Source organism: Enterobacter sp. E1, assembly GCF_016809815.1.
GTDB classification, from domain to species: Bacteria; Pseudomonadota; Gammaproteobacteria; order Enterobacterales; family Enterobacteriaceae; genus Enterobacter; species Enterobacter adelaidei.
Genome location: NZ_JAFBJM010000010.1, coordinates 1 through 57,671, shown reverse-complemented (window position 1 = coordinate 57,671; position 57,671 = coordinate 1). Strand labels below are relative to the sequence as shown.

At 54.1% G+C, this 57,671-nt stretch carries 51 protein-coding genes, 5 tRNA genes and 1 pseudogene (1 of these 57 running past the window's edge); 29 read left to right on the top strand and 28 right to left on the bottom strand.

The features are described 5' to 3' along the window. Positions 1–1,306 carry the 5' portion of an MFS transporter gene (locus tag JGF26_RS19335; protein WP_108089342.1) on the bottom strand. The gene continues 95 nt to the left of window position 1, outside the view, so the window shows 1,306 of its 1,401 coding nt (coding positions 1–1,306); its start codon is at positions 1,304–1,306; the stop codon falls past the left edge of the window. A gap of 224 nt (positions 1,307–1,530) precedes the next feature. On the opposite strand from JGF26_RS19335, the gene JGF26_RS19330 reads away from it, so the two are divergent. Further along, a complete protein-coding gene (locus tag JGF26_RS19330) occupies positions 1,531–2,340 on the top strand; it encodes an AraC family transcriptional regulator (RefSeq protein WP_108089343.1) in 810 nt (269 codons plus the stop codon). Here the strand turns inward: JGF26_RS19330 and araD are convergent, their stop codons facing one another. From araD to yiaK, 8 genes are read right to left on the bottom strand one after another with little or no spacing between them, the layout of a single operon-like run. Next, on the bottom strand, positions 2,341–3,036 hold the full coding sequence (gene araD, locus JGF26_RS19325) for an L-ribulose-5-phosphate 4-epimerase (RefSeq protein WP_028018236.1): 696 nt from the start codon (positions 3,034–3,036) through the stop codon (positions 2,341–2,343). Further along, positions 3,030–3,890, bottom strand: coding sequence for an L-ribulose-5-phosphate 3-epimerase (locus JGF26_RS19320; RefSeq protein WP_108089344.1), 861 nt, complete (start codon positions 3,888–3,890; stop codon positions 3,030–3,032). Before JGF26_RS19320 ends, araD begins: the two co-directional genes overlap by 7 nt. 2 nt (positions 3,891–3,892) lie before the next feature. Then, positions 3,893–4,546 (bottom strand): 3-keto-L-gulonate-6-phosphate decarboxylase UlaD, encoded by a 654-nt coding sequence (gene ulaD, locus JGF26_RS19315; RefSeq protein WP_134708568.1) that lies wholly within the window; start codon positions 4,544–4,546, stop codon positions 3,893–3,895. Continuing rightward, the gene (locus JGF26_RS19310; protein WP_028018239.1) at positions 4,543–6,048 is read right to left on the bottom strand and encodes an FGGY-family carbohydrate kinase; all 1,506 of its coding nucleotides are present in this window, start codon (positions 6,046–6,048) and stop codon (positions 4,543–4,545) included. The genes ulaD and JGF26_RS19310 overlap by 4 nt, the downstream gene beginning before the upstream one ends. A 56-nt stretch (positions 6,049–6,104) precedes the next feature. Further along, positions 6,105–7,424, bottom strand: coding sequence for an MFS transporter (locus JGF26_RS19305; protein WP_028018240.1), 1,320 nt, complete (start codon positions 7,422–7,424; stop codon positions 6,105–6,107). Positions 7,425–7,467: 43 nt separating this feature from the next. Next, positions 7,468–8,394: a DUF4862 family protein gene (locus JGF26_RS19300; RefSeq protein ID WP_134708567.1), complete on the bottom strand. Its 927-nt coding sequence runs from the start codon at positions 8,392–8,394 to the stop codon at positions 7,468–7,470. A gap of 26 nt (positions 8,395–8,420) precedes the next feature. Then, positions 8,421–8,888 (bottom strand): YhcH/YjgK/YiaL family protein, encoded by a 468-nt coding sequence (locus JGF26_RS19295; protein WP_134708566.1) that lies wholly within the window; start codon positions 8,886–8,888, stop codon positions 8,421–8,423. A 10-nt stretch (positions 8,889–8,898) separates the two neighbouring features. Beyond that, positions 8,899–9,897 carry a 3-dehydro-L-gulonate 2-dehydrogenase gene (yiaK, locus tag JGF26_RS19290; protein WP_134708565.1) on the bottom strand — a complete coding sequence of 333 codons (999 nt, stop codon included), beginning with the start codon at positions 9,895–9,897 and terminating at the stop codon, positions 8,899–8,901. 226 nt (positions 9,898–10,123) lie between these two features. Between yiaK and yiaJ the strand changes: the two genes are divergently transcribed. Both yiaJ and JGF26_RS19280 read left to right on the top strand, forming a co-directional pair. Next, positions 10,124–10,942, top strand: coding sequence for an IclR family transcriptional regulator YiaJ (gene yiaJ / locus JGF26_RS19285; RefSeq protein ID WP_134708564.1), 819 nt, complete (start codon positions 10,124–10,126; stop codon positions 10,940–10,942). Between the two features lie 3 nt (positions 10,943–10,945). After that, the gene (locus JGF26_RS19280; RefSeq protein WP_134708563.1) at positions 10,946–11,401 is read left to right on the top strand and encodes a 4Fe-4S dicluster domain-containing protein; all 456 of its coding nucleotides are present in this window, start codon (positions 10,946–10,948) and stop codon (positions 11,399–11,401) included. Positions 11,402–11,405: 4 nt separating this feature from the next. Here JGF26_RS19280 and avtA read toward each other — a convergent pair whose 3' ends face one another. Then, positions 11,406–12,659, bottom strand: coding sequence for a valine--pyruvate transaminase (gene avtA, locus JGF26_RS19275; protein ID WP_134708562.1), 1,254 nt, complete (start codon positions 12,657–12,659; stop codon positions 11,406–11,408). Positions 12,660–12,852: 193 nt separating this feature from the next. Further along, complete coding sequence (locus JGF26_RS19270) at positions 12,853–14,880, bottom strand: alpha-amylase (protein WP_134708561.1); 2,028 nt, start codon at positions 14,878–14,880, stop codon at positions 12,853–12,855. A 314-nt stretch (positions 14,881–15,194) separates the two neighbouring features. Here JGF26_RS19270 and JGF26_RS19265 point away from each other — a divergent pair, with 314 nt between their 5' ends. Continuing rightward, positions 15,195–16,019: a protein bax gene (locus JGF26_RS19265; protein ID WP_032666887.1), complete on the top strand. Its 825-nt coding sequence runs from the start codon at positions 15,195–15,197 to the stop codon at positions 16,017–16,019. A gap of 39 nt (positions 16,020–16,058) precedes the next feature. On the opposite strand, the gene xylR is transcribed toward JGF26_RS19265, so the two are convergent. The 4 genes from xylR to xylF all read right to left on the bottom strand — a co-directional run bounded on the left by xylR (position 16,059) and on the right by xylF (position 21,036). After that, positions 16,059–17,237 (bottom strand): D-xylose utilization transcriptional activator XylR, encoded by a 1,179-nt coding sequence (gene xylR, locus JGF26_RS19260; protein ID WP_028018248.1) that lies wholly within the window; start codon positions 17,235–17,237, stop codon positions 16,059–16,061. 33 nt (positions 17,238–17,270) lie between these two features. Continuing rightward, a complete protein-coding gene (xylH, locus tag JGF26_RS19255; protein WP_108089352.1) occupies positions 17,271–18,452 on the bottom strand; it encodes a xylose ABC transporter permease XylH in 1,182 nt (393 codons plus the stop codon). After that, positions 18,430–19,971, bottom strand: coding sequence for a xylose ABC transporter ATP-binding protein (locus JGF26_RS19250; RefSeq protein WP_134708560.1), 1,542 nt, complete (start codon positions 19,969–19,971; stop codon positions 18,430–18,432). Before JGF26_RS19250 ends, xylH begins: the two co-directional genes overlap by 23 nt. A 72-nt stretch (positions 19,972–20,043) precedes the next feature. Continuing rightward, a complete protein-coding gene (xylF, locus tag JGF26_RS19245) occupies positions 20,044–21,036 on the bottom strand; it encodes a D-xylose ABC transporter substrate-binding protein (RefSeq protein ID WP_134708559.1) in 993 nt (330 codons plus the stop codon). Between the two features lie 372 nt (positions 21,037–21,408). Here xylF and xylA point away from each other — a divergent pair, with 372 nt between their 5' ends. The 4 genes from xylA to JGF26_RS19225 all read left to right on the top strand — a co-directional run bounded on the left by xylA (position 21,409) and on the right by JGF26_RS19225 (position 25,809). Further along, positions 21,409–22,731 (top strand): xylose isomerase, encoded by a 1,323-nt coding sequence (xylA, locus tag JGF26_RS19240; RefSeq protein WP_014830210.1) that lies wholly within the window; start codon positions 21,409–21,411, stop codon positions 22,729–22,731. Positions 22,732–22,791: 60 nt separating this feature from the next. After that, positions 22,792–24,246, top strand: a complete 1,455-nt coding sequence (gene xylB, locus JGF26_RS19235) for a xylulokinase (RefSeq protein ID WP_134708558.1) — start codon at positions 22,792–22,794, stop codon at positions 24,244–24,246. Between the two features lie 103 nt (positions 24,247–24,349). Next, the gene (locus tag JGF26_RS19230) at positions 24,350–24,889 is read left to right on the top strand and encodes an isochorismatase family protein (RefSeq protein WP_134708557.1); all 540 of its coding nucleotides are present in this window, start codon (positions 24,350–24,352) and stop codon (positions 24,887–24,889) included. After that, positions 24,889–25,809, top strand: a complete 921-nt coding sequence (locus JGF26_RS19225) for a helix-turn-helix domain-containing protein (RefSeq protein ID WP_108089357.1) — start codon at positions 24,889–24,891, stop codon at positions 25,807–25,809. The genes JGF26_RS19230 and JGF26_RS19225 overlap by 1 nt, the downstream gene beginning before the upstream one ends. Here JGF26_RS19225 and JGF26_RS19220 read toward each other — a convergent pair. After that, entirely contained in the window at positions 25,802–26,797 is a 996-nt protein-coding gene (locus JGF26_RS19220; protein WP_134708556.1) for an acyltransferase, read from the bottom strand. The two genes, JGF26_RS19225 and JGF26_RS19220, sit on opposite strands and share 8 nt — an antisense overlap. A gap of 183 nt (positions 26,798–26,980) precedes the next feature. Between JGF26_RS19220 and JGF26_RS19215 the strand changes: the two genes are divergently transcribed. The 3 genes from JGF26_RS19215 (at position 26,981) to glyS (ending at position 30,437) form a co-directional block, all read left to right on the top strand. Further along, positions 26,981–27,286 (top strand): YsaB family lipoprotein, encoded by a 306-nt coding sequence (locus JGF26_RS19215; protein ID WP_028018256.1) that lies wholly within the window; start codon positions 26,981–26,983, stop codon positions 27,284–27,286. Between the two features lie 160 nt (positions 27,287–27,446). Next, the gene (gene glyQ / locus JGF26_RS19210) at positions 27,447–28,358 is read left to right on the top strand and encodes a glycine--tRNA ligase subunit alpha (protein ID WP_003860141.1); all 912 of its coding nucleotides are present in this window, start codon (positions 27,447–27,449) and stop codon (positions 28,356–28,358) included. Positions 28,359–28,367: 9 nt separating this feature from the next. Further along, complete coding sequence (gene glyS, locus JGF26_RS19205; RefSeq protein ID WP_028018257.1) at positions 28,368–30,437, top strand: glycine--tRNA ligase subunit beta; 2,070 nt, start codon at positions 28,368–28,370, stop codon at positions 30,435–30,437. A gap of 93 nt (positions 30,438–30,530) precedes the next feature. On the opposite strand, the gene JGF26_RS19200 is transcribed toward glyS, so the two are convergent. Both JGF26_RS19200 and JGF26_RS22585 read right to left on the bottom strand, forming a co-directional pair. After that, on the bottom strand, positions 30,531–30,980 hold the full coding sequence (locus tag JGF26_RS19200) for a hypothetical protein (protein WP_128348608.1): 450 nt from the start codon (positions 30,978–30,980) through the stop codon (positions 30,531–30,533). Next, a pseudogene (locus JGF26_RS22585) lies at positions 30,947–31,093 on the bottom strand (HAD family hydrolase); the annotation flags it as partial. The gene JGF26_RS19200 and the pseudogene JGF26_RS22585, both read right to left, overlap by 34 nt. A 797-nt stretch (positions 31,094–31,890) precedes the next feature. Here JGF26_RS22585 and JGF26_RS19190 point away from each other — a divergent pair. Then, positions 31,891–33,510 (top strand): ABC-F family ATP-binding cassette domain-containing protein, encoded by a 1,620-nt coding sequence (locus JGF26_RS19190; RefSeq protein ID WP_134708555.1) that lies wholly within the window; start codon positions 31,891–31,893, stop codon positions 33,508–33,510. Between the two features lie 38 nt (positions 33,511–33,548). Here the strand turns inward: JGF26_RS19190 and JGF26_RS19185 are convergent, their stop codons facing one another. Continuing rightward, positions 33,549–33,836: an HTH-type transcriptional regulator gene (locus JGF26_RS19185; protein ID WP_028018260.1), complete on the bottom strand. Its 288-nt coding sequence runs from the start codon at positions 33,834–33,836 to the stop codon at positions 33,549–33,551. 330 nt (positions 33,837–34,166) lie between these two features. Here JGF26_RS19185 and JGF26_RS19180 point away from each other — a divergent pair, with 330 nt between their 5' ends. Beyond that, positions 34,167–34,877: a DUF3053 domain-containing protein gene (locus tag JGF26_RS19180; RefSeq protein ID WP_028018261.1), complete on the top strand. Its 711-nt coding sequence runs from the start codon at positions 34,167–34,169 to the stop codon at positions 34,875–34,877. A gap of 246 nt (positions 34,878–35,123) precedes the next feature. Then, positions 35,124–35,336 carry an RNA chaperone/antiterminator CspA gene (gene cspA / locus JGF26_RS19175; protein WP_003860775.1) on the top strand — a complete coding sequence of 71 codons (213 nt, stop codon included), beginning with the start codon at positions 35,124–35,126 and terminating at the stop codon, positions 35,334–35,336. A 58-nt stretch (positions 35,337–35,394) separates the two neighbouring features. Here cspA and ghrB read toward each other — a convergent pair whose 3' ends face one another. The 6 genes from ghrB to JGF26_RS19145 all read right to left on the bottom strand — a co-directional run bounded on the left by ghrB (position 35,395) and on the right by JGF26_RS19145 (position 41,330). Then, positions 35,395–36,369, bottom strand: coding sequence for a glyoxylate/hydroxypyruvate reductase GhrB (gene ghrB / locus JGF26_RS19170; RefSeq protein ID WP_134708554.1), 975 nt, complete (start codon positions 36,367–36,369; stop codon positions 35,395–35,397). A gap of 26 nt (positions 36,370–36,395) precedes the next feature. Continuing rightward, the gene (locus tag JGF26_RS19165; protein WP_028018263.1) at positions 36,396–37,676 is read right to left on the bottom strand and encodes an MFS transporter; all 1,281 of its coding nucleotides are present in this window, start codon (positions 37,674–37,676) and stop codon (positions 36,396–36,398) included. A gap of 82 nt (positions 37,677–37,758) precedes the next feature. Next, on the bottom strand, positions 37,759–38,697 hold the full coding sequence (locus JGF26_RS19160; RefSeq protein WP_128348611.1) for a sugar kinase: 939 nt from the start codon (positions 38,695–38,697) through the stop codon (positions 37,759–37,761). A gap of 3 nt (positions 38,698–38,700) precedes the next feature. After that, a complete protein-coding gene (locus JGF26_RS19155) occupies positions 38,701–39,450 on the bottom strand; it encodes a sugar phosphate isomerase/epimerase (RefSeq protein ID WP_134708553.1) in 750 nt (249 codons plus the stop codon). Positions 39,451–39,553: 103 nt separating this feature from the next. After that, positions 39,554–40,570, bottom strand: a complete 1,017-nt coding sequence (locus JGF26_RS19150) for a LacI family DNA-binding transcriptional regulator (RefSeq protein ID WP_049006066.1) — start codon at positions 40,568–40,570, stop codon at positions 39,554–39,556. 97 nt (positions 40,571–40,667) lie between these two features. Next, on the bottom strand, positions 40,668–41,330 hold the full coding sequence (locus JGF26_RS19145; RefSeq protein ID WP_028018267.1) for an OmpA family lipoprotein: 663 nt from the start codon (positions 41,328–41,330) through the stop codon (positions 40,668–40,670). Between the two features lie 211 nt (positions 41,331–41,541). Here JGF26_RS19145 and JGF26_RS19140 point away from each other — a divergent pair, with 211 nt between their 5' ends. Further along, a complete protein-coding gene (locus JGF26_RS19140) occupies positions 41,542–43,821 on the top strand; it encodes a molybdopterin guanine dinucleotide-containing S/N-oxide reductase (RefSeq protein WP_238934313.1) in 2,280 nt (759 codons plus the stop codon). Here the strand turns inward: JGF26_RS19140 and JGF26_RS19135 are convergent. Together JGF26_RS19135 and tag are read right to left on the bottom strand one after the other, a co-directional pair. Next, positions 43,784–44,230, bottom strand: coding sequence for an N-acetyltransferase (locus JGF26_RS19135; RefSeq protein ID WP_028018269.1), 447 nt, complete (start codon positions 44,228–44,230; stop codon positions 43,784–43,786). The genes JGF26_RS19140 and JGF26_RS19135 overlap by 38 nt on opposite strands. Then, positions 44,208–44,789, bottom strand: a complete 582-nt coding sequence (tag, locus tag JGF26_RS19130; protein ID WP_049006069.1) for a DNA-3-methyladenine glycosylase I — start codon at positions 44,787–44,789, stop codon at positions 44,208–44,210. Before tag ends, JGF26_RS19135 begins: the two co-directional genes overlap by 23 nt. A 162-nt stretch (positions 44,790–44,951) precedes the next feature. Here tag and JGF26_RS19125 point away from each other — a divergent pair, with 162 nt between their 5' ends. The 9 genes from JGF26_RS19125 to dppF all read left to right on the top strand — a co-directional run bounded on the left by JGF26_RS19125 (position 44,952) and on the right by dppF (position 55,536). After that, positions 44,952–45,650, top strand: coding sequence for an autotransporter domain-containing protein (locus tag JGF26_RS19125; protein WP_134708551.1), 699 nt, complete (start codon positions 44,952–44,954; stop codon positions 45,648–45,650). A 238-nt stretch (positions 45,651–45,888) separates the two neighbouring features. Continuing rightward, complete coding sequence (locus tag JGF26_RS19120) at positions 45,889–47,091, top strand: MFS transporter (RefSeq protein ID WP_028018272.1); 1,203 nt, start codon at positions 45,889–45,891, stop codon at positions 47,089–47,091. A 260-nt stretch (positions 47,092–47,351) separates the two neighbouring features. Continuing rightward, complete coding sequence (gene eptB / locus JGF26_RS19115; protein WP_028018273.1) at positions 47,352–49,043, top strand: kdo(2)-lipid A phosphoethanolamine 7''-transferase; 1,692 nt, start codon at positions 47,352–47,354, stop codon at positions 49,041–49,043. Between the two features lie 91 nt (positions 49,044–49,134). Beyond that, a tRNA-Pro gene (locus JGF26_RS19110) sits at positions 49,135–49,211 on the top strand. A 621-nt stretch (positions 49,212–49,832) separates the two neighbouring features. After that, positions 49,833–51,440 carry a dipeptide ABC transporter periplasmic-binding protein DppA gene (gene dppA / locus JGF26_RS19105; RefSeq protein ID WP_028018274.1) on the top strand — a complete coding sequence of 536 codons (1,608 nt, stop codon included), beginning with the start codon at positions 49,833–49,835 and terminating at the stop codon, positions 51,438–51,440. 160 nt (positions 51,441–51,600) lie between these two features. Continuing rightward, complete coding sequence (dppB, locus tag JGF26_RS19100; RefSeq protein ID WP_028018275.1) at positions 51,601–52,620, top strand: dipeptide ABC transporter permease DppB; 1,020 nt, start codon at positions 51,601–51,603, stop codon at positions 52,618–52,620. A 9-nt stretch (positions 52,621–52,629) separates the two neighbouring features. After that, complete coding sequence (dppC, locus tag JGF26_RS19095) at positions 52,630–53,532, top strand: dipeptide ABC transporter permease DppC (protein WP_028018276.1); 903 nt, start codon at positions 52,630–52,632, stop codon at positions 53,530–53,532. Positions 53,533–53,542: 10 nt separating this feature from the next. After that, positions 53,543–54,526 (top strand): dipeptide ABC transporter ATP-binding protein, encoded by a 984-nt coding sequence (gene dppD / locus JGF26_RS19090; protein WP_013094994.1) that lies wholly within the window; start codon positions 53,543–53,545, stop codon positions 54,524–54,526. Then, positions 54,523–55,536: a dipeptide ABC transporter ATP-binding subunit DppF gene (gene dppF, locus JGF26_RS19085; RefSeq protein ID WP_028018277.1), complete on the top strand. Its 1,014-nt coding sequence runs from the start codon at positions 54,523–54,525 to the stop codon at positions 55,534–55,536. The genes dppD and dppF overlap by 4 nt, the downstream gene beginning before the upstream one ends. A gap of 44 nt (positions 55,537–55,580) precedes the next feature. Here the strand turns inward: dppF and coaA are convergent, their stop codons facing one another. Further along, positions 55,581–56,531, bottom strand: a complete 951-nt coding sequence (coaA, locus tag JGF26_RS19080; RefSeq protein ID WP_028018278.1) for a type I pantothenate kinase — start codon at positions 56,529–56,531, stop codon at positions 55,581–55,583. Positions 56,532–56,848: 317 nt separating this feature from the next. Here coaA and JGF26_RS19075 point away from each other — a divergent pair. The 5 genes from JGF26_RS19075 to JGF26_RS19055 all read left to right on the top strand — a co-directional run. After that, positions 56,849–56,924, top strand: a tRNA-Thr gene (locus tag JGF26_RS19075). A gap of 8 nt (positions 56,925–56,932) precedes the next feature. Further along, positions 56,933–57,017 (top strand) — tRNA-Tyr (locus JGF26_RS19070). A 117-nt stretch (positions 57,018–57,134) separates the two neighbouring features. Further along, positions 57,135–57,209, top strand: a tRNA-Gly gene (locus JGF26_RS19065). A gap of 6 nt (positions 57,210–57,215) precedes the next feature. After that, positions 57,216–57,291: transfer RNA gene (locus JGF26_RS19060), tRNA-Thr, on the top strand. Positions 57,292–57,409: 118 nt separating this feature from the next. Then, on the top strand, positions 57,410–57,671 hold a 262-nt coding region (locus JGF26_RS19055), incomplete at its 3' end, for a GTP-binding protein (RefSeq protein ID WP_227640557.1).

Here is a 57,671-nt window from a genome sequence, read left to right as displayed (position 1 = left end):
GGTGGAAAAGAGCAGGGAGTAATGTCTCCATGGCGGTGATACCTTGCAGAGATGCCGGCGTCTGGTTACCGGCACCAGGTTGATAGGCTACGGCGATAAACACCAGGCTGATGATCCCGGCGCTGGAAGCCCATGCGAGCTTGATGAAAAACAGGTTAAAGGCGAAGTTCATGCCCGACGAGCGCACGCCGTTTTTCCATTCGCCGTAGTCGTCGGCGAAGGCCATCAACGAGAAGTGCAGCGGCAGCGTAAAACCCAGGATGACGCCGTTGCTCAGGATTACAATCAGCCAGAGCGTCTGGTAATTTGGTCCGCCGGGCAGGAACCACATTCCCGCCGCGAGCACGGCCAGCACCAGGTTGGTGTAATAGTAAAGTTTGACCGTATCAAAACGGCGGGACAGCGGGTTAACGATCACCGCCCCAAGAATGGCCGCAAAGGTCACCATGGTAAAAAACAGTGAGGTGTAGGCGGTGCTGCCCTGAAGCACGTAGGTGATGAAATACATGTACCCGCTGCCGCGGATGTTAAAAACGTTGATCAGCAGGAAGGACATCACCAGCATTAACAGCAGTTGGTCGTTTTTACGCAGGCCAGCCAGGTGCTCGCGCAGAGTGAATTTACCCATCAGTGCCAGCGGGACACGCTCACGTACCCAGAAAAAGCAGCACAGGAACATCACCACGGCGACGGCGCACAGCACGCCCACGCCAAGCTGATAACCCTTCGCGGCATTACCCTGGCCTAATACGGATACCAGCCACGGCAGACCAACAGACACTAAAAATCCGGCAACGCCGCACAGCACAAAACGCCATGACTGGCAGGAGATCACCTCGTTGTGTCGGGTTGTCATGGTGTTGATCAGCGCGCAGTAGGGCACGTTGATGGCGGTATAGCCTACGGATAACAGTAAATAGGTACCGAACGCCCAGGTAATTTTTACTCCCATGCTGGCTTCCGGGACGGTGAAGGTCAGTACGCCGATGATCCCAATCGGGAACGCGACCCACAGCTGCCAGGGGCGAAAACGTCCCCACCGGCTTTGCGTGCGGTCAGCAATCACGCCCATTACCGGGTCGGAGATGGCATCAAACACGCGTAATGCAATAAACAGCGTGCCGACAAGGGCGGGCGTCAGACCAAAGATATCGGTATAGAAAAAGGTGAGAAAGTTCATGATAAGACAGGTAATGACCGTGCCGCCCGCGTCACCCAGGCCGTAGCCTATTTTTTCGCGAACTGACAGGCGGTCATCTATTGCCGGTTGTGCAACGTCAGATTCTGTAATCGGTGTGGAAGTCATGAGGTAACTCCTCGGTAATCGATTTTTATCGTATTTATGCAAGGTACTCCATTTATTCTGCACCGAACGACAGGGCCAACAAGGGAAGGGAAAAGTATAAAAAGATGACAATTCCGACCTGATGCTAAAAATGTGAGTTGGATCGGGAAGGGATATTAATATTTATTAATAATCAATGAATAAACTCAATTTCCATGACGATAAAAGCGGGATGGTGAATACCGATGCTTGAATTATCCATAGCGCTTCCGATTAAGGTACAAAATGGCGGGTTATTTATTTCCCGAGGTGTGGGTCGTCATCCGGCGCGAAAGCTGGCGTCGTGGGAAATAATTTTTGTCGAAAAAGGGACGTTAACGATCTTGGAGGAAAACACCCTTTTTGAGGTGAAGACTGGAGAAAGTTTATTGCTTTGGCCGGATCGGCGGCACGTTGGTGTGGAGGATTTCCCGGCAGATCTCAAATTCTACTGGCTGCACTTCGAAGTGGAAAACACAGGGCAGGGCTCCCCCTCTCTGGCAATAGAACAGCATTGCAGCGTCAGGGATGCGCAATATGTCATTTCTCTGTTCCGTCAGTTTCTGAGTGAGCAGGAAAAATTACAGCGTAGTATGGCGCTGGAGCTCCTTTTACTCCTGATTTTGCAGCAAGTTTCGCTCTCTTCGGGGTATGAGGACAAAATGGATGAGGCTGGAGCCGCAATGGCGTGGAAGGCGAAACAGCTTATTCGCACACAATTTCATTTACCCCTCTCTACTTCGAAGCTCGCCAGAGAGTTGCACTGTAATGCCGATTATCTGGGGCGCGTGTTTCGTCGCACTTTTCATTTAACCCTGACGGAGGCGATACATCGCCAGCGCGTCAGGGCGGCGGAAAAGCTGTTGCTGGATGGCTCTGCATCGCTCACCGAAGTGGCAACCCGCTGCGGGTTTAATGACGTGGGCTATTTCCGGCAGATATTTACCAAACACACGGGCTTAACACCCGCAGTCTGGAAACGGCGGTACTGTAAGGAGCACATCAATTCCGGGTGATTACTGCCCGTAATAGGCATTCGCTCCGTGCTTGCGCAGATAGTGCTTATCCAGTAACTCCTGTTGCATCACCGGTAGCTGCGGTGCCAGCTGACGTGAAAACAGGCCCATACAGGCGCACTCTTCCAGCACCACCGCGTTGTGTACTGCATCGGCCGCATTTTTTCCCCAGGCGAACGGACCGTGAGAATGGACCAGCACTGCCGGAATTTGCATCGGGTTTAAGTCGCGCTCCTCGAAGGTTTTGATGATCACTTCCCCCGTCTGATATTCGTATTCCCCGGCTATTTCAGCCGTGGTCATCAGCCGTGTGCAGGGGATCGCGCCATAAAAGTAGTCGGCATGCGTGGTGCCCCAGGCAGGTAAATCCAGCCCCGCTTGCGACCAGATAGTGGCGTGGCGGGAATGCGTATGGACGATGCCGCCAATCTCAGGGTAACGGCGATACAATGCAAGATGCGTTGGCGTGTCGGAGGAGGGCTTTTTGCTGCCTTCGACTACCGCACCCGTGGCAAGATCAACCACCACCATGTCGTTTGCGGTCATCACGTCATACTCTACGCCGGAGGGTTTGATCACCATTAGCCCGCTTTCGCGATCGACCGCGCTGACGTTGCCCCAGGTAAATGTCACCAGCTGGTGGGCGGGAAGCGCCAGGTTTGCTGCCAGCACTTCAGCTTTGAGTTGTTCTAACATGTCATGCCTCCTTCCTGCATACGTGCTTCAATCCAGCGACGTGCCTGGATGATTTCCAGTACGGGCTCTTTTGCTTTTTCAGTCCACATTTCAATCAGAAACGCGCCGCGATAGTTCAGTTGGTTCAGCGTGTTAAACACGCCGACAAAATCAACACAGCCTTCGCCAAACGGCACATCGCGGAACTGTCCCGGGCTGTTTTCAGTGACGGGTTGGGTATCTTTCAGGTGGATTGCGGCAATACGGTCAATGCCCAACGTCAGCTCGGCGGTGACATCGTTGCCCCACGCGCTCAGGTTTCCGACATCCGGGTAAACGCTAAACCACGGTGAAGCGAGCATGTCGTCCCACTTTTTCCATTTGCTGATCGAGTTCATAAAGGCGGTGTCCATGATCTCCACTGCCAGCATCACCTGTGCCGCAGCGGCTTGTTCCACCGCCCACGCCAGCCCTTCTGCGAAGCGCTGCTGGGTGCCCTCGTCGTGTTCTTCGTAGTAAACGTCATAGCCAGCAAGCTGAATGGTGCGGATACCTAAATCACGCGCCAGCCTGATGGCTTTGGTCATGATTTCGCGGGCGCGCTCGCGCACGGCTTCATCGCGGCTACCAAACGGGAAACGACGGTGGGCAGATAAGCACATGGATGGAATCGACACGCCGGTTTCCAGCATGGCTTCAACCAGCGATGCACGCTGCGTGGTGCTCCACTCAAGACGTGACAGACGTTCGTCAGTTTCATCAACCGACATTTCGACAAAATCAAACCCGCAGCTTTTCGCCAGCACCAGACGTTCCGGCCAGGTGAGATCTTTCGACAGCGCTTTTTCGTAAATACCTAACGGATGCTGACGCATGGTTACTCTCCCCAGATGTCGCGGATTTGTGAATGGAATGCCTGTGCCACCTGCGGTGGCTTTTCAGCACCAGCCAGCGCGCGGCCGGCAATAAAGGCTTTGACGTTTATCTGCTTAAACAGCGGCAGGTCGGCAGGAGTGATCCCGCCGGTAATCGAAAGCTGTAAACCGATGTCGGAGAGCGCTTTCATTTTCGCGAGATCCGCTTCGCCCCACTGCTGACCACTCGCCTGCGCGTCGCGCCCGCGGTGATAGATGGCCTGTTTCACCCCGATGTGGTGCCATGCGCGTGCATCTTCCAGCGTCCAGTTACCAAACAGCTCCATCTGGATTTCGCCGCCGCAGCGTTGAGCGACTTCATGGCCTTTTTTAACGGTCGCCAGCGGTGCCGCGCAGATGATGGTCATCCAGTTCGCGCCTGCACCGAACGCCTGTTCTGCCAGCGTTTCTCCAGCGTCGGCCACTTTCCAGTCCGCCACGATGATTTTGTCCGGGCACTGCTCGCGAAGGGCACGCACGGCCTGTAAACCTTCGGTCAGGCACAGAATGGTGCCCGCCTCGACGATATCAACGTGATCCGCAAGCAAAGCGACATCGCGCTGTGCGGCCTGAAGTGAGGTATGGTCGAGCGCCAGTTGAAGTAATGGACGGCTCATAGGTCGAACTCCTTAACACGGGCGTGATAGCCCTGTAGTGCGGTAATCAGTAACTGGTAGCGGTGATATTTGCGCTGGTAGGCAGCATGGGCGCGCATATCGGGTTCAATGACCCTGGTGTCGTGTCGCAGGGCACGCTGAGCGGCGTGGAAATCGGTATAGATGCCCGTACCGACAAGTGCTGCCAGCGCCGCACCGGAGCAACCGGTCTCTTCCACCTGCGGTAGTTCTATTGCCAGACCGCTGACATCTGCCAGCATTTGCATCCACACGTCTGAATGTGTGGGGCCACCCGTGACGCGCAGCGACGTCACGTGTGTAAAGCGTTCCAGCATGCGGTTCAGGTGGGTCATGTGGCTAAAGACCACGCCCTCATAAACCGCCTGCAACAGATGGGCCCGGGAGTGGAGTGCCTGCATTCCGTAAAAGCCGCTGGTCATCTCCAGACCAGCGTTGCTCCCATAGAGGAACGGCAGGAAAAACACATCGCTTTCTGCCTTCGGTAAGCTGGCAACGGCATCGTTAATCTCACTGAACGAGACGTCACCCCATTGCGCTGTCAGCCACTCCAGGTTGCCGGATGAGGTCGGGCTGGCTTCGTGCACGATGTACTGCTGCGGGTGCACATAGCGGCCATACACATAAGGAAAGGGTTCGTTATCGCGAATGCCGTTGGCGATCCCGCTGGTCACGGCCCAGGTTCCCATCACCGCGTTAAGCGTGTTGTCATCATGGAGTCCGGCGCAGATCGCGGTGGAAACCACATCAAACAGCCCGCCAACGACGGGAGTACCCGCCGCCAGACCGGTAAGCGAGGCTGCCTGAGCGGTGATTTCCCCGCAAATTTCTGCGGAGCCGACAATCGGCGGTAGTGCACCGTCAATTTCGCTGATATCAAGCCAGCGTGTGAGCTGTGGATCGTACTGAGCAGTGCTCATGTTGTAGAGATTGGACTCCGAGATATTGCTCTCTTCGCAGCCTTTTTCCCCCGTCAGACACCAGCGCAGGTAGTCGTGCGCCATCATCACGCAGCCAATCTGCTGATACCGCTGTGGTTCGTTCTCTTTAACCCAGCGCAGGAGCGAAGTCGGATGCCCGGTCCATAGCGTCTGGCGAGTATGCGGGTACAGTTTTTCGGGAATGCCGTCCTGCTGCCAGCGCTGCACAATCTCCAGTGCCCGACGGTCAGAAGAGAGCATGGCGTTTCCCAGCGGTTGATCCTGTTTATCAAGCAGAAACAGCCCTTTGCCCTGAGCCGAAATACCGACACCTTTGATCTGCTCGCCATCGACCCTGGCATTTTTGAGCAGCAGTGCGACGGTCGTGTGGCAGTGCTGCCAGAGCTGGTGCATATCCCGCTCAGCATAGCCAGGACGTGGGCTGAGAGTGGCAACCGAACGGCGCTCAATACAGACCTCTTTTCCCTGACGGGTGTATAAACCGGCTTTCAGATAAGTACCGCCACAATCGATACCCAGCCAGAAGGGCTCTTTTTCACTCATCTTTGATTCTCTTGTGTTGCTCCCTCTCCCGGTGGGAGAGGGCTGGGGTGAGGACATCAGGCCGCACGTTTATGTGGATTCACCGTGGGATTCGGCTCAGAGCCGGCATCGCATTTCGCCGGTAACAGCAGGGCCAGCAGCGAGGCCAGCGCCAGAGAGACCGCCAGGCAGTAAACCCCTGCGTCTTTGCTGTACAGTGTGATAAGCACGCCAACCGCATAAGGGCCGCAGAAGCCACCGAGATTACCCAGGGCGTTAATCACGCCGCGCGCACCGCCCGCCATTTCGGCGCTAAACAGACGCGCCGGAATAGTCCAGAACACACCCGCAGCGGATTGCAGGAAGAAGCCGCAGCCCACCAGCGCGGCATAGGCCAACCAGGTGTTCTCTTTTAGCGCCACAGAAAGGAACATGCAGAGCGCGAAACCTATCAAGGGCAGGGAGACAAACAACTTGCGCTTGCCGGTACGGTCAGAAAGAGACGAGAACAGGAACATGCCCGCAATCGCGCCGATGTAAGGCAGAATGGCGAGCATCCCTACCTGGCCGATACTGGTATGCGTCAGCTCTTTCAGGATGGTTGGCAGCCAGAGGGTGTAACCATAAATTCCGGTCTGGTAGAAGAAGTTCAGGGCGATCAGCTGCCACATGGTTTTGTCGGACAGCACTGCGCTGAGCGAGGCATTTTTCACCTCTTTACCGGCAATCGCCAGCTGTTCCGCCGCCAGCGTTTTCACCAGGTAGTTTTTTTCGGCTTCCGATATCCAGCGGGCTTCTTGTGGACGGTCATACACGGTGAATGCCCAGAGCACCAGCACCACAACGGACATCAGCCCTTCAATAATGAACAGCCAGCGCCAGTCGAGCGCGGTGATGATCCAACCCGACAACGGTGCTGTGATGATCCCTGCAATGGGCACAAACATAATCACAATCGCGTTGGCGCGACCGCGCTCGGCATCCGGGAACCAGTTACTGATCATGGTGAGCACAACGGGCAGCATCCCGCCCTCCGCCACGCCGAGTAAGAATCGCAGCACCAGAAGCTGATACTGATTCGTCACGAGACCCGTGAGTACCGAGATCACCGCCCAGGCGACCAGCGACCAGCCGATAAACTTCTTACCACTACCATGAACAGCAATTTTGCCACCGGGAACCTGCAGGAACAGATAGCCGATAAAGAAGATACCGCCCGCCAGGCCAGCCATTGTGGCGGATATACCTAATTCTTCATCCATACCACCTGGCATCGCAAATGCAATGTTCACCCGGTCCATATAAGAAATAATGCAGGCGATAAGAATAGGGGGGATGATTCTTAGCCAACGCTGGCGCGGAATATCCGCATGTAGAGCTTGAGAAGTCGTGTTCATATTTAATGTCTCAGTAAATGTAACCGGAATAAGATTTTTATTTTTATTGTGTCGCTTTTTTCATGGCGCTAATGCCGTCGCGCAAAATGGCAATGCGATGGCTGACGTCAGCATTAGCATTTATTTCCAGCAATTTAATACCGGAGAATTTCAATGTTGCGGCGCTCGCCGCAGTAAAGAGTGTTTTTGCGTGTTCAGTGGTCAGTAAACTGTCGGCGCAGAATGAAGAAAATGGTGCATGGAGATCCTGCCAGTCACCGTATTCACCGGTTGCTGTTGTCCCGGAAAACATCAGCGCGCCAAGTTTTCCGGCGTTGCGGGCGGTCTGAACATGCTCAAGCGGAAGGGCGGTGTTACGACCTTCGATGGCCGAACGTGCCCAGTTGATGCAGACGCTGATATCCGTATCTTTCACCACCTCCAGTACCTGCTCCAGGGGTAAAAACCCCTTACGCGGAGCGAGTCCGGTCATAGCATCGCAGTGCTCAAGAACCAGATCGCATGACCAGTCCCAGTCTGCTATTTCATGAATGGAGCGAGAGAATGCCTCGGTGGCTTGTTCGACAGAGGCATTACCTGCATGCGGTGCTGCCTGCATCTCCAGGGCGATCACTTTCCCGGGGTAACGGGCATTCACGGCGTCAATTTTCTGGTGCAGATGGCGATAGAATTCGACGCAGGCCTTACGCTGTTGCTCGTCGGCGGAGGCCAGACCGAACGCGCCGTTGGTGCCGCGGCGGCGCATGGTTTCCATTACTGCCGTCACGACGATTTGCCAGTCCCCTGGCGTATGACGGAACAGCCATTCATCACCAAACGGATGCAGGTTTTCCAGGCAAGGTTGTTCCAGCCCGCGGATGTTGGGCGTGTCGGAAAGTTCCCGCCAGAAGGTTTGTTCTTCTTGTTCACCTTTCTGGTGAAACGAAGGTGCGCAGGGGTACGCACCAATAATAAAACCGGTGTTGGTCATTTCGCATTCCTGTATTTATCAGAAAATTAATTCAATTCACTGATTGCCACTTTCACCACAATTTTACGAATTGTGGATTCTTTGCTCTTAATACAGGCAGGACGGTGGACGTCCTGCGGGAAAAATATGGCATAACTGCCGGGTATCATTTCAATAAATGATTCATTTTCGCTGGCGTGATAAAAAATAATATCCCGCTGTTCCAGTAATGATTCGCTTATTTTGTTAGTACCGGTATCTATAGCGATACCAATTTTCTCTTCACCCCAAGCCAGAAACTGGATATCCAGATAACGTCGGTGTACTTCCGGGCGGTTCTCATGCCACGCTTTGGTGGTGAGATCGAGTACCTGGGCAAAGATGTTGCGTCCCTCAATTTCAACAACGCCCGGCTCCAGTGCCGTGAAGTCCGTGGTGCGCAGAAAATCGAGCGCCTTTTCAATCGCCTGTGGGAGACGGCACAGATTTGGCTGTGAAATATGTCCGAATATCATCGTCCACTCCTTACAGGGCCTGGATTTTCGCCCACACGCTGTCATCAACCGTGATGCCGTTACGGCGGTTCTCTTCCTGCAGGCGGGTGAATTCATGCCCCGGCAGACGGATGGCGACGTTTTCGTCTGAGCGCTCAGCGTTGGTGATGAAATCCATAATGCGCTGAAGTTTGGCATCGCGGGTTGGGCCGTCGATCAGTTTATCGACCTCAATGGCGATAAAGATCTGCGATACACCGTACTCGTCGCTGTTGTCCTGAGTGACTTCCGCCACGGAAGAACCGTTGGAAAGCAGTGTCGCGATCATATCCAGTACGATAGACAGGCCGGACCCTTTCCAGTAGCCCATTGGCAAAATGCGACGGTTTTTCTCAATGACGCCGGGTTCACGGGTGAGATTACCCTCGTCGTCAAACCCGCCATCAACCGGCAACTCGCGCCCGGCCAGGCGATTTACTTCCAGCATGCCGTAGGAGAACATCGACATCGACATGTCGACCATAGTGATTGGGTTGGAGGGAATCGCAACGATTAGCGGGTTGGTGCCGATGCAGCATTCTTTTGATCCCCACGCGGGCATCACGGCAATGGAGTTGGTCCAGCAAATTCCAATATAACCCTTCTCCGCCGCCTGCCAGCCGTAGCTGCCGCCGCGCATCCAGTGGTTTGCGTTACGCAGAGCCACCAGGCCGATCCCATGATCGGATGCCAGCTCCGTGGCGCGATCCATCATTTTCTTCGCTGTCAGGTTGCCGATGGCGCGCTGAGCATCCCACTGCTCAATGGCACCTAATGACGTTATCCGTTTTGGCAGAGCGTCAGGAATGATGTCGCCAGCGTCAAGTTGCTGAATAAAACGCGGGAAACGGTTCACGCCGTGTGAATAGACGCCGGATTCTGTAGTGCGGGCAAACATCTCCGCACAGGCATCTGCGGTGTCAGCTTTTACGCCGCGGTCGATCAGGACCCGATTAAACGCCGCTTTCAACTCTTCAAAGGTCACTTTCATCCCTGTTCTCCTGTTCATTTTAGGTGTCAGTGCGAGTGCTTTTTTATCGTTAAATTTCACTATGCGAAATCTGATTTCAAATATAACGATCAAAATTTGTCAGATCAACGACATTCATGTTTTTCAAAAATCATTAAAATCAACTGGTTGTGTTTTTTCTGTTGAGATCGTGAACTAAACCACACTTTGCGCTACCATCAGGAGCGCGATAAAAAGGAGCCATTTAATGAGCATGAAAGAGAGCGAAATGACGCAAGAAAAAGAGAGGCCAGCAGGTAGCCAGAGCTTGTTTCGCGGCCTGATGCTGATTGAGATCCTCAGCAATTATCCGAACGGGTGCCCGCTCGCGCATTTATCGGAACTGGCTGGTTTGAATAAGAGCACCGTGCACCGGTTACTCCAGGGATTACAGTCGTGCGGGTACGTTACCCCGGCGCCTGCGGCGGGCAGTTACCGTCTGACCACCAAATTTATCGCCGTCGGGCAAAAGGCGCTGTCGTCGCTCAATATCATCCACGTGGCGGCGCCACACCTTGAAACGCTGAATATTGCGACGGGTGAAACGGTGAACTTTTCCAGCCGGGAAGACGACCACGCGATCCTGATTTATAAACTCGAGCCGACAACCGGTATGCTGCGCACGCGTGCTTATATCGGTCAGCATATGCCGCTTTACTGCTCAGCGATGGGCAAGATCTACATGGCGTTTGGTCACCAGGACTATGTGGCGAGCTACTGGGAAAGCCATCAGGAACAGATCCAACCTTTGACCCGCAACACCATCACAGAATTGAGTGCCATGTATGATGAGCTGGCGGAAATTCGCGATCGCAGCATGGCGATGGACAAAGAAGAGAACGAGCTGGGTGTCTCCTGTATCGCCGTGCCGGTGTTTGATATTCATGGCCGCGTGCCGTATGCGATCTCCATATCGCTATCGACATCGCGCATGAAGCAGGTGGGCGAGAAAAACTTGCTTAAACCACTGCGTGAAACGGCAGAGGCTATTTCAAAAGAACTGGGTTTTAACGTACGCGAGGCGTAATAGATGAACCGATTTATCATGGCGGATGCGGAAAAATGCATCGGGTGCCGCACATGCGAAGCGGCCTGTGCGGTCTCGCATCAGGATTCCGTATCCGCACATGCCTTTACGCCACGCATTCGTGTGGTTAAAGGGGGGTCATATACCACGGCGGTTGGCTGTCACCAGTGCGAAGACGCACCCTGCGCCAATGTCTGCCCAACCCATGCCATTCGCCGCTCGGCGGGAGCGTGGCTCGTTGATCAGACGCGCTGCATTGGTTGCAAAAGCTGTATGCTGGCGTGCCCGTTTGGGGCGATGCAGGTTCGGCTGGAGGGAAATAAGGCGCACGCGCTGAAGTGTGATTTGTGCGTGCACCGCGAAGGCGGACCTGCCTGTGTGGAGGCCTGTCCAACCCACGCGTTGCGCTGTGTTGATACCGCCAGATTACGTACGGAACGACAGCATCATCTGGCGTAAAACCTTAACCCTCTTCGAGCCAGGCTTTTTCGATTTCTTCGGCCAGAATTTTGACACCCGCTTCGATTTTTTCCGGATCGGGCACGTAGTTCATACGCATGCACTGGTGCGTATGCGGCCACGGTTTATCCAGGCCTGGGAAGAAGTAATCGCCCGGTACCATCAACACGCCGCGCTTCTTCAGGCGCTGATAGAGCAGTTCGGTGGTGATGGGTAGATCCTTAAACCACAGCCACAGGAAAATCGCCCCTTCAGGTTTGTGGATCAGGCAGCGTTCTTCCGGTAAATAGCGGCGAAGTGTCGCAATTGTCTCCTGAACACGCTGGTAATAGAACGGCTTAATCACCTCATTGGACAGACGCAGCAGGTCGTTGCGCTTAATCATTTCGCACATCATCGCCGGGCCGATACCGCCCGGCGAAAGGCTGATAATGCCGTTCATGTTGGTAATGGCGGTGATGATTTTTTCATTCGCGATGATAATGCCGCAGCGGCTACCCGGCAGGCCCAGCTTAGAGAGGCTCATGCACAGGACAATGTTCGGGTTCCACAGCGGACGTGCTTCGCTGAAGATAATGCCCGGGAACGGTACGCCATAGGCGTTATCGATCACCAGCGGAATGCCGTGCTGATTCGCCAGCGCATCCAGTTTCATCAGTTCGTCATCGGTGATCACGTTGCCCGTTGGGTTCGTCGGACGTGATACGCAGATCATGCCCGTCTCTTCACCAATATGCAGGTGTTCAAAATCGACGTGATATTTAAACTGGCCTTCCGGCAACAGCTCGATATTCGGGCGCGCGGAGACGAACAGATCCTCTTCCAGGCCGGAATCGGCGTAGCCGATATACTCTGGTGCCAGCGGGAACAACACCTTTTTGGTGGTGCCGTCGGCGCGACGCCCTGCGAACAGGTTAAACAAGTAGAAAAACGCGCTCTGGCTGCCGTTTGTCAGTGCAATATTCTGTGGTTCGATATCCCAGCCCAGCTCGTCACGCAGCATTTCGGCGAGGAGTGCCAGCAGTTCGGTTTTACCCTGCGGGCCGTCGTAATTGCAAAGCGCATCGGTTGCTTTGCCGCTTTCCAGCATCTGAGCGAGCAGCGTCTGGAAATAGGTATTCATCTCCGGGATTTGAGCCGGGTTTCCGCCGCCGAGCATGATTGCGCCCGGTGTGCGCAGCCCGTCGTTGAGGTCCTCCATCAGGCGAGTAATGCCTGAATGGCGGGTGAATTTGTCGCCGAAAAGTGAAAACGTCATAGCAGGTGATCTATCGAGCTTATTTTGAAAGTGGGTAACCATAACGCTAGCACCGTGCTGGTGCAAATCGGGTGGTGTGGTCGGATTTGTTGTTTTATGTGGCAGGAATGGATTTGTGAAGTGAATAGTTCTGTTGATTTTTCCCTCACCGTAACCCTCTCCCAACGGGAGAGGGTACTGGAGTGAGCCGTTATTAATTACCTGCCCATACTACCATCACCTTATCGCCATTATGCTCGCGCACGAAGCCATATCCCTCTTTCAGCGACAGCGTGGTTTGTTTGCCTTCACCAATCGCCGGATGGCGTGCGCGGAACTGACCCAGCGTTTGCCAGTGGGCGACGGTTAAGGACTGTTTGCCCGTGACGTCCTGCCAGTTCATATCCGAACGGGTACCTTGTAACGGGTCTGAACCTGTTGGCCCAAATGGACGTTCAGATTCATCTCCGTAATAGATTTGTACACTACCCGGTGCTAACAAGAGCAGTTCAGCTGCGCGTTGACCCCCTTCACGGAACAGGCGCGTGTCATGCGAAGAGAGATAGCTCAGGACGTTGAAACTTTGCAGTTTTTCCGCCATCTGCTGCCAGGTGAGGTCGATATCCGCCAGACAGTTCACCGCTTTTGCCGCCTGCTCCTGATAATCAAAGTTAATCATCGCATCGAAACCGTGGCGGTAATAATCGCTCTGCATGACGCCGTGGCCCCAGGATTCCCCGGTCATCCAGAATGGTGCATTGTCGAGCTTTTTGTCCGGGTGAGCACCTTTCCAGGCCGCCAGCGCCTGGCTGGCCTGGTCTTTCAGCTGTTGCCAGGCCGCAAGCTCAACGTGTTTGGCCGTATCAACCCGGAAACCATCAATACCGTAGTCACGCACCCACTGGCTGAGCCAGTGGGTCAGGTAATCGCGCGGGGTATACCCGGGGATGGCTTTCGCATGGGTATCAGGCTTGTGTTGATAGAAGTTTGGCAACCCGGAAGGTGTGGTGGATTCCGTTTTCAGGTCGGGTAAAAATGCCAGCGACATGGTTAAATTATCAAAGCCGGGGTTGTCGTAATCACCGATATCAGTGCGGATCCACTTTTTCCCCCACCATTTATCCCATGCGGCTTTGTCGCTAAAGTTGATGTAGTCGTTAAAGCTGTGCCAGCTTTGGCCTGCGCCCGGCTTCCAGTCCGTCCAGCGTTCTCCCAACGTCTTTTTCAGCTCATCACCCTGCAGATACAAGGCGCCAAACTGATACTCCTGCATGTCCGCAAGCGTCGCGTAACCCGTGTGGTTCATGACGATATCGAACAGGATACGAATGCCACGTTTATGCGCGTCATCGACCAGATGACGTAAATCATCTTCGGTGCCCATGTTGGCGTCGAGCTTCGTCCAGTCCTGAGTGTAATAGCCATGATAGGCGTAGTGTGGGAAGTCACCTTTGGTGCCACCGCCGACCCAGCCGTGGATCTGCTCCAGCGGCGAGCTAATCCACAGCGCGTTCACCCCCAGCTGTTGTAAATAGTCGAGCTTGCTGGCGAGCCCCTTGAGATCTCCACCGTGGAAGGTACCAATCTCCTGCATGCCGTCTTTGTGACGGCCATAGCTGTTGTCGTTGCTCGGGTCACCATTCACAAAACGGTCGGTCAGCACAAAATAGACAGTGGCGTTCTGCCAGCTAAACGGCGCAGGCTTGTCGGTTTCGGCGCGCTCAAGCAGCAGCAGGCCGTTGCTGTTGGCGGCCGGCTGCAGAGTGATTTTTCCATTCTGCACTGTCACCGTCTGCTTACTGTAGTAGTCGCGTACGACGGAGCCTTCCGGGAAGGTATGGCTGACGTCCAGCGTCAGCGGTTTACCGTCCCATTTCGGGCACTGGTGGATAACGTTGGTAACCGGCTGTTCTGCGGCACTCTGGATGGTCAGCATCAGGGTGGGTGTGCCGGATCGGGTATCAATCCGCATCTGGTATTCACCGTCGCGGAAAAGACGCCACTGCGGCGGCGTGCCGTCACAGGGTTTGAGCGACAGCATCTCGTTGAGTTTTATCGCATCTGTTGGCTGCCAGCACGTCTTGTCAAAACTTAGTGTAAGAGGACGCGTACCCTTCGCGAGCTTTGTCTGGCTGATGAAAATCCCGGTGCCTTCGGTGTTAAATGCATTAAACCCCGGTGATGACCAGCCTGCATGTGCCAGTGCGGGTAACATCAGAAAGGCTATTGCGGTGCGTTTCATTCCATTTTCCTGTCGCGGCATTTTTGACCAGTGTGCCACCAGGCTGAGGGTAAAAACTCATCCCTTATCGCTTTCTGCCAGGAGGACGCGAGAGGATGAGTGATCTCGCGCAAAATTAAGCAGTTATCTGCGATACCGCACACATTTTTTCGGGAATGGTGTTTTTGTGAGCAAGTTTTAGATGACATAGTTTCGGAATTGGACTATTTCTATACGTGCTCTTGAAGTCTATTTTTGATATGATTTGAGATTCCGCTCTCAAATTTGTGAAAAAAATAAGGTGTTAGGATGATTACATCCGACCAGGAGACCTAATGATATCGACTCCCATTCGACGATATGGGGCTGCGATACTCATGTTACTCACCACGGCATTTTCGGGTGAGGTGCTTGCGAAGACGCACACGGATACAACGAGTAAGAAAGCCCACGTTATAAAGACGACAAGTAGTAAGGTTAGCAGTAAACAAGAGTATTCTCGCAATAGTGCAAAGAGTAGTTCACTTCCTGATTTGCGAAAATACCCTTCCGGAACACCAAGGAAAAAAGCGTTTCTCCGGACGGTAATGCCTTACATCACGAGTCAAAATGCCGCGATTACTGCGGATCGTAACTGGCTGATTTCCAAACAGTACGATAGCCGCTGGTCGCCGTCAGAACGCGCGCGTCTGAAAGATATCACGAAGCGCTACAAGCTGAGCTGGAACGGTAACACGCGTCGTGTGCCGTGGAATTCTCTGCTGGAGCGTGTGGATATCATCCCGAATAGCATGGTTGCGACCATGGCGGCAGCCGAAAGCGGCTGGGGCACGTCAAAGCTGGCGCGTAGCAACAACAACCTTTTCGGCATGAAATGTGTGAAGGGTCGTTGTAACAATGCGCCTGGTAAGGTGAAAGGCTATTCGCAGTTTGAATCCGTGAAGGATTCCGTAAGTGCCTACGTGGTGAATCTGAACACGCATCCGGCCTATTCATCGTTCCGTAAATCACGCGCACAGCTGCGTAAAGCGGATCAGGAAGTGACGGCCACGACGATGATCCACAAGCTGAAAGGTTATTCGACGAAGGGACAGAGCTATAACAACTATCTGTTCGCCATGTACCAGGATAACCAGCGCTTAATCGCCGCCCATATGTAATCTCAAAAAAACGCCTTCCACTGGAAGGCGTTTTCTTTTCTATATCAGCACCTCACTGTAGCGATCCCGGTACTCTTTTGGCGTGGTGTCGTACTCTTTGCGAAACACCGAATAGAAATATTGCAGAGATGGGTAGCCGCACATCTGCGAGATTTCGTTAATCGACAGTGACGTGGAGATGAGCAAGCTGCGCGCTTTCTCCAGCTTTTCAGCATGGATGACGGCATGAATGGTTTCGCCCACTTCTTCTTTGAAGCGTTTCTCCAGATTCGAACGCGAAATACCCACCGAATCCAGCACCTGATCGACCTTAATTCCCTTGCAGGCATGGTTGCGAATAAAGTGCATGGCCTGAATGACGGCCGGGTCGCTTAAGGAGCGATAGTCGGTTGAGCGACGTTCAACGACGCGGACAGGAGGCACAAGCAACCGCTGAAGCGACAGGGATTCTTTATCCAGCAGGCGATGCAGTAGCTTCGCTGCCTGATAACCCATCTGACGAGTCCCTTGTGCAACGGAGGAGAGCGCCACGCGAGACAGATAGCGGGTGAGTTCTTCGTTATCAATGCCAATCACGCACAGTTTTTCCGGTACCGGGATGTGCAAATGTTCGCAGACCTGCAAAACGTGGCGTGCGCGGGCGTCCGTGACGGCAATAATCCCGGTTTGCGGTGGCAGCGTTTGCAGCCAGTCAGCCAGACGGTTTTGCGCGTGCTGCCAGTTTTCAGGGGCGGTTTCCAGCCCCTGATACACTACGCCGCGGTACTTCTCCTGCGCGACCAACTGGCAAAACGCGTGTTCACGCTCAACGGCCCAGCGCTTGCCGCTGGTGGCGGGTAAGCCATAAAATGCGAAGCGATGGACGCCTTTCTCTTTTAAATGGAGAAAGGCTGCCTCCACCAGGGCATGGTTATCGGTGGCAATATAGTGAACCGGCGGATAGTGTTCGGGGGAATGGTAAGAGCCGCCGACGCCCACAATCGGGACGTCGACGTCTGTCAGCAGTTGCTCAATGACGGGATCGTCATAGTCGGCGATAACGCCATCACCCAGCCAGTCTTTGATGTTCTCCAGACGGGTACGAAAATCTTCCTCAATAAAGATATCCCATTCGGATTGCGACGCCTGCAAATATTCACCAACCCCTTCAACAACCTGACGGTCATAGGCTTTATTGGCATTGAATAACAACGTAATGCGGTGACGCTTTTCGAACATGGCTCTCTTCCCAATTAAGTCATCATACTGTTATCAGGCCCGTCGTTTGGTGGCCGAGTCCATCCAGACGGCGAGTAAAAGAATGGCCCCCTTGACGATATACTGCCAAAACGTCGGGACGTCCATCATACTCATCCCGTTATCCAACGACGCCATGATAAATGCCCCCATGACCGCGCCCGCCACGCTACCGATACCACCCGCGAGGCTGGTACCACCAATTACGCAGGCGGCGATGGCATCCAGCTCGGCGATGTTACCGGCGGAGGGAGAACCCGCCCCCAGACGTGAGCTGAGGATTAACCCGGCGATAGCCACCATCAGACCGTTAATGGCGAACACCGCGAGTTTGGTACGCTCGACATTGATCCCGGAGAGGCGAGCGGCCTCCAGATTGCCGCCGATGGCGTAAATGCGGCGGCCAAACGCGGTGCGCGTGGCCATAAACATGCCACCCAGCAGTAACAGTGCCAGCAGCAATACAGGCGTCGGGACGCCACGGTAGTCGTTCAGAAGCCAGATTGCGCCTAGCACAATAACAGCCGTAAGGGCCTGACGCCCCACCACGGACGTTGATGCAGGAGAAGCCAGCCCCAGCGCCTGACGGCGCATGCGCCCACGCCACTGCCACGCGACAAACGCCAGCAAACCTACCACGCCAATCGTAAAGCCCACGCTATCGGAGAGGTAACTCTGACCAATCTGCGACATCGCCGCGCTGGTGGGGGAGACGGTGGTGCCGTTGGTAATGCCGATTAAGATCCCGCGGAAGGCCAGCATCCCTGCCAGAGTGACAATGAACGACGGGACTTTACGGTAGGCAACCCACCAGCCGTTCCAGGCACCGAGCACAAGTCCCAGCACCAGCGTCACCGCAACGGTCAACGGCAGCGGCCAGCCAAGCCAGACGTCAAAAATGGCCGCCACGCCACCGAGTAAACCCATCATCGAACCGACTGACAGGTCGATCTCCGCTGAGATAATCACGAACACCATGCCCACAGCCAGAATGCCGGTGATGGCCGTCTGACGCAGCAGGTTAGAGACGTTACGCGCACTTAAGTACGAGCCATCGGTCATCCAGGTAAAGAACAGCATGATGACGATAATCGCCGCGATCATCACGAAAACTTGCAGATTCAGCGCTTTTAGCCCCGCAAATGATCCGGGCGTCGGAACCGCGACTTTGATATCAGACGGATTGCTTTTCGACATGACGTTCGCTCCTTAAAGCGGCTTCCATCACCTGCTCCTGCGTCAGGTTCTGGTTAATCAGGTTGGCTTTCAGTTTTCCCTCGTGCATTACCAGCACGCGGTCACTCAGACCGAGCACTTCGGGTAATTCAGACGATATGACAATGACGGCAATCCCTTGCTGTACAAGCTGATTAATCAGTTTGTAGATTTCATATTTGGCGCCGATATCAATCCCGCGCGTTGGCTCATCAAGGATTAATATGCGTGGATTGAGAAGCAGGCAGCGCGCCAGAATGGCCTTCTGCTGGTTGCCCCCACTCAGTCGGCCAATGGCCAGTTCCGGAGAGGATGTTTTTACCTTCAGTCGGGCGAGCGACTGGAGAATACACTGCTGCTCAGCGGCATCATCCAGGCTGCTCAGGGTGCCGGAGAACTGATCAAGAGCTGCAAGGGTGATGTTTTTACCCACTGCCATGACCGGTACGATGCCGTCTTTTTTGCGGTCTTCCGGCACCATGGCAATGCCGCGGGCAATCGCCTGTTGGCAGTTGTCGATTTTCACCGGCTGACCGTCGATATATATCGTGCCCTCCCAGCGCCCCGGCCACACGCCAAACAGACACTGTACGGCTTCGGTGCGCCCGGCGCCGACTAACCCGGCAATACCGAGAATTTCGCCGCTGTGCAGAGAAAACGAGACGTTATTTACACGCTTGATGTGGCGGTTAACGGGATGCCAAGCGGTCAGGTTTTCCACGCGCAACACTTCATCGCCGGTTGCATGAGGTTCATTCGGGTAGAGCGCCGTCAGCTCGCGGCCTACCATCATAGTGATGATGTCATCTTCACTCATGCCTGCGGCTTCGCGCGTGCCGATGTGTTGCCCATCGCGGATCACGCAGATGGTGTCAGAAATGGCTTTGACCTCATTCAGCTTGTGCGAAATGTAGATACAGGCGATGCCGTGGTTTTGCAGATCGCGGATGATATTGAGCAGTACCGCGGTTTCCTGTTCGGTGAGCGACGCCGTTGGTTCATCAAGGATCAGCAGCCTGACCTGTTTATTAAGCGCTTTCGCAATTTCGACCAGCTGCTGCTGCCCCAGACCAAGATCGCCCACGCGGGTATCCGGTGAAATGCTGAGACTCACCTGCGCCAGCAGCTTTTCACAGCGCAGCGTCATGGTGTCGTAGTCCAGCACGCCGTGGCGGGAAATCTCAGCCCCAAGGAAAATGTTCTCCAGCACGGTGAGATGCTTCACCAGTGCCAGCTCCTGGTGGATGATGGCGATGCCTTTACGTTCGGTATCGCGAATGTGTGTCGCCTGGATGACTTCACCGGCAAAGACGGTTTCGCCTTCGTAGCTGCCGTACGGGTAGATCCCGCACAGCACTTTCATCAATGTTGATTTGCCCGAACCGTTTTCACCACACAGCGAAACTACTTCGCCGGGGTTCAGCCGGAGACTGACGTTGTCGACGGCTTTCACTGTACCGAAGCGCTTAGTGATGCTTTTCATTTCAAGTAAATAAGACATAACTGCTCCACGTAACCCGAGGGAAGAACAGTACAACGTGATGCGCCCCTGCAGAGCAGGGGCTGCGTAAGGTTACAGTTCGCTCTTCTTGTGGAAACCGTCTTTAATGACAGTGGCGTCAATGTTCTCTTTATTGACTTCAATTGGTGTGAGCAGGCGAGCCGGAACATCTTTCAGCCCGTTATTCAGCGTCGCGTCTGCTTTAGGTTGCTTACCATTACCCAGCTCTACGGCGATTTCCGCAGCCGTATTGGCAAGCTGGGTAATGGGTTTGTAGACCGTCATGGTTTGGGTGCCTGCGATAATGCGTTTTACACCGGCCAGATCGGCATCCTGACCCGATATCGCGACTTTACCGGCCAGCCCCTGGGCGCTCAGTGCCTGGATAGCACCGCCTGCGGTGGCATCGTTGGAGGCCACAACCGCATCAATTTTGTTATTGTTGGCGGTCAGTGAGTTTTCCATAATTTTCAGCGCGTTTTCTGGTAGCCAGCCGTCGGCCCATTGATCGCCAACCACTTTAATTTTTCCATCGTCGATGTAAGGTTTAAGGACTTTCATTTGCCCTTCGCGGAACAGTTTGGCGTTGTTATCCACCGGAGAACCGCCCATCAGGAAATAATTACCCTGAGGCACCTTGTCGATCAGGCTTTGCGCTTGTAATTCACCGACTTTTTCATTGTCGAACGAAATATAATAATCAATGTCCGCATTATTAATCATACGGTCATAGGCCAGGACTTTTATGCCTTCTTGTTTAGCTTCTTTCACCACGTTACTTAATACCTGGCCGTTATAGGGGATAATGACCAGGACATCGACGCCACGGTTGATCATATTCTCAATTTGCGACATTTGCGTTTCTTCATTGCCGTTAGCCGACTGAACAAACACGCTTGCGCCGAGTGATTCTGCTTTTTTAACAAAAATATCGCGATCTTTTTGCCAGCGCTCCAGACGCAGATCGTCAATCGCCATACCGATTTTCACCTCCTTCGCATGTCCGGCAAAGCTTGCCAGGAGGAGAGTTGTGCATAGAGTAAGGGTCAGGTTCTTTATCTTCATAATTATTAGGCCTTTTTGTAGGGGTATGTGTTGCTGAGATAAAAGAAACATTCACTACTGAGACGCAGCAAATTCTTAACGGGGAAAGGCGGGCTGGCAATTACAGATTTTTATCTTCTCATTATGATATTTGGTTTATTTCTGAATTTATGACCGCGATCGGATTTTAAAATACGTAACGTCTTAATTGCATTTGATTCTGGAATGCACACCGAAAAATAGTTTGCTTGCACATTATTTTGCGAGCCAGTGCACAGTTGTGCATTCTCTCAATAGCAGTGTGAAATAACGTAATTGAGCAACCCAAAATGTCTATTCACTATTACTCCTGTATCTATGACTCACCGCATACCCCTGATTATGGAGCTCAATATGCAAGCTTATTTCGACCAACTCGATCGTGTTCGTTACGAAGGCCCAAAAACGACCAATCCTTTAGCATTTCGTCACTACAACCCGGATGAGCTGGTGCTGGGTAAGCGCATGGAAGATCATCTGCGCTTTGCCGCCTGTTACTGGCATACCTTCTGCTGGAATGGTGCCGATATGTTCGGTGTGGGTTCCTTTGACCGCCCGTGGCAGCAACCTGGTGAGGCCATCGAGCTGGCGAAGCGTAAAGCCGATGTGGCGTTTGAGTTCTTCCACAAGCTGAACGTGCCGTACTACTGCTTCCATGATGTCGATGTGTCACCGGAAGGCGCGTCGCTGAAAGAGTACCTGAACAATTTTGCGCAGATGGTGGATGTGCTGGCGGCGAAACAGCAGCAAAGCGGCGTGAAGCTGCTGTGGGGCACGGCAAACTGCTTCACCAACCCACGTTACGGTGCGGGCGCGGCAACCAATCCGGATCCGGAAGTGTTTAGCTGGGCGGCTACGCAGGTTGTGACGGCAATGAACGCCACGCATCAGTTGGGTGGTGAGAACTATGTTCTGTGGGGCGGTCGTGAAGGCTATGAAACCCTGCTCAACACCGATCTGCGCCAGGAACGCGAGCAGATTGGCCGCTTTATGCAAATGGTTGTCGAGCATAAGCACAAAATCGGTTTCCGCGGGACGCTGCTGATTGAACCGAAACCGCAGGAACCGACGAAGCATCAGTATGACTACGATGTGGCGACCGTGTACGGCTTCCTGAAGCAGTTCGGCCTGGAAAAAGAGATTAAAGTTAACATTGAAGCCAACCATGCCACCCTGGCGGGTCACTCTTTCCATCACGAGATTGCCTCTGCTATTGCGCTGGGCATCTTCGGCTCTGTTGATGCTAACCGGGGCGATGCACAGCTGGGCTGGGATACAGACCAGTTCCCGAACAGCGTGGAAGAGAATGCGCTGGTGATGTATGAAATCATCAAAGCGGGTGGTTTCACCACGGGGGGCCTGAACTTTGACGCCAAAGTGCGTCGTCAGAGTACCGATAAATACGATCTGTTCTATGGCCACATTGGCGCGATGGACACGATGGCGCTGGCGCTGAAAGTGGCCGCGCGTATGATTGAAGACGGTGAACTGGATAAACGCGTGGCGAAGCGTTACAGCGGCTGGAACAGTGAGCTGGGCCAGCAAATTTTGAAAGGTCAGTTATCACTTGCGGAAATCGCGAAGTACGCTGAACAACATCAACTGGCACCGCAGCACCAGAGCGGGCACCAGGAGTTGCTGGAAAATCTGGTCAATCACTATCTGTTCGATAAATAACAGCATCCAGGCCCGGTCGGCGCAGCGCCACCGGGCATTTCTGTTAAAGGAGTCACCGGAATGTATATCGGGATCGATCTTGGCACATCGGGTGTGAAAGCCATCCTGTTAAGCGAGCAAGGCGATGTGGTAGCAACACAGACAGAAAAGCTGCAGGTTTCACGTCCGCACCCGCTGTGGTCGGAACAGGATCCGGAGCAGTGGTGGCAGGCGACGGATCGTGCAATACAGGCCTTAAGTGAACAACACAGTCTGCGTGACGTGAAAGCGCTGGGGATCGCCGGGCAAATGCACGGCGCTACGCTGCTGGATAGCCAGCAGCGCGTGCTTCGTCCAGCGATCCTCTGGAACGATGGCCGCTGTGCAGAAGAGTGTGCGCTTCTTGAGGCGCGCGTGCCCACATCCCGAGACATCACCGGCAACCTGATGATGCCCGGTTTTACTGCGCCCAAATTACTGTGGGTGCAGCGACACGAGCCGGAGATTTTCCGTCAGGTGGCGAAAGTCCTGCTACCGAAAGACTATCTGCGCTTTCGTATGACGGGCGATTTTGCGTCCGACATGTCTGATGCCGCCGGCACCATGTGGCTCGACGTGGCGAAACGTGACTGGAGCGAGGCGATGCTGGATGCCTGCCATTTGACCCGCGAGCATATGCCCGCACTGTTCGAAGGCAGCGAAATTACCGGTACATTGCTGCCGGCCGTTGCTGAACGCTGGAATATGCCTGCCGTACCGGTGGTGGCCGGTGGCGGTGACAACGCGGCGGGTGCCGTGGGCGTCGGCATGGTTGAGGCGGGACAGGCGATGCTTTCTCTGGGAACGTCTGGCGTCTATTTTGCCGTCAGCGACGGGTATCGCAGCAATCCTGAAAGTGCGGTACACAGCTTCTGCCATGCCCTTCCGGGGAAATGGCATTTGATGTCGGTCATGCTCAGTGCGGCGTCTTGCCTGGACTGGGCGGCGAAGCTGACCGGCATGGCCGACGTTCCGGCGCTCATTTCTGCGGCGCAGCAGGCGGATGACGCTGCGGGTACCGTCTGGTTTTTACCGTATCTTTCCGGCGAGCGTACGCCGCACAACAACCCGGAAGCGAAAGGGGTGTTCTTCGGTTTAACCCATCAGCATGGCCCGGCAGAACTGGCGCGTGCGGTGCTGGAAGGTGTGGGCTATGCGCTGGCCGACGGAATGGACGTGGTGCATGACTGCGGTCTGAAACCGGCAAGCGTCACCCTGGTCGGCGGCGGTGCGCGAAGCCCTTACTGGCGACAGATGCTGGCGGATATCAGTGGATTGCAGCTGGATTTTCGCACCGGTGGCGATGTCGGGCCAGCACTTGGTGCCGCGCGTCTGGCACAGATAGCCATCAACCCTGAAAAGCCGCTTTCGCAGCTGTTGCCGCAGCTTACGCTTGAACAGGCGCATTTACCTGACGCGTCACGCCATGCGCGGTACGCGGAAAGACGCGACGTGTTCCGCAAAATCTATCAGCAGCTGCTGCCGCTGATGTCGTAAATACGCTTGTCCTGGATAGGCACGAGGATGTCCTTTTTTGGTCTGTGCGTGCCTTCCTTTCCTTGTCAGTATGGTGTCACACCCACTGGCGAGGAGATCTCTCATGTCACGCATTGCATTAATCAGCATTGATACGCAGCAGTCGTTCCATCACCGCCATTACTGGCAGGAGGACGACATTCCTGCCTTTCAGCAGGCGATGCTGGGGCTGATTGAGGGCTGCCAGGCACGCAATATTTCGGTCGTTGATATCTTTCATGTCGATGAAGACGGCCCTTTCACCCTACAGAGCGGCTATGTCAAACCGATGGCCTTTTTACGTCATCAACCGGATGTGGTTTTCCAGAAACATGTCCATAATGCTTTCACGGATACCGGGCTGGACCGCTGGTTGCGCGAGCGTGATATCAACCAGCTTATTATCTGCGGCATTCGCACTGAACAATGCTGTGAAACCACTACACGCGTGGCATCCGATCTGGGTTATGCTGTGACCTTTGTTAGCGAGGCAACGCTTACATTTCCAATGACCTACAAGGGCATTACCCTTAGTGCAGCGGAAATTCGCCACCGTACCGAGACGGTGCTGTCCGGGCGTTTTGCCGAGATTAAAACGGTAGCGGAGACGCTGGAGTCATTGTAATGCGCATCGACGTCTGGTTTGTGATGTTGCCCGGGGTGCTGTCATTAGATATGACGGGCCCGGCGGAGACCTTTGTGCTGGCTGGCGACGCGTTTCGTCTGCATTACATTGGCCCGCAACCGGACGTTCCGACGTCGATAGGTCTGACGATGAGCGGCATCCAGCCCTTGCCGGAAAACCTGCCTCCAGGCAGTCTACTGGTCCTGCCGGGAGTGAGCGACTCCCGCTGTCAATTCTCAACGCCACAGGCGCAGCAGATCCAGCACTGGCTGATGCGCCTGCAGCCGCAGATCCAACGGCAGGATATTACCGTGATGTGTGTCTGTTCTGGGGCCTTACTGGCGGCGAAATCAGGCCTGCTGAATCACCGTCAGTGTACAACCCATCATGATGTTATTAACCGTTTACGCACTGCGGCTCCCACGGCGACGATTAAAGAAAACCGGATATTTGTGCAGGATGAGAATATCTGGACCAGCGCAGGGATCACCTCTGGCATCGATCTGGCACTGCATATGATTAACCGCCTGTGCGGCCCGGAAAAGGCGCTGGCCGTGGCACGTGAGATGGTGGTCTGGTTCCGCCGCTCCGGCGATGACCCCCAGTTATCCCCGTGGTTGCGCTACCGTAATCATCTTCATCCGGCCATCCATCGGGCGCAGGATGCGCTCACCGCCGAGCCGCAAAAAACATGGAATTTGCCTGAGATCGCCGCCGTGGCGCATGTCAGCCCACGTCATCTAACCCGGCTTTTTCAGTCGCATTTAGGGATTAGCGTTCGCGATTATCTGGAGCAGTTGCGTCTGGCGGTGGCGGAGCAGTGGTTGTTGCAGGGGCGCGGTGTGGAGCAGTCTTCACTGGCGGCAGGGTTTTCCTCCCCGCGCCAGTATCATCGCGCCCGGCAGCGAAGCGTTAACTGACGAAGCGGCGCGTGTCTATTTTTTGCAGCAGCATCGACAGCAGCAGGCTGACACCCAGCGTGGCGACAAAAATCCAGATAATATCCAGCACCGGCCAGCTTTTCAGCTCAACGCCCCTCGTTCGTAGCGCGTGGATGATCAGCGCGTGAAATCCATAAATCCCCAGAGAATGCCGCGAGATAACGCTCAGCATGGGCAAGGGACGCGTATCCAGGGTATTTTTGGCAAGCGTGAGGAGCGATACGGCACAGATAAAGACCATTGGTCCGCAATACAGATACCAGGTATCGGCAAAATTGCCACGCCACTGCAACTCGTGCAGCGTCCCGCGTGAAATCACCGCCACGCCAGCGATAAACAACGCCCCACACAGCCAGTTCATACCGCGTTTTTGAGTATCCATCATCCCAATGGCGCGCCCCAGCATGCCGTACAGCACGTAGTAAAAAGTATCGCCGCTGATATAGAGGTTGACCGGCAACCACTCAAATCCGTCGATTTTCTGTGAGACTGTATTCGGGTTGGCGATAATGCCAATCACCACCATCAGAGCCAGGAGCATTTTGCCGCTGACGTTTTTCACCTGAATGAGCGGAGAGACCAGATAGATAACGATAATGGCGAAGAAGAACCACAGATGGTAGAACACCGGTTTCTGCAGCACGTATCTCAGCGATAACCCGGCATTAATGGAAGTGAACAGGGTGATATAGAGCAAGGCAACGGCGCTGTAAAATCCCAGGCAGGCGGCGATGCGGATGAAGTGCTTTGGTTGCGCACTACGCTCGCCAAAAAAGAGAAAGCCGGAAATCATAAAGAATAGCGGCACGCTGACGCGCGAAGCCGCGTTGAGAATATTGGCGATATCCCAGTTAACAGGAGTGATGCTGTGCGGATTCGTGACATACCATGTCGTCGTGTGGATCATCACCACCATCAGACACGCTATTCCTCGCAGGTTATCAATCCAGTTAATTTTTGACTGCATCAGTTCCTCGTATTCCCTGTAAATTGAGTATGACTGTCATTTTCCAGAAGTCTTCTTCTGGAAAAATCTGAGTTTTATTCAGAAGGCTTGTAGGGAGGCCGCGAGATTCGCAGAATGCCGGACCGTAATCTATAAAAGCTTTGATACTAAAAATAACAGCCACTGACCAGGGCGGTGATAAAAATGATGATGAAGCGTGTGGCGTCACTCTTTCTGCTGTTCATGCTGGCAGGGTGCAGTGCCCCACAAGAAGCCCCCGTGCAAAAAGCGCAGCAGGGGAAAATAAGCCCGGAACGTTCGCTGAATATGGAACAGCTCTGTAAGGGGCAGGCGGCCCGACGCTATAACTCGGACGTGCAGAAAATTGATGTCACCGGGTTTGAGCGCTTTCAGGGAAGTTATGAGCTGAGGGGTTATACATCCCGTAAAGAGGGCTTTATCTGCTCGTTTGATGCGGATGGCCAGTTTTTACACCTCTCCATGCGTTAGCCTGCTCGTATAATCTACAGCCAGACGCCATCAGCGCTCTGGCTTGACGGCTTATTTCCCAATTTTCCCTAAACAAACCCGTTTCATACTGTATATCTTGCAGCCAGCGGGTATACTGGTCCCTTCCATTTAAAACCACACGTATCCAGCACGAAATACTATGCAAAAGTTTGATACCAAGACCTTCCAGGGCCTGATCCTGACCTTACAGGATTACTGGGCTCGTCAGGGCTGTACCATTGTTCAACCTTTGGACATGGAAGTCGGCGCAGGCACTTCACACCCGATGACCAGCTTACGCGCGTTGGGGCCGGAGCCAATGGCGACCGCGTATGTGCAGCCTTCCCGTCGTCCGACCGATGGTCGCTACGGTGAGAACCCGAACCGTCTGCAGCATTACTATCAGTTCCAGGTGGTGATTAAGCCATCACCAGACAATATTCAGGAACTGTACCTCGGGTCACTGAAAGAGCTGGGTATGGATCCAACCATTCACGACATTCGTTTCGTGGAAGACAACTGGGAAAACCCAACGCTGGGTGCCTGGGGTCTGGGTTGGGAAGTGTGGCTGAACGGTATGGAAGTGACCCAGTTCACCTACTTCCAGCAGGTTGGTGGTCTGGAATGTAAACCGATTACCGGTGAAATCACTTACGGTCTGGAACGTCTGGCCATGTATATTCAGGGCGTAGACAGCGTTTACGACCTGGTCTGGAGCGACGGCCCGCTGGGTAAAACCACCTACGGCGACGTGTTCCATCAGAACGAAGTGGAGCAATCCACCTATAACTTCGAATACGCAGACGTGGACTTCCTGTTCACCTGCTTCGAGCAGTACGAGAAAGAAGCGCAGCAGTTGCTGGCGCTGGAGACTCCGCTGCCGCTGCCTGCTTACGAGCGTATTCTGAAGGCCGCCCACAGCTTCAACCTGCTGGACGCCCGCAAAGCCATCTCCGTGACTGAACGTCAGCGCTACATTCTGCGTATTCGTACCCTGACCAAAGCCGTTGCAGAAGCTTACTATGCGTCCCGTGAAGCCCTTGGCTTCCCGATGTGCAATCGAAACAAATAAGAGGCGGCCATGTCTGAGAAAACTTTCCTGGTGGAAATCGGCACTGAAGAGCTGCCACCAAAAGCCCTGCGCAGCCTGGCTGAATCTTTTGCTGCGAACGTGACTGCCGAGCTGGATAACGCTGGCCTGGCACACGGTAAAATTGAGTGGTTTGCTGCACCGCGTCGTCTGGCGCTGAAAGTGGCAAATCTGGCGGCGTCTCAGCCGGATCGCGAAGTCGAAAAACGTGGCCCGGCCATTGCCCAGGCGTTTGACGCCGAAGGCAAGCCGAGTAAAGCGGCTGAAGGTTGGGCGCGTGGTTGCGGTATTACCGTTGACCAGGCTGAGCGTCTGACCACCGACAAAGGTGAGTGGTTGCTGTACCGTGCGCATGTGAAAGGTGAAAGCGCAGAAGCGCTGCTGCCTGACATGATTGCCACTTCCCTGGCCAAGCTGCCTATTCCAAAACTGATGCGCTGGGGTGCGTCTGACGTGCACTTCGTGCGTCCGGTTCACACCGTGACCCTGCTGTTGGGCGATACCGTTGTTCCTGCCACCATTCTGGGCGTGGCGTCCGATCGCGTGATCCGTGGCCACCGCTTTATGGGCGAGCCTGAGTTCACCATCGACAACGCCGATCAGTACCCAGAGATCCTGCTGGAACGCGGTAAAGTCATTGCTGACTACGAACAGCGTAAAGCCAAAATCAAAGCGGACGCGGAAGACGCGGCGCGCAAGATTGGCGGTAAAGCCGATCTGAGCGACAGCCTGCTGGAAGAAGTGACTTCACTGGTGGAATGGCCGGTTGTACTGACCGCGAAATTCGAAGAGAAATTCCTGGCCGTTCCGGCTGAAGCACTGGTGTACACCATGAAGGGTGACCAGAAGTACTTCCCGGTTTATGCCAACGACGGCAAACTGCTGCCAAACTTCATCTTCGTTGCCAATATCGAATCCAAAGATCCGATCCAGATTATCTCGGGTAACGAGAAAGTGGTTCGTCCACGTCTTGCGGATGCGGAGTTCTTCTTCAACACCGACCGTAAAAAACGTCTGGAAGATCATCTCCCGCGTCTGCAGACCGTGCTGTTCCAACAACAGCTGGGTACGCTGCGTGACAAAACTGACCGTATCGCGGAGCTGTCTGGCTGGATCGCGCGTGAAATTGGTGCGGACGTAAACCACGCCACTCGTGCTGGCCTGCTGTCCAAGTGTGACCTGATGACCAACATGGTGTTCGAGTTTACCGACACCCAGGGTGTGATGGGCATGCACTACGCGCGTCACGATGGCGAAGCGGAAGATGTGGCAGTTGCCCTGAACGAGCAGTATCAGCCGCGCTTTGCGGGTGACGAACTGCCGTCTAACCCGGTGGCTTGCGCCGTCGCGATTGCCGATAAGATGGACACCCTGGCGGGTATCTTTGGCATTGGTCAGCATCCGAAAGGCGATAAAGACCCGTTCGCGCTGCGTCGTGCTGCACTGGGCGTGCTGCGTATCATCGTTGAGAAGAACCTGAACCTGGATCTGCAGACCCTGACTGAAGAAGCGGTGCGTCTGTATGGTGACAAGCTGACCAACGCGAAAGTCGTGGATGACGTGATCGACTTTATGCTCGGTCGTTTCCGCGCGTGGTATCAGGACGAAGGTTACACCGTCGATACCATTCAGGCGGTACTGGCGCGTCGTCCAACTCGTCCGGCCGATTTCGATGCACGTATGAAGGCGGTGTCCCACTTCCGTACGCTGGAAGCGGCATCAGCCCTGGCGGCGGCCAACAAGCGTGTATCCAACATTCTGGCTAAGTCTGATGAAACGTTGAACGAGCGCGTGAACGCCGCGACACTGAAAGAGCCGGAAGAGATCGCTCTGGCAATGCAGGTTGTGGTGCTGCGTGACAAGCTCGAGCCGTTCTTCGCCGAAGGTCGCTATCAGGAAGCGCTGGTAGAACTGGCGGAACTGCGTGACGTTATCGACGCCTTCTTCGAGAAAGTGATGGTGAACGTAGAAGATAAAGAACTGCGTATTAACCGTCTCTCTATGCTCGAAAAACTGCGCGAGCTGTTCCTGCGCGTGGCGGATATTTCGCTGCTGCAGTAATGTGCCCGTTGCTACAAATGCTAAAAACCCGCTTCGGCGGGTTTTTTTATGGGGCTTTTGTAGGCCGGATAAGCGTAGCGTCATCCGGCAGGTTTAGCCGATCGCGATTGTGCCTTCGTCTGTCTGCAGCCAGCGCGGTGCCTTCAGCGTATCGGCAAAGTAGCTGACCAGCTCGCACAGCAAATCTTCCATAACGATTTCAGATTGTCGCGGCAGTGTGCCGTTCATCAGCAACTGCGTAATCTCCTGACAGTAGCGCCCCAGCTGATCGCTCTCGGGTTCGAAAGCTGGAACGCGTGACGGGAGTTCCTTCACGGTCAGGCTGGCTTTTAAAGCGTCCGGAACAGGATCCAGAAGCGTGGGTTGCAGAAGATTCAGGCAGGCATAGAGTCTGCCGTAAAGCGCCATTTTTGGGGTGGGTTCTTCGCAATCTACCAGTGCGTCGGTAAAACGTTCGCAGTTATCCGCCAGTTCGGTGAATTCGGTGGCGTGGTTGAAGGGCAGAGTGATTAAAGAATGAACTTGGGTTGGGGTAGTAGCCATATTGGCAGCCTCCGATAAGTGATAAAGCTTCCACCATCGGAAATGCTAATTTCGCTGGTGGTGGACTGAACAGAGTTAGCATTACCGGCCTTATCGGATACCGGCGCATCTTTCGATGCCCCTGCTCAGCCCACCATTGAGATGTAGCAAAGCATGCTGCACAAAATGTGCCGCCGATAAGATAAGCCAGGATGCTAAACCCGGCACCTGATTTTGCAGGTGCGAAGAGAACTTACTGCTCATCAAAACAGGCGGCAACAGATTTGAGCTATACCACTGAGGATATTACCATTTCTGGAAAGAGACTCGCAAAATTACCGCAATGAAAAGCATACTGCGGGCAGAGGTCTTACAGCGACGCTATGGTCCGGCTGTAAATCGCTGAGGCGTTTCCTGTAGGCCGGGGCGAGGCGCATGGATGCGCCGAGAGGGCGGGCTTTACAGGGATGTTACCTCCGCCCGTCCCCGATAAGCCGGAAGGAATAAGCCGAAGGTACCGCGTAGCGGCGATTTACCGCCGGGAGCCCGGGTAGCCAGGGTGGTGGCGACTGAGCCACCCTGGCACGTTCACGGGTATTGTCGTTACAGAGTAGCAAGGAACATAAAGTGAACGGAATGACCACCAGAGCCATATGCTCCCCCTCACCCTAACCCTCTCCCCAAAGGGGCGAGGGGATTGTTCACTGCTCGCATTAATTTGTGGGGATCCCTCAGCCCAAAGGGAGAGGGAGTATAAGTCGTCCAAAATTTAACCTTGAAATGTTCAACGCATTCCCGCTATCCTTGTCCCCGTTAAATTTCTCCCTCAGGAGCGCCCCCCAAAAATGAACAAACACGACTGATGAATTTCGATCCTTGCTAAACGCCACCGCGTCGGCAGGGGATGTTTTGATTTCATTCAGGAGTGCTTATGGCTCATTTTGCGCAGTCCCCTTCTTTTATTTTGCATCAGGTCACCTGTCAGTTTGCGACGGGCGATACCCTTTTTGGTCCGCTGAATTTTTCTCTGGAACCGTCTTTGTGCGCACTGGTTGGCCGCAACGGCAGCGGGAAAACGCGTCTGCTGCGCTTGCTTGCAGGGCTTGATGAGCCCGCAAGCGGGCATATCGAACGTACAGGAACACGCGTCTATGTGGCTCAACAGCAGGATATTTTGCCGCATACTACGCTGGCTGAGCTGCTCGGATACGAGGCAATCTTCGCGGCGCGATCGCGTATCGACAGCGGGGACTATCAGCCTGAAGATCTGGAAATGCTCGACGGGAACTGGGATTTAGCAGAACGCCTGAGCGAGGCGTTTATCCATGCGAAATTGCCACCGTTTGACCCCGATAAAATAGCCAGCGAATTCAGCGGCGGTGAGCGCATTCGCGCCCTGCTGTGCGGCGCATTCACAGCACAAGCAGATTATCTGTTGCTGGACGAACCCACCAACCATCTTGATCGACAAGGCCGGACGTGGCTCTACGACCGGCTCAGTTGTTTTCAGGGTGGCGTGCTGGTGGCCTCCCATGACCGCGAACTTCTGGAGCAGGTGCCGCGTATCCTTGAACTGAGCGCCTCGGGTCTGCGCAGCTACGGCGGGAATTACGCGGATTATATCCATCAGCGGGATTTAGAACAGCAGGCGGCCCGTGCGGCGCTGGAACATGCGGCGACGGAGCGAAAACGCACCCGAGCGCGAATGCAAAAAGAGCATGACGACAGCCAGCGGCGTTCGGCAAAGACATTGCGCACCGTCGATACCCTGAATATCGCGTCGTTCGAGCGGGTCAAATATAAAGGCGCGGCAAAGGAGCGGATCGGCTCCTGGAAAAAACAGCACAGCGATCAAAATGAAGCCCTGAACACCGCGGTGAACAAGGCTCGCGAACGGGTTGAAGCGGATAATCCGGTGATGTTTACCTTGCCTGGAAGTCAGATTCCCGAAGGGAAACAGGTGCTGGTTCTGGAGGATCTTGTGTTGCCGCATGTGAATATCTCACCGCTCAACTGGCGAATGGCCGGACCGATGCGCGTGGCATTGAAGGGACCGAACGGCTGCGGAAAGTCGACATTGTTAAAAGCGATCCTCGGTGAAAATACCCCTCGTTCCGGTGCCTGTAAGGTATCTGTAAGCTGTGCTTATCTCGACCAGCATCTGTCTCAGCTCGATCTTTCGCAGTCGGTCATGACGCATCTCAATCTGGGGAATACACCGCTGGATGAGGGCGTGATACGAACCCGTTTAGCCCAGCTTCAACTGGGTGCCGACAAGGTCACGCTCCCGCTGGCAGAGTTGAGCGGCGGCGAACGTCTTAAGGCTGCCCTGGCCTGCGTACTGTGGCGCGCGGATGCCACGCAGCTCCTGCTGCTGGATGAACCGACCAACCATCTGGATCTTGCATCAGTCCAGGCGATTGAATCGGCACTGGCTGGCTTCCCCGGTGCGCTGCTGGTGGTGTCACACGATGAGGCATTTTTAAAAGGGTTAATGTTGACGCATGAGCTGGTGTGGGAAGAGGAGGGTTGGCGCTGTGAAAGTCTTTAAACACAAGCCCCCGCAGAGGCGGGGGCATTCGAACGTTATTACGCTATCTGTTTGCTGAATGCAGGGCTGGCCTGAATCAGGCGCATCAGCTTTAACTCGGTTGGCGTGGGTTTTTCACGTTTTGACTCCCACTCCTGTACCATCGCCACGCTGACACCCATTGCTCTGGCGAATTCTTCGGTTTTCAGTCCTGTCCCTTTGCGCAATTGCTCATATTCTGTAAAGGGATTGGACTTTTGTTGCAGGGTAATCGTCTGCGGTACATCTTTAAAAATAATCTGTTCCAGACTGCTCAGCAGCTCAAACTCAGGATCTTTATATTCCATTGAGAACTCCTCTTAAATCACACATCGGGATCAAGAACATCAGAGAGCCAATTAAGGATAGTCTCTAATACAAACGAGGGATCGTCATGGTTGTGATTAATCGTGCGGAAAAGATTGCTTTGCCCGTATCAACGATATGGATAGTTATGCTAATTACCTGATTACTCATATGTCGGCGTCGTCAGGCATTTTTTGTAAAGGCTAAGAAATAAAACGGCAATAGCCGTTTTGATTGAAAAGAGTATCTTGCAAGGCTGACCTGGACTATCCTTGTCAGCGTTGGGCACGCGTGTGCCGGTGTGCGCTTTTTTGGGTGAAAGGAGTAATAAAATGGCGACAGGAAAGTCCTGCTCTCGCTGGTTTGCGCCTATTGCGGCGTTGTTGATGGTTGTTAGCCTGAGTGGGTGTTTTGATAAAGAAGGCGATCAGCGCAAAGCGTTTATCGATTTTCTGCAGAATACAGTGATGCGCAGCGGCGAGCGGTTGCCGACGCTGACTGCGGATCAGAAAAAACAGTTTGGCCCCTTCGTGTCCGATTACGCCATTCTTTACGGTTATTCACAGCAGGTGAGCCAGGCGATGGATTCCGGTATTCGTCCAGTGGTGGATAGCGTGAACGCCATCCGCGTGCCACAGGATTATATGACCCAGCGTGAACCGCTGCGCCAGTCCAACGGTGCACTCGGCGTGCTGAGCCAGCAGCTGCAGAATGCGAAAATGCAGGCTGATGCGTCACGTTCAGCGCTGAAGCAGGGCGACGATCTCAAACCGGTCTTCGACAAAGTGTATGAGAAAGTGGTGACGAAACCTTCTGAAGCGCTGCAGCCGTTGATTCCGGCCGCACAAATTTTCACGCAGCAGTTGGTACAGGTGGGTGACTTCATCTCCCAGCAGAATACGCAGGTGAGCTTTGTCGCTAACGGTATTCAGTTCCCAACCTCGCAGCAGGCAAGTCAGTACAATACGCTGATTGGGCCGCTGGCCTCCCAACATCAGGCCTTTAGTCAGGCGTGGACTGCAGCGGTCACCGCCACAGAATAAACTGAAAAACCCCGCCTCAGGCGGGGTTTTTTTATTCCTGATTAAAATAACGCTTGTCATTCCTCTGGCACATCGGTATAACTATTCCCGTCGGTTTGTTACACAGACCTAAAGCAGTTTAGTAAAGCAGTCCAGATTGTTATCCATAGATACCCTTCGTAGTGACCCTTCCTTCATCGCTTAAAAATCTGTAACGCAATCCATCAAGCCGGAAGGCACAATATATTTGTTAATAAGGTAATTTCTATGTCTGCTAAAATGACTGGTCTGGTAAAATGGTTCAACGCTGATAAAGGTTTCGGCTTCATCACTCCTGACGATGGCTCTAAAGACGTGTTCGTACACTTCTCTGCTATCCAGAACGATGGCTACAAATCTCTGGACGAAGGTCAGAAAGTTTCCTTCACCATCGAAAGCGGCGCTAAAGGCCCAGCAGCTGGTAACGTTGTAAGCCTGTAAGCTTCCAACCCAGTAGCAAAGAATTTAAAAACCCGCCTTCTGGCGGGTTTTTTCGTTTCTACTGTTGTATCTGCGGGTTGACGCAGTTTAGCTCCACTTTTCCGCTAAGTGCGGCGATCAGGTTATCTACCGCCGTAGCCGCCATATTGTAGCGCGTTTCATGAGTGGCTGAGCCGATATGGGGCAGGGCAACCACGTTAGGCAGCGAAAGCAGGGGAGAATCCACCGGCAGCGGCTCCTGTTCAAATACGTCCAGACCTGCGGCATGGATCTCGCCGTTTTGCAGGGCTTCAATCAGCGCCTTCTCATCCACCACCGGGCCACGACCCGCGTTGATGAAAATGGCTGATTTCTTCATCTTCGCGAATTCCTCTTTGCCAATCAGATGATGCGTTTCTTCCGACAGCGGCAGGATCAGGCAAACATAATCGGCCTCCTGCAGCAACGTATCCAGCTCGCAATAGCGCGCGTTAAAGCGCTCTTCAGCTTCACTGTGATGGCGGCGCGCGTTATACAGAATCGGCATGTTAAAACCAAAATGTGCGCGCTGCGCCAGTGCCAGCCCGATACGTCCCATGCCAACAATGCCCAGCGTTTTACCGTGAACGTCCACGCCGAACCAGTCCGGACCAATGCTCTTTGTCCATTCGCCCGCTTTGACGCGTTCAGCCACTTCCACCACGCGACGGGCCGTGGTGAGTACCAGCGCCATCAGCGTGTCGGCCACGGTTTCCGTCAGGGCATGTGGCGTGTGCATCAACAGGATCTTGCGGGTGTTAAGAGCATCCACATCGAAGTTGTCGTAACCCACGGAAACGGTAGAGGTAGCACGAAGCTGCGGCATTTTTTCCAGCAGGGCGATATCCACTTTTTCGCTTGAACCCAGCAGGCCTTCGGCGCTGGCGAACGCTTCGGCGTGCTGTGCCACGGTCTCCGGGCTCAGGTTCTTCACCTGCGTGACGCTGAAGTGTTCTTCAAGACGTTTCTGCAGATCTTCCGGCAGGGCTTTATACAAAATGACGGACGGCTTCATGCTAATCTCCGTTGATTTCTAAGGATTCAGGCGTGGCGTGCGCCGACGGGGTGTTGTTGATTGTTAGCAGGCTTAACAATCAGAGTAAGCCACACGGAGGCGAAAAGCGCTACCCCCATAAAGATGTATGATGCGGATGGACTGCCCGTAGCACCGTTCAGATAACCGACAAACCAGGAGCCGCAGAACGAACCCAGCGCACCCATACTGTTAATCAGCGCCATCGCGCCACCTGCCACGTTACGCGGCAGCATTTCCGGAATGATGGCAAAGAACGGACCGTACGGGGCGTACATGGCTGCACCGGCAATGACCAGCAGAGCGTAAGAGGCCCAGAAGTGATTCGCACCTACGGCCCAGGAGCCAATGAAAGCAAAGGCAGCGATCAGCAGCAGCGGCCAGACAAACAGCTTACGGTTCTGCAGTTTATCCGATGCCCACGATGCGACGATCATGGCGATGGTTGCCGCCAGATACGGCACGGAAGAGAGCCAGCCTACCTCTACCATGCCGAGGTTTTCGCCACCGCTGCGGATAATCGACGGCAGCCACAGCACAAAGCCGTACACGCCAATACTCCAGGTAAAATATTGCGCACAAAGCAGGATCACGTTACGCGAGCGGAAGGCTTCACCATAGTTACGTACGGCCTTCAGACCTTGTTGTTCTTTATCCAGCTGTGCCTGCAGCGCCGCTTTTTCGTCTTCGGAAAGCCATTTCGCCTGAGCCGGCTTATCTTTCACCAGCACCCACCAGCAGAAGGCCCAGATAACCGCGGGTACCCCTTCGATGATAAACATTTCGCGCCAGCCGAAGGACTGGATCAGGTAGCCGGAAACTACCGACATCCACAGTACCGTGACCGGGTTACCGAGGATCAGGAAGGTATTCGCGCGGGAGCGTTCAGATTTAGTAAACCAGTTGCTGATGTAGATCAGCATCGCCGGCATGACGGCCGCCTCAACGACGCCGAGGATAAAGCGAATGGCGGCCAGGGCAGGAATATTGTTCACCACGCCGGTCAGTGATGCGCAGGCACCCCACAGGATCAGACAGATGAAGATCAGCTTACGCACGCTGCGGCGTTCGGCGTAGATAGCGCCGGGGATCTGGAAGAAGAAATAACCCAGGAAGAAAAGGGCACCCAGCAGGGAGGAGATACCTTTGGTGATCCCAAGGTCTTCGGTGATCCCCGCCGCGGACGCGAAACTGAAGTTGGCACGATCAAGGTACGCCAGGCTGTACGTGATAAACACAATTGGCATGATGTACCACCAGCGTTTCACTGCATTGGTCGAACTGTTCATAGGCTTGCCTCTGTTGTTGAGGTTGTTACCGCCGTTGTCTGTAGGGTACACGGTGGTTTGTTTTGTTGAGTGAGGGGAATGTTTATTCGTTAAGCTCTGCTCGGGTTGGTAATCCTTCGCTATCGCCTTGTACCTGAATAGCCAGCGAGCCTATCCTGTTGCCCCGCGCGACGGCTTGCTGCAGTGGTTTACCTTCCAGCAGAGCGCTAATGACTCCCACGGCAAAGCCATCGCCCGCGCCGACGGTGTCGACCACGTTTTCAACTTTTACCGCAGCGACCGCACCTTGTTCACCTTCGGCGGTTTTAAACCATGCGCCATCGGCACCGGTTTTCAGCACCACGGCTTTTACCCCTTTATTCAGGTAGAAGTCGGCAATGCCTTCTGGCGTGCTTTCACCGGTAAGGATCATCCCTTCTTTCACTCCCGGCAGAACCCAGTCAGCCTGGAATGCCAGATGGTTAAGTTTCTCAACCATTTCCGCTTCGCTTTTCCACAGCACCGGCCGCAGGTTAGGATCGAAAGAGATCGTTTTGCCCTGTGCCTTCATGGTAGATGCAGCATGATCCAGCAATGCGTATGAGCTGGCTGAGAGCGCTGCCGCCACGCCGCTCAGGTGCAAATGGCGTGCAGAGGCAAAATAGTCGGCGTGGTAATCTTCCACTGAGAGATGGCTTGCCGCCGACCCTTTACGGAAATACTCCACAATGGGATCGGTTCCATTTTCGACCTTAGATTTAAGCTGAAAGCCGGTCGCGAAGCGTCCGTCGAGCGTCACGCCTGCCGAATCAATCCCTTCTTTTTTCAACGAGTCGAGAACGAAATGACCAAAGCTATCGTCCCCTACGCGGCTGACCCAGCCCACGTTCAGGCCGAGACGCGCCAGGCCGGTCGCGACGTTCAGCTCTGCGCCAGCCACGCGTTTGATGAAATGCTCTACCGCGCTCAGCTCGCCGGTTTCGGTAGCGACAAACATCGCCATGGCCTCGCCGATCGTAATGACATCCAGCGTCTTGTGCATGGTTTACTCCTCGCGCAGCAGGTTGACGTAATGGCGGGTAACGGCGGTTAAATCCGTCCCTTCCAGCGGAAACTCGATACCTCGCGGGGCATCGGCGGGTAACTGGCAGAGCAGATCCAGCCAGCGCGCATCAGCACGATCCGGTGCCACGGCGCGGAAATTATCCTTATGCGGAACGGCGGCTTTAACGTGGATATAGCTCACAGCAGGGGCCAGATGACGGGCGGCTTCTTCAGGGGAGTCGCCGACCCATAGCCAGTTACCCATATCGAAGGTTAGCGTAACGGGCAGTGCCCTCTCCCGGCAGGCAGCTTTAAAGCGCTGCATTGGCGCAAGCTGGCCGCAGTCGGTCTGGTCGTTTTCCACCACCAGTGCCATGCCGCTTTTATTCAGCAGGTTCCGCAGGGCTTCAAGCGGCTGGGTGTCGCTGAAATACCCGAGTGAAACTTTCAGCCACAGCGCATTCAGGGTGCTGGCCTCGGAGAGATAGCGGGGCAGATCCGGGTTGAGGGTACCGTCAGGCATAAACAGGGCGGCGGGGGCGGAGTAACACGCCAGCAGGCCCAACAGTTCAATAGATTCACCCAGCGCAGGCAGTGCCAGTAACTCTTCGCTGTTGAACAGCTCGCGGCGGATCTCCACGCCGTCGGCACCTGCGCCCGCAATCACGGGAAGCATTGCCCGTTGACCGCCTGCCTGTCGCACCTGTTCCGCGCCGTACGCGGCGGTGACCACCATGATTTTCCTGCCCATCTTCGGACTCCATCGCAACATATCAATGTTATTACGCTAGATGGAACCGGTTCCAAAGGAAAGTTCAGGATGTCGAAATTATGATCGGTATCACAAGGGAAAATTAACGCGCGGTGGAGCCGCGAACGATCAGCTCGCCGGAGAAGACCTGCTCGCGTACGGCATCACTGGTGCCTTCAATACGACGAACCACTTGTTCTACAGCAGCATAGCCAATCTGCCAGGTGGGCTGTTTGAGGGTGGTGATACCGACGCCCGCCAGTTCTGCCCACTCCAGTTCATCGAACCCCAGCAGACCAATATCGCTGCCCCAGTGCAGGCCAATCCGCTTGAGCGAGCGGGCGACTTGCAGCGTCAGTGCCCCGTTGGCGGAGATGACGGCTTTGCGCATCCCACGATGCCGGGTGTGGAACTGGCGCAGGGTGTTGTCGAGTTGATCGGCTTCGTGTAATGGGGTTTCGGCATTTTCGGCGATCACGCCGGGATAACGCTCCAGAGTGGCGCGAAATGCGCTCAGACGCTCGCGACGCGTGTTAACCATTCCCAGTGGTTCGCTTAGAAACAGAATAGCTTCAAAACCCTGTTCGATCAGATGCTCGGTGGCGGTAGTGGCGGCCTGGGTGTTATCCAGCCCGACGACATCGCAGGCAAATTCAGGGATTTTACGGTCGATAAGAACCATGGGAAGAGACGATTGCTGCAGGCGGTTTAACCCCTCTTCACGCATGCCCACGGCGTTAACCACAATTCCTTCCACCTGGTAGCTACGCAGCAGATCGAGATAATGCAGTTCCTGGTCGACTTCGTTGTTGGTATTACAGACCAGCGGCGTAAAACCTTTCTCGCGACAGGCGGCTTCAATACCGCTCAGCACGTTTACGGAGTAGGGGTTGGTGATATCGGCGATGATAAGCCCGATAAGGCGGGTACGCCCCCGCTTGAGCCCGCGCGCCATGATGCTGGGGCGGTAATCGAGATCGGCAATGGCCTGTTCAATTCGAGCCAGCAGCGCATCGGACAACAGGTGTTTTTCGCCGTTGAGATAGCGCGAAATGCTGGTTTTACCGGTTTTGGCTGCTTTCGCCACGTCGCTGATGGTGGCCCGGGCTGGTTTGCTCATCGCTGATTTCCCTGAATTTAGTGAGAATACCTTAGCGGGAAAATCAACGATGGCAAGTGGTTCATACCCTCTCCTGCGGGGAGAGGGGGAAATGCGATTACTGCACAGGGCTTAACGTAATCTCAACGCGGCGGTTCTGCGCTTTGCCTTCCGCCGTGCTATTGCTGGCGATCGGGTTGGCAGGACCCATTCCGCTGGTGCGGATGCGGTTCGCTTCAACGCCCTGAGTGATCAGCGAGCTGGCCACGGAATCGGCGCGCTGTTGAGACAGACGCATGTTCAGATCCTGGCTACCGGTGCTGTCGGTGTAGCCAATCACGTTTACGGCGGTTTTGTTATACTCTTTCAGCACCATTGCCACACCAGTCAGGGTGTTCGCACCCGCAGGTTTCAGCGTTGCGCTGCTGCTGTCGAAGGTAACATTGTTCGGCATGTTCAGAATGATGTTGTCGCCACTACGCGTCACACTCACGCCGGTTCCCTTCATTTTGTCGCGGAGTTTCGCTTCCTGCACGTCCATGTAATAGCCGACGCCACCGCCCAATGCTGCTCCCGCCGCTGCACCAATCAGTGCGCCTTTACCACGGTCTTTCTTGGAGGAGGAGAGCGCGCCAACGCCAGCACCTACCAGCGAGCCTATCCCCGCGCCGATGCCGGATTTACCCGCCTGGCTTTCACCGGTGTAAGGGTTAGTTGTGCAGCCAGAAACAGCCAGTGCACCGCTCACCAGAGCGGCAATAACGAGTACGCGTTTTTTCATCTTCTTTCCTTAATCCTTTTTATTCTTTGCCACGGCGAGCGTGGCAGTTGATTATGACGTCCAGATACGGAGAAAATTCCGGGTATTACTCTGAAATTTGTGACAAACCATAAACTGCCTCAACAAGAAGGCGGTAAACCTGCACGCAACTAGGAGCGCACGCTTGAGCACCTCAACGAAAACCATTCTGACCGCCGCCCACTGGGGGCCGATGCTGGTCGAAATCGATGGCGAAAATGTTCTGTCGTCCCGCGGGGCATTGCCAACCCAACATCCCAACTCGTTACAGACCGCCGTTCGCGATCAGGTGCATAGCAAAACGCGCGTGCGCTGGCCGATGGTGCGTAAAGGTTTTCTGGCCTCGCCGGACAAACCGCAGGGAATCCGTGGTCAGGATGAGTTTGTTCGCGTGAGCTGGGATGAGGCGCTGGCGTTGATTCACGCCCAGCATAAGCGCATTCGCGATACCTGGGGGCCGTCGTCCATTTTTGCCGGGTCTTACGGCTGGCGTTCTAACGGCGTGCTGCACAAGGCCTCGACGCTGCTGCAGCGCTATATGAGCCTGGCGGGGGGCTACACAGGTCATCTGGGGGATTACTCCACCGGCGCGGCGCAGGCGATCATGCCGTACGTGGTGGGGGGAAACGAAGTTTATCAGCAACAGACCAGCTGGCCGCTGGTGCTGGAGCATACCGACGTGGTGGTGCTGTGGAGCGCTAACCCCCTAAATACGCTGAAAATTGCCTGGAATGCCAGCGACGAACAGGGTATTGGGTATTTCGACGCGCTGCGCAAAAGCGGCAAGCGCATCATCTGCATTGACCCGATGCGCTCTGAAACCATGGATTTCTTCGGCGACAGTGCCGAGTGGATTGCCCCGCATATGGGCACCGACGTGGCAATGATGCTGGGTATCGCCCATACGCTGGTCGAAAACGGCTGGCACGATGGCGAATTCCTGAGGCGTTGTACCACTGGCTTCGATAAATTCGCTGAATACCTGACGGGCCAATCCGATGGGGTAGCGAAAACGGCAGAGTGGGCGGCAAATATTTGCGGCGTTACTGCGGATAAAATCCGCGAACTGGCGGTGTTATTCCATAAAAACACCACGATGTTAATGTCCGGCTGGGGAATGCAGCGCCAGCAGTTTGGCGAGCAGAAGCACTGGATGCTGGTGACGCTTGCCGCAATGCTTGGGCAGATCGGCACGCCGGGCGGGGGTTTTGGTCTCTCTTATCACTTCGCCAATGGTGGTAACCCTACTCGCAAAGCTGCCGTGCTGGCCTCTCTGCAAGGCTCAGTGCAGGGCGGTGTGGATGCCGTGGATAAAATCCCGGTGGCGCGGATTGTTGAAGCCCTGGAAAACCCCGGTGGGTTTTATCAGCACAATGGGCTGGACCGTCACTTCCCGGATATTAAATTTGTCTGGTGGGCGGGCGGGTCGAACTTCACGCACCATCAGGATACCAATCGCCTGATCCGTGCCTGGCAGAAACCAGAGCTGGTGGTGATCTCAGAGTGCTTCTGGACAGGTTCGGCTAAGCATGCCGACATCGTGCTGCCAGCGACAACCTCGTTTGAGCGTAACGATCTCACCATGACCGGTGACTACAGCAACCAGCATATGGTGCCAATGAAGCGCGTTGTGGTCCCACGCGATGAAGCGCGGGATGATTTCGAGGTGTTTGCTGAACTGAGCGAGCTGTGGGAAGCAGGTGGCCGCGAGCGTTTTACCGAAGGTAAAACCGATCTGCAGTGGCTTGAGACGTTCTACCAGATAGCCAGCCAGCGCGGTGCCGCCCAGGGTGTGACACTCCCACCGTTTACTGAATTCTGGGAAGCAAACCAGATATTCGAGATGCCCGAGAGTGAACAGAACGCGCAGTTTGTTCGTTTCGGAGACTTCCGCCGCGACCCGGAGAGCCACCCGCTGAAAACCGAGAGCGGGAAGATCGTGATCTACAGCGAGCGCATAGCCAGCTTCGGGTATGCCGACTGCCCGCCGCACCCTATGTGGCTCGAGCCGGACGAATGGCACGGCAATGCCAAGCCGGAGCAGCTCCAGGTGTTGTCTGCCCACCCTGCGCACCGCCTGCACAGCCAGCTTAACTATACCTCGCTGCGCGAACAGTATGCGGTTGCCGGGCGAGAACCGATCACGTTGAATACCCTCGATGCCAAAGCCCGTGGGATTGTAGACGGTGACGTGGTGCGCGTCTGGAACCAGCGGGGACAGGTCCTGGCCGGTGCGGTGGTCAGTGACGGGATTAAACCGGGTGTGCTGTGCATTCACCAGGGGGCATGGCCAGATCTTGAGCCAGCCGAAGGCGGTATCTGTAAAAACGGGGCGGTTAACGTGCTGACCAAAGATCTCCCCAGCTCGAAGCTGGGGAATGGTTGTGCAGGGAATACAGCACTGGCATGGGTCGAAAAGTATGAGGGACCCGAGCTTATCTTAACGGCGTTTGATCCGCCTGCCAGCTCATGATCCAGGTCGGATGTTGGGTGTCATCCTGCCAGGCGCTGTCTTCGATGCGAAAGCCCTGAGCATGGTAGAAATTCACCGCCCGGACATTTTTCTGGTACACCTCCAGGCTTAAATACGGGAAGTGCTGTTGAACATGGTTCAGCAGCGCTTGCCCGATGCCTTTCCCGATGTATGCCGGTGCGACAAACAGTGCCCCAACAAACTTAGACTGCATCACGCTGATAAATCCGCAAGGTTCGCCATCCTTTTCCCAGACCCAGGTTTCAGCCGAAGGCAGGTAAACGTCCCGCACCATCGCCTCGTTCTCTTTCCAGTAACTCGCCTCGATAAACGGATGCGCTTCTGTGGTGCTTTCAAGCCATAGGCTCAGAAGTGGCGCGGTATTCTCATTTTGCCATTTGCGGATCATGATGGCCTCCCGGATGACAGAAGCAGCCGGTAACGTGGTCGTTGACCAGGCCACAGGCCTGCATAAAGGCGTAGCAGATGGTGGAACCGACAAATTTAAAACCGCGTTTTTTCAGGGCCTTAGAGAGCGCATCTGATTCAGGCGTCGATGCCGGGATCTCTGCCAGCGTGGCGGCGTGGGTGATTTGCGGAGCGTTATTCACAAACGACCAGACAAAGTCTGAGAATGATTCGCCGTTTTGTTCCATCGCAAGCCAGGCGCGTGCATTGCCGATGATGGCCTGAATTTTACCGCGATGGCGGATGATGCCGGCATCCAGCACCAGTCTTTCGACGTCCTCATCGGTCATGGCGGCGACGGCGACAGGATCAAACTGATGGAAGGCATTGCGGTAGTTTTCACGTTTCTTGAGCACAGTAATCCACGACAAACCCGCCTGCTGACCCTCCAGGCAGATCATCTCAAAGAGTTTTTTACCATCTTTCTCCGGCACGCCCCATTCCTGGTCGTGATAGTCGATATACAGCTGATCCTGGCTTACCCAACCGCAACGTTCCATCCGTCATCTCCCTTATTGATACTGATTTTGCAAATATTTCGTTCTGACTGGCTTGACGTGTTTACTATAAAGACAATAGTTAATACAGGGCCATATGCTCTATAAGCTCTTCCTGAATAACGACAAATATCGCCGAATTCGGCTCTCTCTGGGGTCGCGTTGATGATGATAAAAAAAATCAGTGGTCGCCATGCTGCTTCTGGCCTGGTGGGAATTTCAGCCTGCCTGTTTTTTTGTAATACAGCGTCTGCCTGGCAACAGGAATATATCGTTTCAGACGCCCAAAATAATACGGCGGAACGCTATACATGGGACGCGGATCACCAACCGCGTTATGAGGATATTCTTGCTGAGCGTATTCAGACTTCACAAAATGCGCCAGGTCTTGCCCTGAATGTACCGTCTGGCAGTACGACAGAGGGGGCAATGAGCGTGGGCTGGAATTTTCCCGTTTCAGCGCATATCACTACCGGCCCTGTCGTGGCGTGGCGGTACGACGGCACGGCTCCCATGATGATCAACGAATTTGGTGATAGCGCGTCGACACAGTCAGTCACTGACCCGCTCTGGCATGCCAGTGTTAGCACGCTGGGCTGGCGCGTGAATACCCAGTACGGCGATCTTCGTCCGTGGGCACAGATCAGCTATAACCAGCAGTTTGGTGAAAACCAGTGGAAATCTCAGTTTGGCATGCCGCAAACGCCAGCCCCGGCACAAAACGGGAGCTGGATGGATGTGACGGTCGGTACGGATATTCCGTTTAACACGCATGTAGCGGCCTATGCGTCGCTCGCTCAAGGGGAACGCGCCACCACAGGTGAGGAATTTATGTACACCCTGGGCGTGAGTGCGAATTTCTAGAGTTGTTACTTTTTTAAACGTTACGGTAACATCTCAAATACAATAGCCATAGGGGTTGTAGCGATAGCAGGTACTAACACGCTATCGCTTCATTCCCCCACAAGGTCATTCATTCCTGATTCCAGGCATTTCATTCCATTCTTCCTGCATTTCATGCCGTTTTACCCCAGGTCTTTTAAGGTTTTGTTTATCGTTGTCCTCAGCGAACTTCCTTAATTTCTCTTGCAGGACAACTGCCATGAACACATCAACTTATAACCGTACGCGCTGGCTAACGCTCTTTGGTACCATCGTCACCCAGTTTGCGTTGGGTTCGGTCTATACCTGGAGCCTGTTTAACAGCGCACTTTCCGATAAGCTCGGCGCACCGGTCAGCCAGGTTGCATTCTCCTTTGGGCTACTGAGTCTCGGGTTGGCGCTCTCGTCTTCCGTCGCGGGCAAGCTGCAGGAGCGTTTTGGTGTGAAGCGTGTGACCATGGCGTCCGGCATTCTGCTGGGCGTGGGTTTTTTCCTGACGGCACACTCCAGCAACCTGATGATGCTGTGGTTGAGCGCTGGGGTACTGGTGGGGCTGGCAGATGGTGCAGGTTACCTGTTGACACTCTCGAACTGCGTGAAGTGGTTCCCGGAACGTAAAGGCCTTATCTCTGCGTTTGCCATCGGTTCTTATGGCCTGGGCAGCCTCGGTTTTAAATTTATCGATTCTCATCTGCTGGCTTCCGTTGGTCTCGAAAAAACCTTCATGATCTGGGGGGTTATCGTTCTGGTCATGATCCTCTTTGGTGCTACGCTGATGAAAGATGCGCCTCAGCAGGAGGTTAAATCCGTGAACGGTGTGGTGGAGAACGATTTCACCCTGGCGCAATCTATGCGTAAACCGCAGTACTGGATGCTGGCGGTGATGTTCCTGACGGCCTGCATGAGTGGTTTGTACGTCATCGGTGTGGCGAAAGATATCGCTCAGGGAATGGTGAAACTGGATGCGGCAACGGCTGCGAATGCGGTGACCGTGATCTCCATTGCCAACCTTTCCGGGCGTCTGGTGCTGGGTATTCTGTCTGACAAAATCGCCCGTATCCGTGTGATTACGATTGGCCAGGTTGTTTCGCTGGTGGGCATGGCGGCGCTGCTTTTCGCACCTCTGAATGAAGCGACCTTCTTCGCGGCGATTGCCTGCGTTGCGTTCAACTTCGGTGGCACCATTACGGTCTTCCCGTCACTGGTGAGCGAATTCTTTGGTCTTAACAATCTCGCGAAAAACTACGGTGTTATTTATCTTGGCTTCGGGATCGGCAGTATCTGCGGTTCGCTGATTGCCTCACTGTTCGGTGGGTTCTATGTGACCTTCTGCGTGATCTTCGCCTTGCTGATCATTTCGCTGGCGCTGTCTACGACGATTCGACAGCCGCAGCGGGAAGTCTTTAAAGAAGCGCATGCCTGACAACGAAGAAAAAGGCCGGTCATCCGGCCTTTTTCTTATCGAACAATACTGCCTTTAGACGCATTTGTCGGATTCTGGGTCTGCTTTTTTGTAAATAACTGTACCGATCACACTCTCTGCTGCCACTTTTTCCCTTCCCTGTGGTCTACTTACCACGCTTGTAGTCGTTTCATTGAACGATCCCCTGAGCGTATGTCTAATCTGTCCACTTTTTATATTGAGGTGGGCGGCTGTACTGTCCCTTTTTCCGGGTAGATTGCATGAAATACATTAAATCGATGGCGCAACAAAAGCTGTGCTTTTTGCTGGCGTTGTACATCGGCCTGTTTATGAATGGCGCAGTGTTTTTCCGTCGGTTCGACGGTTACGCGCAAGATTTTACCGTCTGGAAAGGAATTGCAGCGGTTGTCGAATTGGTCGCTGCTGTACTGGTCACCTTCTTTTTATTCCGTATTCTTACGCTGTTTGGCCGTCGCGTCTGGCGAGTGCTGGCGACGTTTATCGTGCTGTGCTCGGCAGGGGCCAGCTATTACATGACCTTTATGAACGTTGTCATTGGCTACGGCATTATCGCCTCGGTGATGACCACGGACATCGATCTCTCTAAAGAAGTGGTTGGGCTGCATTTTGTACTCTGGCTGGTGGCCGTGAGTGCCCTGCCGCTGCTCCTTATCTGGAGCAACCGTTGCCGGTATACGCTGGTTCACCAGATCCGCACGCCGGGAAAACGTTTCAGAAGCGTGGCGATAGTTCTGCTGGCCGGTCTGATGGTCTGGGGGCCTATTCGTCTGCTGGAAGTAAAACAGAAATATGATGAGCGTACCTCTGGCGTGGATCTGCCAAGCTACGGTGGTGTGGTCGCCAACTCTTATTTACCGTCTAACTGGATCTCCGCGCTGGGGTTATACGCGTGGGCGCAGGTGGATGAGTCTTCTGATAATAAATCGTTGATTAACCCGGCGAAGAAATTCACTTATGTCGCGCCAAAAGATATCGATGATACCTATGTCGTCTTTATTATCGGGGAAACTACGCGCTGGGATCATATGGGTATTCTCGGCTATGACCGCGATACCACACCAAAAATGGCACAGGAGAAAAACCTGATTGCCTATCGCGGTTATTCCTGCGACACCGCCACCAAGCTCTCCTTACGCTGCATGTTCGTACGTGAGGGTGGTGCGAGCGATAACCCACAACGTACCCTGAAAGAGCAAAACGTCTTCTCGGTGCTGCATCAGCTTGGGTTTACGTCTGACCTCTATGCGATGCAGAGCGAGATGTGGTTCTACAGCAACACCATGGCCCAGAACATTTCTTATCGCGAGCAGATTGGTGCGGAGGCGCGTAACCGTGGCAAGCCTGTCGATGACATGCTGCTGATTGACGAGATGAAACTGTCTCTGAACGGAAATCCTGATGGTAAGCATATGATCATTCTGCATACTAAAGGGTCGCACTTTAACTACACCCAGCGTTACCCGCGTAGCTTTGCCAAATGGACGCCGGAGTGCGTTGGTGTGGATAAAGACTGTTCTAAAGCGCAGCTGATTAACTCCTACGACAACTCAGTGATGTATGTGGATCACTTTATTGATACGGTGATTGACCAGGTCCGCGATAAGAAAGCGATTGTTTTCTATGCTGCGGACCACGGTGAATCCATCAATGAGTTCGAGCACCTGCACGGTACGCCACGTAAGATGGCTCCGCCGGAGCAGTTCCGCGTGCCAATGATTGTGTGGATGTCTGACAAGTATCTGGAAGATCCGGAGAAAGCGAAGATGTTTGCTCAACTGAAGAAAGAAGCTGATATGAAGGTACCGCGTCGTCATGTTGAGCTGTACGACACCATTTTAGGTTGCCTGGGTTACACCTCACCAGATGGCGGTATTAACGAAAATAACAACTGGTGCAAACTCCCTGACCGCACCTCCAAAGCCGCGCAGTAGCTCGCCTGGCGAGAATATCGCCAGTTGAATGGCTTTTTGAAAATAAGGGATTGACGGGGGCGCACCTCAGCAGTAAGATGCGCTCCGCATTCGGCGAGTAGCGCAGCTTGGTAGCGCAACTGGTTTGGGACCAGTGGGTCGGAGGTTCGAATCCTCTCTCGCCGACCACATTCTAAAAAAGGGCTAACCGTAAGGTTAGCCCTTTTTGCATTAGAGCCTTAACCCGTCAGATTACCCAAAACGCCTCTTATCCCTGCTTCTCCCTGCCTGTTAACGATTTTGTGACATAATCCATTGTATTTTTTTATATATAGATTGATCTTTTTTCGCGTTGCTTATAGATAACCTCAGCATTTTTCGCTGTGCGTTTTAACGTTCGTGGAATTTAGTGCTCAGATAATCACCATTCTGTAAGAAAATTTACCCATTCTGAATAAAAGTTAATCACTGATTGTTGCGAAATATGAAGATATTTGTGCTGCAAGATAGCGAGTAGCATAAATTTCCCTGCTGAAAACTGGCATGCATAGTTTTTTTAATCTTTGTTTGCGGTTTCTCACACTCAGCGTAAATCCCCGCCACCTGTATTGACGTTTTCACATTCTGTTGACAGATTGTAGGGCATGAGGGGCATTTCAGGGACGATCTGCGCTGCAACTCAAACGCTCTTCTGAAAGGATTCTCCATCCCTTTAACGCCTTAGGGCATCACCGACCGGACCGGGTAAAAAATAAATAAAGGTCAGGCGGCGTAACACAACAAAGCAAAACATCACATTGGAGCAGAATAATGAGTATTTCCTTGAAGAAGTCAGGGATGCTGAAGCTTGGTTTGAGCCTGGTGGCGATGACCGTGGCAGCAAGCGTACAGGCAAAAACCCTGGTTTACTGTTCTGAAGGCTCGCCGGAAGGCTTTAACCCACAGCTCTTTACCTCTGGTACGACGTACGACGCAAGCTCTGTACCGATCTATAACCGTCTGGTTGAATTCAAAACCGGTACCACGGAAGTTATTCCTGGTCTGGCTGAGAAGTGGGACGTCAGCGAAGACGGTAAAACCTATACCTTCCACCTGCGCCAGGGCGTGAAGTGGCAGGACAGCAAAGAATTCAAACCCACGCGCGACTTCAACGCCGATGACGTGGTGTTCTCCTTCGACCGTCAGAAAAACGCTCAGAACCCGTACCACAAAGTGTCTGGCGGCAGCTATGAATACTTCGAAGGGATGGGGCTGCCAGATCTGATCTCTGAAGTGAAAAAAGTTGACGATAAAACCGTGCAGTTCGTGCTGACTCGCCCGGAAGCGCCATTCCTGGCTGACCTGGCGATGGACTTCGCGTCTATTCTGTCTAAAGAATATGCAGATAACATGCTGAAAGCCGGTACGCCGGAAAAAGTGGACCTGGATCCAATCGGTACCGGCCCATTCCAGCTGCTGCAGTACCAGAAAGATTCTCGCATTCTGTATAAAGCGTTCCCGGGCTACTGGGGTACGAAACCTCAGATCGACCGTCTGGTGTTCTCCATCACGCCTGATGCGTCTGTGCGTTATGCAAAACTGCAGAAAAACGAATGCCAGGTTATGCCATACCCGAACCCGGCTGATATCGCTCGCATGAAGCAGGATAAGAATATCAACCTGCTGGAGCAGGCTGGCCTGAACGTGGGCTATCTCTCCTTTAACACCGAGAAGAAACCGTTTGATGATGTAAAAGTGCGTCAGGCGCTGACTTACGCGGTGAACAAAGAAGCGATCATCAAAGCCGTTTACCAGGGCGCAGGCGTAGCCGCTAAGAACCTGATCCCACCAACAATGTGGGGCTACAACGACGACGTTAAAGACTACAGCTACGATCCTGAGAAAGCGAAAGCACTGCTGAAAGAAGCAGGCCAGGATAAAGGCTTTACCGTTGAACTGTGGGCGATGCCGGTACAGCGTCCGTATAACCCGAACGCACGCCGTATGGCGGAAATGGTTCAGGCTGACTGGGCGAAGATTGGCGTACAGGCCAAGATTGTGACCTACGAGTGGGGCGAGTACCTGAAGCGCGCCAAAGCGGGTGAGCACCAGGCGGTAATGATGGGCTGGACCGGTGATAACGGGGATCCGGACAACTTCTTCGCCACCCTGTTCAGCTGTGCTGCTGCGAAAGACGGTTCCAACTACTCTCGCTGGTGCTACAAGCCGTTTGAAGACCTGATCCAGCCGGCGCGTGCGACCGACGATCACAACAAACGTATTGAACTGTACAAGCAGGCTCAGGTTGTTATGCACGATCAGGCTCCGGCGCTGATTGTTGCTCACTCCACCGTTTACGAGCCAGTGCGTAAAGAAGTGAAGGGCTACGTGGTTGATCCACTGGGCAAACACCACTTCGAAAACGTATCGGTTGAATAATAAGTAGGGTGTTCTCCCTCTCCCCCGGGAGAGGGCAGGGGTGAGGGACGTGCATGCATCCCCTCACCCTAACCCTCTCCCGACGGGAGAGGGAATTTACATTTGTGAGCAATACAGACGTCACGCCATTGGTCGTGCGTCATCAGAGAGAATCCGGGTTATGTTGCAGTTCATCCTCCGACGTCTGGGACTTGTTATCCCCACGTTTATCGGTATCACCCTTCTCACTTTTGCCTTCGTCCATATGATCCCCGGCGACCCGGTAATGATTATGGCGGGCGAGCGTGGTATTTCCCCTGAGCGCCATGCACAGCTGCTGGCTGAGCTTGGTCTGAACAAGCCGCTGTGGCAGCAGTACCTCAACTATATCTGGGGCGTGTTGCACGGTGATTTGGGTATTTCGCTGAAAAGCCGTCTTCCGGTGTGGGATGAGTTCGTGCCGCGTTTCAAAGCGACACTCGAACTTGGTGTCTGCGCCATGATTTTCGCCACTGCGGTGGGTATTCCTGTTGGAGTCCTGGCTGCGGTTAAACGTGGCTCTATTTTTGACCATACTGCCGTGGGCCTGGCGCTGACCGGCTATTCCATGCCTATCTTCTGGTGGGGCATGATGCTGATTATGCTGGTATCGGTGCAGCTTAACCTGACGCCGGTCTCCGGGCGCGTCAGCGATATGGTCTTCCTCGATGATTCCAACCCGTTGACCGGCTTTATGCTGATTGATACGGCTATCTGGGGCGAAGAGGGCAACTTCATTGATGCTGTCGCGCACATGATCCTGCCTGCAATGGTGCTCGGTACGATTCCTCTGGCGGTGATTGTGCGTATGACCCGTTCATCCATGCTGGAAGTACTGGGTGAGGATTATATCCGCACCGCGCGCGCCAAAGGCCTGACGCGTATGCGTGTCATCATCGTTCATGCGCTGCGTAACGCCATGCTGCCGGTGGTGACCGTTATCGGTCTGCAGGTGGGTACGTTGCTGGCAGGTGCGATCCTGACCGAAACCATCTTCTCCTGGCCGGGCCTGGGACGTTGGCTGATTGACGCGCTGCAACGCCGTGACTATCCGGTCGTGCAGGGCGGTGTGCTGCTGGTTGCGACGATGATTATCCTCGTTAACCTGCTGGTCGATTTGCTGTACGGCGTGGTGAACCCGCGTATTCGTCATAAGAAGTAAGGGGCCATCATGTCACACGTTTCTGAAAATAAAGTGGTTGCTGCACCGGTTCCAATGACGCCGCTGCAGGAATTCTGGCACTACTTCAAGCGCAACAAAGGCGCGGTAGTGGGGCTGGTCTATGTCTCTATCATGATCCTGATTGCGGTGTTTGCGAACGTCCTGGCACCGTATAACCCGGCGGATCAATTCCGTGATGCCCTGCTGGCACCTCCTGCGTGGCAGGACGGTGGTAGCCTGGCACACCTGTTAGGTACCGATGATGTGGGTCGTGACGTGTTGTCGCGTCTGATGTACGGTGCACGTCTGTCGCTGCTGGTCGGCTGCCTGGTGGTGGTGCTTTCCCTGATCATGGGGATTGTACTGGGTCTGGTTGCCGGTTACTTCGGCGGTATCGTTGATAACATCATCATGCGTATCGTCGATATTATGCTGGCTCTGCCAAGCCTGTTGCTGGCACTGGTGCTGGTGGCGATCTTCGGCCCGTCGATTGGTAACGCTGCGCTTGCATTGACCTTCGTGGCGCTTCCTCACTACGTACGTTTAACGCGTGCGGCGGTGCTGGTGGAAGTGAACCGGGATTACGTCACGGCGTCTCGCGTGGCGGGTGCAGGCGCTATGCGTCAGATGTTCGTCAATATCTTCCCTAACTGCCTTGCGCCGCTGATTGTTCAGGCGTCGCTCGGTTTCTCTAACGCCATTCTTGATATGGCCGCTCTTGGCTTCCTGGGCATGGGTGCGCAGCCGCCAACACCGGAGTGGGGCACTATGCTCTCCGACGTGTTGCAGTTCGCACAAAGCGCCTGGTGGGTCGTCACCTTCCCGGGTCTGGCGATTCTGCTGACGGTGCTGGCATTTAACCTGATGGGTGATGGTCTGCGTGATGCACTTGATCCCAAACTGAAGCAGTAAGAGGCACGAGATGGCGTTATTAAATGTAGATAAATTATCAGTGCACTTCGGCGACGAAGGCACCCCGTTTCGCGCCGTGGACCGCATCAGCTACAGCGTAAATCAGGGCGAAGTGGTTGGCATCGTAGGGGAGTCAGGTTCCGGTAAGTCAGTAAGCTCGCTGGCGATTATGGGGCTGATTGATTATCCGGGCCGCGTGATGGCGGAAAACCTGCAGTTCAACGGTCAGGATCTGAAGCGCATTTCCGAAAAACAGCGCCGCCAGCTGGTGGGCGCGGAAGTGGCGATGATTTTCCAGGACCCAATGACCAGCCTGAACCCGTGCTACACCGTCGGTTTCCAGATTATGGAAGCGATTAAGGTGCATCAGGGCGGGAATAAGAAAACCCGTCGTCAGCGCGCGATCGATCTGCTGAACCAGGTGGGGATTCCTGACCCGGCATCGCGTCTGGACGTTTACCCGCACCAGCTTTCAGGCGGGATGAGCCAGCGCGTGATGATTGCGATGGCCATTGCCTGTCGGCCAAAACTGCTGATTGCGGATGAACCGACGACGGCGCTGGATGTGACCATTCAGGCGCAAATTATCGAGCTGCTGCTGGAACTGCAGCAGAAAGAGAATATGGCGCTGGTGCTGATTACGCACGACCTGGCGCTGGTGGCCGAAGCGGCGCACAAAATCATCGTGATGTATGCAGGCCAGGTGGTGGAGACCGGAAGTTCCCACGATATCTTCCGCGCGCCGCGTCATCCGTATACTCAGGCTCTGCTACGTGCGCTGCCGGAGTTTGCCCAGGACAAAGCGCGGCTGGCGTCACTGCCTGGCGTGGTGCCGGGTAAATACGACCGACCACAGGGCTGTCTGCTGAATCCGCGTTGTCCGTATGCGACGGACAAATGCCGGGCAGAAGAGCCAGAGCTGAACCAGCTTGCTGACGGTCGTCAGTCGAAATGCCACTACCCACTCGATGATGCCGGGAGGCCAACACTATGAGTACGCAACAGGCCACCACGCAACAACCGCTGTTGCAGGCTATCGACCTGAAAAAACACTACCCGGTGAAGAAGGGGATTTTTGCCCCTGAGCGACTGGTGAAAGCGCTGGATGGCGTCTCCTTTACCCTCGAACGCGGTAAAACGCTGGCGGTGGTCGGGGAGTCGGGCTGCGGTAAATCGACGCTGGGCCGTCTGCTGACGATGATTGAAACGCCAACCGGTGGTGAGCTTTACTATCAGGGGCAAGATCTGCTCAAGCATGATCCGCAGGCACAGAAACTGCGTCGCCAGAAAATCCAGATTGTGTTCCAGAACCCGTATGGTTCTTTGAACCCGCGTAAAAAAGTGGGACAGATCCTGGAAGAGCCGTTGCTGATTAACAGCAATCTGAGCAAAGAGCAGCGTCGGGAAAAAGCGCTGGCGATGATGGCGAAAGTTGGCCTGAAAACTGAACATTACGACCGCTACCCGCATATGTTCTCCGGTGGACAGCGTCAGCGTATCGCTATTGCACGTGGTCTGATGCTCGACCCGGATGTGGTGATTGCCGATGAACCGGTTTCGGCACTCGATGTTTCCGTCCGCGCGCAGGTGCTGAACCTGATGATGGACTTGCAGCAGGAACTTGGGCTCTCTTACGTGTTCATCTCGCACGACCTTTCAGTGGTGGAGCACATTGCTGATGAAGTGATGGTGATGTATCTGGGGCGTTGCGTGGAGAAGGGGACGAAAGATCAGATCTTTAATAATCCTCGTCACCCGTATACCCAGGCACTGCTTTCCGCGACGCCACGTCTGAACCCGGACGATCGTCGTGAGCGTATTAAGCTGACGGGCGAGTTGCCAAGCCCGCTGAATCCGCCTCCGGGGTGTGCATTCAACGCCCGCTGCAGTCGTCGCTTCGGTCCTTGCACCCAGCTCCAGCCACAGCTGAAGGATTATGGTGGTCAACTGGTCGCCTGCTTTGCAGTCGATCAGGATGAAAATGGCGAAAAGCCACATGCTTAAAACAAAAAAACCGGCGTTAAGCCGGTTTTTTTATCTCTGCGCTATTATTTCCGCAAGCGAATCTGGTCGACAGCGTGCTTCTCGCTCTTGGTGAGAATTAAGCTCGCACGCTCGCGCGTTGGCAGGATGTTCTCTTTCAGGTTCACGTAGTTGATCTCGTTCCACAGCCCTCTTGCCACATTAACCGCTTCTTCTTCAGAAAGCTGGGCGTAGTGATGGAAATAGGAGTCCGGATCAGTGAATGCCCCCTCACGGAACTTCAGGAAGCGGTTGATATACCAGTTCTGGAGTAAATCTTCCGGCGCATCGACATAAATAGAGAAATCGACAAAATCGGAGACAAACACATGATGCGGATCGTGAGGATAGTCCATTCCGCTTTGCAGAACGTTCAGCCCTTCCAGAATCAGGATATCCGGCTGGACCACCGTTTTATCTCCGTCCGGGATGCGATCGTAGATCAGGTGTGAATACACCGGCGCAGTCACGTGAGGCACGCCCGATTTCAGGTCAGAAACAAATTTCACCAGACGGTGCATATCATAAGAGAGCGGGAAGCCTTTCTTCTTCATCAGCCCGCGTTCTTTTAGTACTTCGTTTGGATGCAGGAAGCCATCGGTGGTGATCAGCTCCACGCTGCGGTGCTCCGGCCAGCGGCTCAGCAGCGCCTGCAGGACACGCGCAGTCGTGCTTTTACCTACGGCCACGCTACCCGCAATACTAATGATATAAGGAATGCGTTGACCATTCGTCCCGAGGAACTGTTCCAGCACCGCCTGACGGCGCAGGTTGGAACTTATATAGAAGTTAAGCAAGCGAGAGAGGGGGAGATATATTTCTGCGACCTCTTCCAGGGACAGGTCTTCGTTTATCCCTTTTAACCGTGCGATTTCACCTTCCGTCAGCGTCATAGGGACGGAATCACGCAGGGCAGCCCACTGGCTGCGGTTAAAATGAAGATAAGGTGTCATTAACGATTGCTCTTTTTTGCTCATAAGCATGCTTCAGTGAGCCAGCACAATACTGCCGGATCATGGCTCATCACACAGTTAATTTTGGACAATGGGCAGGAGGTTAACACCAGATGACAGGAATAATAAGAAAAAAGATGGAAAGCGCTGCGTTACGCGTAAGCCGTCACGCTACGGTGTATACCGTGCAAATCAGCGTGATATGTTGAATATTTGACCTCGAATGACTACTTTTACAGCGTTCAGTACGCTGTTCGCATAAAATGTGAGCGAAAGAACGTTTTATGCAAATTTTTAGTTGCATGACTGCGCAGGTATCCATAGAATGCGCGCTACTTGATGCCGACTTAGCTCAGTAGGTAGAGCAACTGACTTGTAATCAGTAGGTCACCAGTTCGATTCCGGTAGTCGGCACCATCAAGTCCGGTGGGGTTCCCGAGCGGCCAAAGGGAGCAGACTGTAAATCTGCCGTCACAGACTTCGAAGGTTCGAATCCTTCCCCCACCACCACTTTCTGGCAGCGTTAATGCCGCCGGAGCTGGTTGGAAAAATTAACCAGCTCAAACTTAAAAAGAGAGAAATCTCTTTTTTTGTTACAGAAAGAACTGGGTAGCCGAGTTTCAGGATGCGGGCATCGTATAATGGCTATTACCTCAGCCTTCCAAGCTGATGATGCGGGTTCGATTCCCGCTGCCCGCTCCAATACGTGCTGATATGGCTCAGTTGGTAGAGCGCACCCTTGGTAAGGGTGAGGTCCCCAGTTCGATTCTGGGTATCAGCACCACTTCACTTCTCCTTCCCGTTTCTCTCTGTTTCAATTTTACTGTATTCAACAATTCAGGCATTTCGCCTGGTTGATGTGGTGATATCACCGATTTATCCGTGTCTTAGAGGGACAATCGATGTCTAAAGAAAAGTTTGAACGTACAAAACCGCACGTTAACGTCGGTACTATCGGCCACGTTGACCATGGTAAAACAACGCTGACCGCTGCAATCACTACCGTTCTGGCAAAAACCTACGGTGGTTCTGCTCGCGCATTCGACCAGATCGATAACGCACCAGAAGAAAAAGCTCGTGGTATCACCATCAACACCTCTCACGTTGAGTACGACACCCCGACTCGCCACTACGCACACGTAGACTGCCCAGGCCACGCCGACT

Coding starts and splice junctions, on each gene's coding strand:
- dppF (WP_028018277.1), top strand. CDS start 54,523: ATGAGTACGCAACAGGCCACCACGCAACAACCGCTGTTGCAGGCTATC.
- JGF26_RS19200 (WP_128348608.1), bottom strand. CDS start 30,980: ATGGCTACTACCCCAACCCAAGTTCATTCTTTAATCACTCTGCCCTTC.
- araD (WP_028018236.1), bottom strand. CDS start 3,036: ATGTTAGAACAACTCAAAGCTGAAGTGCTGGCAGCAAACCTGGCGCTT.
- JGF26_RS19225 (WP_108089357.1), top strand. CDS start 24,889: ATGCGCATCGACGTCTGGTTTGTGATGTTGCCCGGGGTGCTGTCATTA.
- yiaJ (WP_134708564.1), top strand. CDS start 10,124: ATGAGCATGAAAGAGAGCGAAATGACGCAAGAAAAAGAGAGGCCAGCA.
- JGF26_RS19185 (WP_028018260.1), bottom strand. CDS start 33,836: ATGGAATATAAAGATCCTGAGTTTGAGCTGCTGAGCAGTCTGGAACAG.
- JGF26_RS19165 (WP_028018263.1), bottom strand. CDS start 37,676: ATGAACAGTTCGACCAATGCAGTGAAACGCTGGTGGTACATCATGCCA.
- glyS (WP_028018257.1), top strand. CDS start 28,368: ATGTCTGAGAAAACTTTCCTGGTGGAAATCGGCACTGAAGAGCTGCCA.
- JGF26_RS19310 (WP_028018239.1), bottom strand. CDS start 6,048: ATGAGTGAAAAAGAGCCCTTCTGGCTGGGTATCGATTGTGGCGGTACT.
- JGF26_RS19180 (WP_028018261.1), top strand. CDS start 34,167: ATGGCGACAGGAAAGTCCTGCTCTCGCTGGTTTGCGCCTATTGCGGCG.
- JGF26_RS19155 (WP_134708553.1), bottom strand. CDS start 39,450: ATGGGCAGGAAAATCATGGTGGTCACCGCCGCGTACGGCGCGGAACAG.
- JGF26_RS19305 (WP_028018240.1), bottom strand. CDS start 7,424: ATGAACACGACTTCTCAAGCTCTACATGCGGATATTCCGCGCCAGCGT.
- JGF26_RS19280 (WP_134708563.1), top strand. CDS start 10,946: ATGAACCGATTTATCATGGCGGATGCGGAAAAATGCATCGGGTGCCGC.
- avtA (WP_134708562.1), bottom strand. CDS start 12,659: ATGACGTTTTCACTTTTCGGCGACAAATTCACCCGCCATTCAGGCATT.
- JGF26_RS19145 (WP_028018267.1), bottom strand. CDS start 41,330: ATGAAAAAACGCGTACTCGTTATTGCCGCTCTGGTGAGCGGTGCACTG.
- cspA (WP_003860775.1), top strand. CDS start 35,124: ATGTCTGCTAAAATGACTGGTCTGGTAAAATGGTTCAACGCTGATAAA.
- JGF26_RS19265 (WP_032666887.1), top strand. CDS start 15,195: ATGATATCGACTCCCATTCGACGATATGGGGCTGCGATACTCATGTTA.
- JGF26_RS19300 (WP_134708567.1), bottom strand. CDS start 8,394: ATGACCAACACCGGTTTTATTATTGGTGCGTACCCCTGCGCACCTTCG.
- xylR (WP_028018248.1), bottom strand. CDS start 17,237: ATGTTCGAAAAGCGTCACCGCATTACGTTGTTATTCAATGCCAATAAA.
- yiaK (WP_134708565.1), bottom strand. CDS start 9,897: ATGAAAGTGACCTTTGAAGAGTTGAAAGCGGCGTTTAATCGGGTCCTG.
- JGF26_RS19215 (WP_028018256.1), top strand. CDS start 26,981: ATGATGATGAAGCGTGTGGCGTCACTCTTTCTGCTGTTCATGCTGGCA.
- dppC (WP_028018276.1), top strand. CDS start 52,630: ATGTCACACGTTTCTGAAAATAAAGTGGTTGCTGCACCGGTTCCAATG.
- JGF26_RS19125 (WP_134708551.1), top strand. CDS start 44,952: ATGATGATAAAAAAAATCAGTGGTCGCCATGCTGCTTCTGGCCTGGTG.
- eptB (WP_028018273.1), top strand. CDS start 47,352: ATGAAATACATTAAATCGATGGCGCAACAAAAGCTGTGCTTTTTGCTG.
- JGF26_RS19135 (WP_028018269.1), bottom strand. CDS start 44,230: ATGATCCGCAAATGGCAAAATGAGAATACCGCGCCACTTCTGAGCCTA.
- xylB (WP_134708558.1), top strand. CDS start 22,792: ATGTATATCGGGATCGATCTTGGCACATCGGGTGTGAAAGCCATCCTG.
- tag (WP_049006069.1), bottom strand. CDS start 44,789: ATGGAACGTTGCGGTTGGGTAAGCCAGGATCAGCTGTATATCGACTAT.
- dppA (WP_028018274.1), top strand. CDS start 49,833: ATGAGTATTTCCTTGAAGAAGTCAGGGATGCTGAAGCTTGGTTTGAGC.
- ulaD (WP_134708568.1), bottom strand. CDS start 4,546: ATGAGCCGTCCATTACTTCAACTGGCGCTCGACCATACCTCACTTCAG.
- coaA (WP_028018278.1), bottom strand. CDS start 56,531: ATGAGCAAAAAAGAGCAATCGTTAATGACACCTTATCTTCATTTTAAC.
- JGF26_RS19270 (WP_134708561.1), bottom strand. CDS start 14,880: ATGAAACGCACCGCAATAGCCTTTCTGATGTTACCCGCACTGGCACAT.
- JGF26_RS19320 (WP_108089344.1), bottom strand. CDS start 3,890: ATGCGTCAGCATCCGTTAGGTATTTACGAAAAAGCGCTGTCGAAAGAT.
- xylH (WP_108089352.1), bottom strand. CDS start 18,452: ATGTCGAAAAGCAATCCGTCTGATATCAAAGTCGCGGTTCCGACGCCC.
- JGF26_RS19140 (WP_238934313.1), top strand. CDS start 41,542: ATGCTGGTCGAAATCGATGGCGAAAATGTTCTGTCGTCCCGCGGGGCA.
- JGF26_RS19230 (WP_134708557.1), top strand. CDS start 24,350: ATGTCACGCATTGCATTAATCAGCATTGATACGCAGCAGTCGTTCCAT.
- JGF26_RS19250 (WP_134708560.1), bottom strand. CDS start 19,971: ATGTCTTATTTACTTGAAATGAAAAGCATCACTAAGCGCTTCGGTACA.
- xylA (WP_014830210.1), top strand. CDS start 21,409: ATGCAAGCTTATTTCGACCAACTCGATCGTGTTCGTTACGAAGGCCCA.
- JGF26_RS19120 (WP_028018272.1), top strand. CDS start 45,889: ATGAACACATCAACTTATAACCGTACGCGCTGGCTAACGCTCTTTGGT.
- dppD (WP_013094994.1), top strand. CDS start 53,543: ATGGCGTTATTAAATGTAGATAAATTATCAGTGCACTTCGGCGACGAA.
- JGF26_RS19220 (WP_134708556.1), bottom strand. CDS start 26,797: ATGCAGTCAAAAATTAACTGGATTGATAACCTGCGAGGAATAGCGTGT.
- JGF26_RS19150 (WP_049006066.1), bottom strand. CDS start 40,570: ATGAGCAAACCAGCCCGGGCCACCATCAGCGACGTGGCGAAAGCAGCC.
- JGF26_RS19330 (WP_108089343.1), top strand. CDS start 1,531: ATGCTTGAATTATCCATAGCGCTTCCGATTAAGGTACAAAATGGCGGG.
- ghrB (WP_134708554.1), bottom strand. CDS start 36,369: ATGAAGCCGTCCGTCATTTTGTATAAAGCCCTGCCGGAAGATCTGCAG.
- xylF (WP_134708559.1), bottom strand. CDS start 21,036: ATGAAGATAAAGAACCTGACCCTTACTCTATGCACAACTCTCCTCCTG.
- glyQ (WP_003860141.1), top strand. CDS start 27,447: ATGCAAAAGTTTGATACCAAGACCTTCCAGGGCCTGATCCTGACCTTA.
- JGF26_RS19160 (WP_128348611.1), bottom strand. CDS start 38,697: ATGCACAAGACGCTGGATGTCATTACGATCGGCGAGGCCATGGCGATG.
- JGF26_RS19190 (WP_134708555.1), top strand. CDS start 31,891: ATGGCTCATTTTGCGCAGTCCCCTTCTTTTATTTTGCATCAGGTCACC.
- JGF26_RS19295 (WP_134708566.1), bottom strand. CDS start 8,888: ATGATATTCGGACATATTTCACAGCCAAATCTGTGCCGTCTCCCACAG.
- dppB (WP_028018275.1), top strand. CDS start 51,601: ATGTTGCAGTTCATCCTCCGACGTCTGGGACTTGTTATCCCCACGTTT.